Origin of the sequence: Raineyella fluvialis, assembly GCF_009646095.1 — a bacterium.
GTDB lineage: Bacteria > Actinomycetota > Actinomycetes > Propionibacteriales > Propionibacteriaceae > Raineyella > Raineyella fluvialis.
The window spans coordinates 1,535,986-1,592,035 of sequence record NZ_CP045725.1; the positions used below are offsets into that span (position 1 = coordinate 1,535,986).

Genomic DNA, 56,050 nt, shown 5'->3' on the forward strand with positions numbered 1-56,050 from the left:
CTCGGTCGCGGAGCACCTGCTACCGCGCGTGGCGGCCGTGCGACTGCGCCACGACCGCGGGGAGGCGGAAGGATCGGCGGTCTTCCTCACCGCTGAAGGACACCTGCTCACCAACGCCCACGTCGTCGGACGGGCAGAGGTGGGCGAGGCCTCGTTCGCCGACGGCAGCACCTCCCACATCGAGGTGGTCGGGCGGGACCCGCTGGCCGACCTCGCCCTGGTCCGGGCCGATCGCGAGCTGATGGAACCGCCCGTCTTCCGTGACGTGGATGACCTGCGGATCGGTTCCCTGGTCGTGGCCGTGGGTAATCCGCTCGGGCTCGCTGGCAGCGTGACGGCCGGGGTGGTCAGCGGTCTGGGACGCTCCCTCCCGGTGCCGACACGGGGCGGCATGCGCCTGATCGAGGACGTCATCCAGACCGATGCCTCACTCAATCCCGGCAACTCGGGCGGTGCCCTGGCCGATTCGGCGGGTCGGGTGATCGGCATCAACACCGCTGTCGCCGGCCTCGGCGTCGGCCTGGCCGTGCCGATCAACGCCACGTCGCGCCGGATCATCGCCTCCCTGATGCACGACGGCCGGGTCCGCCGCGCGTACCTCGGCCTGATCACCTCTCCGGCGCCTCTGCCGCCCCAATGGGTGGAGCGTACGGGGCGGCGCACCGCTCTGCGGGTGGTCGAGGTGGTCCCGGACAGTCCGGCGGTGTCGAGCGGCATCCTGCCGTACGACCTGGTGCTGGCGGTCCAGGGGCGGCCGCTCGGCGACGCCCAGTCGCTGCAGCGACTGTTGTTCGAGGAGGCGATCGGGAAGCGTCTGGAGATCACGGTCCTTCGCCGCGGGGCGCTGGTCGACACCGTGGTGGTGCCCGCAGAGCTGGCCGGCTGAGCCGGCCGGCAGAACCGCCCGGTTGGACGCCGATCGGTGGTGGCGAAGCCGACAATTGGGAATCCCTGCCGTTTATCGGCTATGGCGGTTGCCGTCGGAGAGATTCTCTCGCTCTCGGCAAGGATTGGCCGGCCCGCATTAGACTCCATAACGGGGTCGCGGAGCGTTTCCGCGGGGGAGGAGGCTTTCCGTGCGCGGAAACATGTTCGCGAAGGTGCCTCGTGGCCGCCGGTGAATCTGCCGGCGCGGAGGCCCGACGTCAATTTGCCCTGGCCTTGGCACATGACCGGGCGGCCGCCGATGCTCGGGCTGCGGCAGGACGTTTCGAAATAGCGGAGATCACCGAGAGAAGAACCGCCAGGAATTTGGCGTCGTTGTCGGGTGTGGGTCATTTCCTCCTCGCCGATCGCCGATGGCCCGGCACGAAGCACGCTCAGATCGACCTGGTGGTGGTCGGGCCCGGCGGGGTCTTCATCGTCGACACCAAGGCCTGGGCCGAGGTCTCGATCGACGGGGGTCGGGTCCACCGCGGTGAGGCGGACGTGACCGACGAACTCCTCGCCCTGGCCGACCTGACTGCCGTCACACAGGCCGAACTGGCGGAGGTCGGTTTGGCCCCAGGGGAGGTGAGGCCCTTTGTCGTGCTGGCAGGACGCCGCGGGATCGATGCCACGGTGCAGGGCGTACGCATCGTCGGTGAGCGAGAGGTGCTGAACTGCATCACCGCCTACGGCCGCCGACTCACCGACACCCAGGTCGATGCGGTTCTCGCTCGTGCCCTCGTCCTCTTCCCGCAGACCACGGCGCCGGCTCCGGTCGTCGCCACGGTCCCCGAGCCGGTTGTCCCGGCCGCGCCTGTGCCCGGACCGATGGTTCGGGTCGGACGTGCTTCTGCTCCGCCTGAGGTGATGGAGCAGGACGCACTACTGAGTCCGGAGGAGGTCAACGACGCGCTCCTGCGGGGGGTGCTCGTCTCGCCCATCGAGGAGTGGATGTCGTTCCTCCACCCGCAGCAGGCGAAGCTCGTGCGGCGCACGTTCCAGGGTCCATCCCGGATCCGGGGCGCCGCCGGCACCGGCAAGACTGTCGTCGGTCTTCATCGGGCGGCACATCTGGCCCGTACGACCGGAGGCCGCGTGTTGGTCACCTCCTACGTCAAGACTCTGCCGCAGGTGCTGCAGGCGATGTTGGCGAGGATGGCCCCGGACGTCGTCGACCGGGTTGAGTTCGTCGGGGTGAATGCCTTCGCCAGCCGGCTCCTGAATGATCGTGGGGTGGACTGCCGGCCGAACCGGAAGGGGTCTGGGCAGGCCTTCGCCGCCGCCTGGCAGAGGACCGGCGTGGACTCGATACTCGGCCAGGGGCCGCGCGACCAGCGCTACTGGGACGAGGAGATCCAATGCGTGCTGAAGGGGCGCGGTATCACGCGGTTCGAACAGTACGCCGACCTCAACCGGACGGGCCGTCGACATCGACTCGCTCTGAACGGGCGGCAAGCGGTCTGGGCGCTGTACGAGGCTTACGAGGCCGAACTGCGCGCCCGCCGGATCCACGACTTCGCCGACCAGATCCTGCTCGCGGAGGCCGAGTTGGTTCGCGAGCCGCTGCGCGGTGTCTACTCCGCCGTCATCGTCGATGAGGCCCAGGATCTGTCCTGCGCGATGATCCGGATGCTGCACTCACTCGTCGGCGACGAGCCCGACGGCTTCACCCTCATCGGCGACGGCCAGCAGTCCATCTACCCAGGCGGCTACACGCTGGCTGAGGCCGGCCTGTCGGTGGCGGGCCGCGGTGTGGTGCTCGACATCAACTACCGCAACACTGCCCAGATCGTCTCGTTCGCGCAGGGCCTGGTCACCGGGGACGAATACGCCGACATCGACGGGGCGATCGGTCCTGGTGACGTGCCGGCCAGCATTCCCCGTCGTGGCCCCGAACCGGTCATCGAACGTGGCCCAGGATGGGGCCGGATCAACGCCGCGATGATCGAGCGCATCCGTACCGTGACCAAAGAGATCGGCACCGGGCTCGGTGACGTCGCCGTGTTGTGCATCACCCGCCAGTCCGCATCGGACGCCACTGCGGTGCTCAGGAGAGCCGGGATCCCGGTGGTCGATCTGGAGGCCTACTCCGGGACGCCGGTCGACGCGGTCAAGGTCGGCACCATCAAGCGCGCGAAGGGGTTGGAGTTCAAGCAGGTGCTGATCCCCGACATTCGGCAGCACCAGACAAGCGGGCAGCCGCCCGCCGACGACGCCGATCATGAGCGCTGGGACCTGACGCGCCGCGAGCTGTACGTGGCGATGACTCGGGCTCGCGACGGCCTCTGGGTAGGCATCAGAGGAGTCGGCTGACGTCCGAAGGCACGCACTCGAAGTGAGGTCAGGGGTGCGGCGTCAAGCGCAGCTGCCTCGAGAGATCGTGTGCGGTGCCGATATCGCTGTCGCTGAGGACGAGCACCCGGCCGATCACGAGCACCGAGCGCCTCGGTGAGGCGATCTGCTGCATCCCGCTCGGCACCTGCCCGGACCATCCCGGCCCGGTGATCAGGAAGTCGCCTGCCCCGGTGCCGGTCGTCCGCTTGCCGACGTACGCGAAGGTGGTGTTGGTCGACGGGTCGGTGAACTGCACGCTGTAGTAGCGGCCGTCCATGTCCGGGACGTGCAGGACCAGCGGTCCCTGCCTCAGGTCGAGCCAGCCCGCCGTCAGGATGGTGTCACGGTTCACGCCGACCGACATCAGCCGGGAGCCGGACGTGGGGGTGTGCAGGGGATCAGCGAACTGCGCCGCTGGTTGGGTATCGAGCGTGTTGACCGGGACTGGACCATTCCCGAGCCCTCGACGGAGCAGGCCGCGCTTGAACACGGTCAGCAGCAGGCGCGGCCAGAAGTACAGGAAGCCGAACCAGGTGACCAGCGCGACCACCCCGAAGGTGAGCAGGTGTTCGAGTCTCATCCGGCGTGCCCTTCCACGGCGACGACCGGTGGCACCCGGTAGCTGCCGTCCAGGATGCTCGGCCCCGGCTCGTACACCCGCAGCCACAGGATGAACCGCCCCGCCGGGGCGGGTAGCCAGTTGGACTCAAGGCCCGCCGGAGCGGCGGAGCGGAGGTGGACGTCCACGGAGCCGTCGGCGTTCGGGACGAGTCCCGAGCGGTCACCGACGCTGTAGCGGTGGAGCGGATTGGCCACGAAATGGTTGCGGGCGTCGCCCATCGTCAGGGACCAGAAGCCGCTGTTCGGTGGCAGGCCGCCGGGCGGGAAGTGCATGACGTAGTCGCGCCGGCCGTTGAGCGTACGCCCGGCGCCGTCCGCGTTCGTCCACCAGTAGACCGCCTCGTCCGCGGTGTTGACGGGGCCGGGGAACAACTGGGCGTGGGCGGCGCGCAGCAGCATGCCGTTGCCGGGCCGGCCCAGCCCGAGCATGGTGATCCAGCTGTTGACCCTGGTGGCCTTGATCCTCGCGTAGAGCTGGGCCGTCACGAAGGCCAGCCCGTAACCGATGAGGAATCCCTGGATCACGTCACTGCGCACCGTCCGCGGATGCGTGGAGAACGGCAGGTGGAGGAGGAAGCCCACGCAGATCAGGCCGATCAGCGCGGTGAAATAGCCCCAGATTCTGCTCATGGTCCCTGCCTTCGGCCACCAAGCCCGCCAGGGGGAGACGATCACGTCGGGGGCCTCGGTGCCGCTCCACGGTAGCGCGGCGGACCTGGCATTACCCTCGGAGCGTGCGGAAGTCGGTGGCGATTCTCGTCGCACTCGGGTGGGGTGGCGGCCTCGGCGCCATCGTCTGCGCCATGCTGCCGTACGTGCTGGGCTACTGGCGCTTTCAGCGCCCGTTGCCGGGGTGGTTCATCGCGCAGGCCCTCGGTGTGGTGCTGATCGTGCTCGGCTTGGGGCTCATCGCGCTGTCGTTCGTGGAGTTCATCCGGGCCGGCGGCACGCCCATGCCCACCGCAGCGCCGCCACGTCTGGTGGTGGCCGGCGTCTACCGGTACGTACGCAACCCGATCTATCTCGGCCTCGTCGTGGTGCTGCTCGGTCAGGCCCTGCTCTTCGGCCAGCAGGGCCTGCTCGGCTACACCGCGGTGGCCTGGGTCATCTCAGCAGCTGCCGTGCGCTTCTACGAGCAGCCTCGGCTCAGGCGGAAGTTCGGGCCGGCGTACGAGGCGTACGTCCACTCCGTGCGCGCGTGGATCCCGCGGCTCCACCCGTGGACACTCGAGGACCCTGCACGGTGAGGTGGTCACTGGTCGACCTCCTCGATCCGTACGGGGCGGCCCTCGGCGGCGGAGCGGATGGCCGCTGCCGCGACGAGTTGAGCGCGCAGTCCGTCGGCGCCACCCGGGTGGCCGATGTCGGCGCCGTGGAGGAGATCGGCGAAGGTCTGGAACTCCCCACGGTAGGCCTCATGGAAGCGCGACGTGTCGGTGCTGGACGTGTCTGCGTGGCCGCCGGTCGCGTCGTAGAGGCGGGCTTGCGTGGTGGCGAGGCCGCCCATCTGGACCATGCCCTCGGAGCCGAAGACCTCGCCGCGCACGTCGTAGCCGTACATCGCGGAGAACGAGGCCTCGGCGGTGGCGAGGGCGCCGTTGGCGTAGCGGATGGTGACCACCGCGGTGTCCTGGAATCCTGCGTCCCGGTGGTCGGGGCGGATGAGGGCGTCCGCGACCGCGTACACGTCGACGGGCTCGTAGCCGGCGTTGAGCCAGTTCAGCGTGTCGAAGTCGTGGATCAGCGTCTCGTTGAAGATGGTGCCGGGCGCGATGCCGGCGGGGTCGGGGCCGTACGGGCCGGGATCACGTGTGAGCGAGTGGAGGCGGTGCACCTCACCCACGGCACCTGAGGTGATCAGATCCTTCGCGCGCCGCCAGGACTCGGCGAAGCGCCGGTTGAAGCCGACCTGGAGGATCACGCCGACCTGCTCGGCGGCCAGGACGGCGCGCTTGGCGTCGGCCACCGTCAGGGCGAGCGGCTTCTCGGTGAAGATGTGCTTGCCGGCTGCGGCGTACGCCTCGATGAGCTCCGGGTGGATTCCTGAGGGCGCCGCGATGACCACGGCGTCGACGCTGTCGTCGGCGGCGATCGACGACGGGTCCCGGGTGGCCCTCGGGACGCCCAGCTCGGCGGCGAGTTCCGCCAGGTGCGGCGAGGCCGGGTCGGCCAGTGCGGCCAGCTCGATCCCGGTGACCTCGGCGGCGAGGACCCGGGCGTGGTGAGTCCCGATCCTCCCCGTGCCGACCAGTGCGACCTTCTTCATGTCCCTACTCCTTCGTGGGTACGTCCGGTAGGGACGAGCGCCGGGTTTGCCTGGTTCGCGCCGAACGAGCGTCGGTCCGTCGGCCCGGCCGCCTCACGCCGCGAGGCGCTCAAGGATCGGGCGGAGCTCGTCGGCGAAGAGGGTCGGCGCCTCCCCGAAGGGCATGTGACTGCCACTGATCGTGGCGATGGGTGCGCCCAGTCGTTCGGCCAGGATGGCGATGACCGGCGGGGCCATCGGGCCACCGTGGGCGCTGAGGAGCAGCTGGACGGGCACGCCGGTGGCACGGATCGCGGCGGTGTCCGGGACGTAGCCGGAGAAGGTGCCGAACTCGCGCCCGAAGAAGTACTCGCCGTTCGCGCTGATCCGTGCCCGCGTCGCCGGCTCGATCGCCTCCCACCCCTCGTCGGAGCCCATCGTCCGGATCATCGCTTCCACCGCGGCCGAGGGATCCGTCCGCGCCAGCTGAATCACCGGGCCGGTGGGGTTCGGGAGGTCGATCGGGGGCAGCAGCTCCCGCAACGGCGGTTCGTGGACGATCGCGGCGGTGACGACCTCAGGATGGCGGGCGACGAGGTCGAGGACGATATTGGCGCCGAAGCTGGTGCCGAACACCATCGCCCGGTCGACACCGCTGACGGTGATCAGCCGGGCCGCATCGTCCGCCTGCGCAGAGACGCTCGCGGAGTCCGGGCGGTCCGAGCCTTGGCGGCTGCGGGAGAAGCCCCGCCGGTCGTACGTGATCACCGTGAACTCGTCGGCGAGGCGTTCTGCGGGGCCGGCGAACTGCCCGGCGTCGCCGAAGGCGCCGGGGATGAACAGGACCGCCGGGCCCTGGCCACGCACTTCGTGGTAGAGATCCGTTGACATCGACCCGTCGGGCATGACGACTCCTTGATGTGCTCCGCATCACTTCGCGGATGCCGCCAGTATGCGCTGATGCGCTGAGAGAGAGCCGTGGGAGCAGGCGCCGACCAGGGAGCCTCCGACACAGATCGGATGGTGACACGCCTGTCTCACGTGGCCAAGGGCCGCTGGCCGGTCGTCCACGAATTATGTAGACAATCGGCGACTGGGCGAAACCGGGGACCGGTGGTAGCCTCTCGAATTTCTGGAAACTGGGTCGCCGGAGGTGGGATTTTCGGGGCTGGCATCGACCTGTTTTGCGTGCCAGAATGGGGACGGATGTCGCGATATTTCTTTGGCAGTTCACGAGGTGCCGTTCGGCGCCCTCGATCCATTGAGTGACACGTCCGTCGCCTGATCTACGGATACACATCCGCATCGACGCTGGCCGCCTCCCCGAAAGCTCTCAGGGGACCACCAGGTGCCGTGCGCACCACACGCGGGATGCTCGCGCTGCGTCGGGAGGGTGTGGCGCGGTATTTCGCGCACAGAAAACAATCTCCTGTGGTGCATTGACGCCAGAACGTTCTTCACCTTTACCACTGGACCATACCACCTGAAACGGAGAATGACATGGCCGAAGAACTTGCGGCTATTCAGAGCAAGATCGCGGAATTGGGTCTCCAATGGACCGCGGGCATCACCTCGAACTCGGACCATTCGGAGTCGATGGCCAGGAGGCGGACCGGCTACGTGCCCGGCCCCGACGACCCATCACTCGAAGAGGCCGAGGGGATCGCGGCCCAGGCCGCGAGCGTGGAGTCGGAGCGCTTAGCCGCCCGGGAGGCTGCGGGGATCGCGGCGGAACCGGCCGGGGCTCCGCCGGCTGCCTTCGATTGGCGTGACAAGGGGGGCCAGAACTTCGTCACCCCCATCGAGGACCAGGGCGGCTGCGGGTCGTGCGTGGCCTTCGGTAGCGTCGCGGCGATGGAGACGCTGGTGCGGATCAACCGCGGATCCCCCGCGACCAGCGTCGACCTGTCCGAGGCACACCTGTGGTACTGCTGGGGTCCCTCGCACGGGGCCGGCGCCTGCCCCGACGGCGGCTGGTGGCCGGACGCGGCCATGGACGGGCTCAAGCAGGGCATCGTCGATGCCGCCTGCTACCCGTACACCGGCGCCAACGAGGCCTGCAACCCCTGCGGGGACTGGCAGAACCGATTGACGAAGATCACCGGCTGGCACAAGGCGACGACCCTCGCCGACATGAAGGCCTTCATCTCCACGGTCGGTCCCATGACCGCCTGTTTCACCGTGTACGAGGACTTCTACTACCACTACACAGGCGGCGTCTACACGTACAACTCCTCCACGGCCGGCAAGGTCATCGGTGGCCACTGCATCTGCATCGTCGGGTACGACGACAACCAGCAGTGCTGGATCGCCAAGAACTCCTGGGGCTCGGGATGGGGCGAGAGCGGCTACTTCCGGATGAGCTACGGGAGTTGCGGGCTCGATGCGCAGATGTGGGCCCCGGAGGGCATCGTCGGCGGTGTCGCCGGATCCCGCCTCGAGGTCTTCGCGCGCGGCTCGGACGGCGCCTTGTGGCACAACTGGCAGACGGCCCCCAACAACGGGTGGTCCGGCTGGGCGTCCCTCGGCGGCTGGATCGATACCCCGGTGGTCGCCCGCAACGCGGACGGTCGGCTGGAGGTGTTCGTGATCGGCTCCGACCACGCCCTGTGGCACAAGTGGCAGACGGCCCCGAACAACGGATGGTCCGGCTGGGGCTCCCTGGGCGGTTGGATCGATCGGCTCGCGGTGGGGCAGAACGCCGACGGTCGGCTGGAGGTCTTCGCGCGGGGCTCGGACGGGGCACTGTGGCACAACTGGCAGACCGCTCCGAGCAACGGGTGGTCGGGCTGGGGGTCGCTCGGGGGCTGGATCGACAATCCGGTGGTGACCCGCAATGCGGACGGTCGGCTGGAGGTGTTCGTGATCGGCTCCGACCACGGGTTGTGGCACAACTGGCAGACCGCGCCGAACAACGGCTGGTCCGGCTGGGGCTCCCTGGGCGGGTGGATCGACCGGCTTGCTCTCGGGCAGAACGCCGACGGGCGCCTGGAGGTCTTTGCTCGGGGCGGCGACGGTGCCCTGTGGCACAACTGGCAGACCGCCCGAACAACGGCTGGTCCGGCTGGGGATCGCTCGGCGGGTGGATCGACAGCCCCGTGGTCGGGCGCAACGCTGACGGCCGCGTCGAGGTGTTCGTCATCGGCTCGGACCATGCCCTGTGGCACAAGTGGCAGACCGCGCCGAACAGCGGATGGTCCGGCTGGGCGTCCCTCGGAGGGTGGATCGATCGGCTCGCGCTCGGGCAGAACGCCGACGGACGGCTGGAGGTCTTCGCCCGGGGCGGTGATGGTGCCCTGTGGCACGACTGGCAGACGGCACCGAGCAACGGATGGTCCGGCTGGGGCTCCCTCGGCGGCTGGATCGACCAGCTCACCGTCGGTCAGAATGCTGGCGTTGTCGGGGCCAGCGCCGCGGAACCCGCGATCCTCGCCCGCGGATGACGGAGGCGGAGCCCGGCGCCTCGATGCCGACACCGGTACCGAGCGGATCGATGGCAGGATCCGCCCCGATGCCCGGCGGAGCGGCGGGCACGACCGCCATGGCGACGCCCAGTGCGCCCACCATGCCTACCGGTCCGACGAACGCCACCTCTGAGATGCCGGTCCCCGCGACGAGCAAGGCCTCGGGTCAGGCGCCCGCCGCGCCCTGTGATTGCGTGTGAGTAGGCACTGGCCCACCGCGGGGACCCGGTAGCTGACCCGGGTCCCCGCGGCGCCAGAACGTCGGATCATGGGGGTGAAGCTGTGAGTGACTGCCACGAAGGGGGCTCAGGGTATGGGCGAGGTACCGGACGATCTCGACCTCGCGGTCGGGGAGGAGCGAGCCATCGTCCTGCGCGGCCTGGGGACCGCGGGATACCTGTGGCGGGAGCGGGTCAGTGGCCCTGCCGGCGTGGTGGAGGTGTCCTGGAGCCGCGGCTTCGCTCCGGGGACCGAGCCGACGGCTGTCGGGGTGTCCGCCCCGAGACCGTGACGATCCGAGCCGTGGGGCCTGGCGAGGTGACTGTTGACCTCGAGCAGGTCAGACCCTGGGAGAAGGACAAGGCAGGCCTGAGGCACCACCGGATGGTCGTTCACGTCGCGCCTTCTACCCGGGCCTGACGGGAACGAGGTCGGGGAACGGGCCCACGCCGTTCCGGGTTTAGGCGACCTGAGTCAGACTGGAATCGTGAGGGACCTGATTTCTCTGCCGGGCGGTCTGTCCGGGTACGTCGCGGCGCCGAGCGGCTCGGGTCCGTGGCCCGGCGTCGTGGTGATCCACGACGCCCTGGGGATGACCCAGGACCTGTGCAACCAGGCCGACTGGCTCGCCTCCGAGGGGTATCTGGCCGTGGCGCCGGACTTCTTCGCCGCCAGCGGCACGATCCGCTGCATGGTCGCGACCCTGCGGAACGTACGCAACCGCCGCGGCGGGGCGTACGACGACGTCGAGACCGTACGGTCCTGGTTGGCCGCCCGGGACGACTGCACCGGGTCGATCGGCGTGATCGGCTTCTGCTTCGGCGGCGGACTGGCACTGATGCTGGCCCCTGACCGCGGATTCTCCGCTGTCAGCGTCAACTACGGGACCGTGCTGGCCGGCGCGTACGACAAGGATTTCCTGGCGACCGCCTGCCCGGTGATCGGCAGCTACGGCGGGCGGGACCCGATCGTCCGCCGCGCGGCCCGCCGGCTGGAGGCGGGCCTGACGGCGGCCGGAGTGCCGAGCGACGTCAAGGAGTACCCCGAGGCCGGCCACGGTTTCCTGCACGACTACGAAGGAGCGGGTGACGGCGGTCCCGGGCTGATCCCGACCATCGGTGACCGGACCGGCTGGTGGGGCTACCACGAGCCGTCCACGATGGACGCCCGCCAGCGGATCATCGCCTTCTTCGGCCAGCACCTGCAATCGTCCGGCGAGGTGGACGCGGGGGACGAACCGGGGCAGGCGCTCGGCGGCTCGTGAGGCGCTGGCCGGCCTGGTGGCGAAGGGTGCGGCGCGTCGAGCGACCCGGGCCTTCAGCCGACGGGTCAGATGAGTCCGTGACGACGGAACGCGTGCCACACCCCGTCGTCGTTCACGCTCAAGGTGGTCTCGTCGGCGTGTGACTTCACCACGTCGTCCGCGTTGCCCATCGCGATCCCGATCCCGGTCACCTGCAGCATCTCCAGGTCGTTGTGACTGTCGCCGATGCCGATCGTACGATCCAGCGGCATGTTGAGGGCCTCCGCGAGCTCCGTGATCGCGGCGCCCTTGTTCACACCGTGCGGGCTCACCTCTCCGCCGGCCGAACCGAGGTAGGGGATCGTGCCGGTGATGACGTGGAAGCGGTCGCCCAGCCCGTCCCGCACGAGCGAGAAGCTGCCCGGGTGGGTGCCGAAGAAGGTGGCCTTGGCGATCCCCGTGTCGGGTGCCGGCCCTCGGTAGGCCATCCGCCGCTCGAGTTGTCGCATGTCGGCCGAGGCCACGGCGTCCCGGGCTGTGGCCATGTCGCCCTCGAACAGCGGCGCGACACGGGCGAACAGGCCGTGACTGGGGTAGACATCGGTGTAGCCCTGCATGGTGTACTCGAGGCCGCGGGTCTCGAAGAACACCTCCAACTCCTGCTTGACGTCGGCAGGCATCGAATGGGCGAAGAGAAGCTCACCGTCCCGCTCGACGAAGCCGCCGCCGGCGGAGATCACTCCGTCCACACCGATACTCGTCACCGTCGCGGGGATTTCGCGGCGGGAACGACCGGTGCACAGGTAGATCTGGTGTCCGGCCGCGCGGGCCGTCCGGATCGCGGTGGCAGCCGAGGGCGCAAGGTTCTGGGAGTGGTCGAGGAGAGTCCCGTCGACGTCGAGGAACACCAGGCGAGGGTCGGTCACGGATCACACTGTCGCACATGGGCCCGAGAGAAGAGCCGACCCCTGACCGTAAGTGTTCGCCCGGACACACCCAGAACGTCACCCAAGTCGGCGCTGGATGTCAACGGCGGAGCCTACGGTCGCTCGCGTGACAGGACCGTCAAAGACCACACAGAAACCTCTCGACGCGAACCGACACCCTCTCCTCGGCCGTCGCCCACTCTCGACGTGGGTGACGAGCCGCAAGCCGTTCTCCATCGCGGCCGCCAGCGTCTCGCTCGTCCTGCTCGGCGGCGGGATCGCCGCGGCCTCGACCATCCCGCTCGGCCAGCACCAGGTCGGAACCGAGTACGGCACCGGGCAGCAGGTCTCCTCCGACCAGGTGATCAAGCCGATTGGTGACCGCCTGATGACGCCGTTCGGCAAGATCATGGGCTCGACCGTCAGCCCCGACGGCCGTTACCTCGTCGGGACCAGCACCGACCGCTCGGTCGACCTGCAGGTCTTCGACCTGACGACCTACAAGCCGGTCGCTGCGGCCGGCACCCTCTCGGCCACCAGCTTCGCCTCCGCGGCGAGCAACGCCGGTTATCCCTCCATGGCCTACCTGAAGATCACCGACGGCTCCGTCGGCCAGGAAGGTCCGGTCTTCTCACCCGACGGCAAGTTCCTCTTCGAGCCGGTCGCCACCGGCATCATCCGCTACCCCTTCAACAGTGACGGTTCGCTCAGCGCCGGCACGAAGATCAGCATCCCGACCGCGGGCGGCAAGCAGGCTCTGACCGCCGGGATGGCGTTCTCCCCGGACGGCTCCACCCTGTACGCCGCCGTCAACGGCCAGAACACGGTCGTCGCGATCGACCCCGCCACGGGCGCCATCAAGCGGACGGTCGCCACCGGCATCGCCCCCCGCCAGCTCAGGTTCGTCGGATCGAAGCTCTACGTCTCCAACGAGGGCGGCCGGCAGGCTGTCGCGGGCGAGGCGACGATGGAGTCGTACGGCACGCAGGTGCCCGCCGACACCACCCTCGGCACCTCCACCAGCGGAACCCTCAGCGTGATCGACACGGCGGACACCTTGGCCCCGGTCTCGTCGATCGACGTCCAGCTGCATCCGACCGCGATGTACCTCGACGGCTCCAGCCTCTACGTGGCCAACACCAACAGCGACAGCCTCTCGGTCGTGGACACCGCGACCAACAAGGTCGTGCAGACCATCTCGACCCAGCCGTGGGCCTCGTCCCAGGTCGGCTACGAACCGACCGGCCTCACGATGCAGGGCGACCACCTGCTGGTCTCCCTCGGCCGGGCGAACGCCGTCGCGGTCTACCGGGTCAACAAGCAGGACCCGAAGGACCCGGTCAGCTCCATCGGCCTCCTGCCCACGGACTACTTCCCGGTCGGGGTCGCAACGGTGAACGGCCAGATCGTCGTCACCAACACCCGCGGCATCGACGCGCGCGGCCCGCAGCTGAGCTACAACCAGGGGCCCGGCACCACGGTGGCGACCGGCCATGGCACGCACTCCACCACGGCGTCGCTGACGAAGTTCACCCTGCCGGGTGACGACCAGATCCACCAGTACACCGAGACGGTCTTCGAGCAGAACGGCTGGGACGGTGCCTCCGTCAAGCAGGCGACGGCCGCCGACGCCGCCAAGATTCCGGCGGTGGCCGTGCCGAAGCGGATCGGGGACCCGTCGACGATCAAGCACGTCTTCCTGATCGTCAAGGAGAACCGTACGTACGACCAGGTCTACGGCGACATGAAGCAGGGCAACGGCGATGCCTCGCTCGCCCAGTTCGGCGCGAAGGTCACGCCCAACCAGCACGCGCTGGCCAGCCAGTTCGGTCTGTACGACAACACGTACGACATCGGCACCAACTCGGCCGAGGGTCACAACTGGATGATGCAGGGCGACGACCCGGCGTACACCGAGACCAGCGCCGGTGAGTACAAGCGGTCGTACGACACCGAGACGGATGTCCTGGGCCACCAGCGTTCCGGCTTCCTCTGGACCTCGGTCCAGGCCGCGGGCAAGACCGCCCGGAACTACGGGGAGTTCGACTCCACCGAGGGCAAGCCGGCGGGTGCGACCTGGCAGAACTACTACTGCGCGGCCACGAGCACCATGGCCGGGGGCGACCCGGCGCAGCTCTTCACGCCGTCGCTCCAGATGCACGCCGGCTCGGCCATCCCGTCGCTCGACGCGATCACGGACCCGAACGCGGCACCGTTCGACACCGCCGTGCCGGACATCTACCGCTACGCGACCTGGAAGCAGGACTTCGAGAAGAACGGCCCGAAGAACTTCCAGATGATGTGGCTGTCCAGTGACCACACCGGCGGCACCGCCGACCCGGAGGCGCAGGTCGCCGACAACGACCTCGCCGTGGGCAAGATCGTCGACGAGATCTCGCACTCGCCGTACTGGCAGGACTCCGCGATCTTCATCGCCGAGGACGACAGCCAGAACGGTGCCGACCACATCGACGGCCACCGCGCCCCGGTCCAGGTGATCAGCCCGTACGCCGTCCACGGGAAGACCGTCAGCACGTTCTACTCCCAGATCAGCATGGTCCGTACGATCGAGCAGATCCTCGGCGCCCAGCCGCTGAACCAGAAGGTCGCGGCGGCCACCCCGATGTTCGATGCCTTCACCAACAAGGCTGACATGACGCCGTTCTCGGCGGTGCCGAACCAGGTGCCGCTGACCGAGGGCGTCAAGACCGCGCCTGCCTGCGGCTTGGACACGTTGGGCCAGTCCGGCGCCGCGGCTGCTGCGGTGAACGCCGCAGCCGCCAAGGCCGTGGCTGTCCCCGCCTCGATGCGGGACACCGCCCAGGAGTGGGAGAACTGGTCGGAGCAGCAGCACCTGACCGGCAACGGCGCGAAGGAGGACTTCGCGAACCCCTACCTGTTCAACCGCTGGACCTGGTACCAGGCCCATGACTGGCAGACCCCGTACCCGGGTGACGCCAAGATCTACGGCCCCGACCACGTGCCGGGCATCCCCGCGGGCTCGACCGACCACCAGGACGACTGAGTCCCGACCGTCGCCCTTAGTTGCTGAATGCCCAGGCGCCGGGCTCGACGGAGACCCGTCGGGCCCGGCGTCTGGTGATTGGTGGCGTGCCTTCTGGTCATGCACTGTGCGGCGCCTGTCAGGATTGCCGCATGCCGGCGAAGGAGATACAGGGGGGCGACGTCATCGGCGCGCAGGTCCGTCGCGCGGTCGTAGGGTCGATATCGCTTGCCGTCGTGTTCACCCTGTGGGTGGTTCTCAGCAAGGAATCTCGAACGGTCGAGGCACAACTGCCCTGGCAGGACGATCCTTTCGACATCCTCACGTCCTTCGACTTCGTTCTTCCGCCTGTGGTGGTCGCGGTCATCGTCACCCGATCGGTGGTGCTTTCCTCACCGGGGCCGACGCCGATCCGGCGCGCGCTGGAACTGCTCCGGGCTTGTGCGGTCCTGATGGCGCTCTGCGGCGTGACGGAACTCAGTTACTGGGTCGCTGTGCTGCTGGGACTTCACCGTTCCGAGTGGGATACATCGACGGGGTGGGCGATCGGTGGTCTTTCCGTCCTGAGTGTGGCGACGGTCGGCGCCGGAATGTGGTTGGCGCGAGCCACAGGAGCGATCAGGAAGTCCGGGCAACCCTCCCCGCATCCTGACTGGCTTGACGACGCCGTTGCCGCGGCGGTGATCGTCGCCGGGGTCAGTGGCCCGCTGCGCAACCCCGCCCAGCACTTCGTCGTCTGGGTCGACCAGCACGTCGTCGCCCTCATCCGTCGTCGACCGGCACTGGCAGGCCTGGCGCTGGCAACTGTGTTGTCGCTGCCCTTCGTGATCGTGAAGTGGCGCGTGGAGCATTACCCGGCGGTGCTCCTGGTCCTCTCGTTCCTCTTGCCGGTCGAGGCGATCTGCGCAGCTCTGTGGGTGGCCGGAAGGATCATCAGCATCCCTGCGTCAGCCCGACGGCAACACCCGCTGGGGTCGACCGTGGCGGTCGGTGGATGCCTTGGGGGAGTGGCAGTCTTCGCCTTCCACGATGCCCTGCTGACGCACCCGAATCCCTCCGGCGCTCTCCTGCTGCTTCTCGGCGCGAGTCTTGCGGCTGCCGTTCTGACGCTCTTCACGTATCTGGCCCTCAAACGGGCGCGCCACTGAAGGGTCGGTGCCGCTGTGCCGGAGAGTGCCGGCAGAAGCCACGTCCGCCGACGGGCGGCTGTCCGGGTCAGCAGCAGCACCCGACCGGCCTCGGTCATCATCGTCTCCAGCTCGGAGATGAGAGAGGCTCCGGCCATGCAGCCGCTGTAGAGACTGAGGTCGCCGCGGATGTCGTCGGGCAGCTCGGTGGAGGCGACGACGTCGGGGATGGCGATGCGGCCGCTCGGGCGCAGCATGCGACGGCTTCACAGCCTTCGCTGTGGCCACCGAACTGGTCGGCCGCTTCCTCTCCCCGTAGTCGACGTCAGCGCAGACGCCCAGACGTGGTCTGCGACCCGAGCCGCCTGGCAGCAATCACTCATCCAGCAGCCACGCCATTCACCCAAGATTCGAGAGCAATACCCAATCCGTGCCCTGAAATGTATAGCAAAACCAAACGTGATTGTTGCAGGGTTCCGGCGTGGGGAGGGGCGGATCCTGATCTCGCTGGCCGGCGTTGCCCCTGCGTCCCGATCAGCTGCCCGCCTGTGAAAGTTCCCTCTCGATGCCCTGCGCCTGTAGCCTGAGGGGTGAGCGTCAGCTCGTCTTGTCTCCGGGGAAGATCTAGGGATTGACTAGGGATTGTTCACCCGCCAATTCGGAATGTGAAGAGGTAGGACCATGAATACCGAAGATGTGACGAGCTACATCGAGCAGGTCGAGTTGGCGTCGCCGGAGGAGTCGATGCTCCTCGCGGGGGAGGATCTACCCCAATTCGAGGACTGGACCCCTCAGGGTGCTGTCGTCGACTCGAACCTCGTTACGTATCCCGAGGGAACTCGCCTGAGTGTCAAGAACGCGGTTGGAGCCTGGCTGTTGTTCGCCCAGCGGGCGGCTTCCGCCAAAGTCCCCGACAAAGAGGACACGATAGGGTGGGCCTCCGCATACCATGACACCCTTCTAAGGACAGGCTGGGTGCAACGCGGCCAGACCGATGCCTGGACGGAGGAGAACCTCACTGGCTCGAAGGTGCACGAGCAGATCCTTGCCGTGGTCACCGTGGTTCTGGGGGCGGCACCCGCCGCATTGGCCATCGTGACAGCGGCACTCAAGAGCCTCCAGGCGATGGACCAGGAGTCTCCGTGGATCACGCTCTTCGACCGGCGTGGAAAGGATGCGACTGCTGTCGGTTTTCAAGTAGCCAACTGTGAAGCGAGCGATGACGGCGGCGCGGCCCTTCACGCGGTGGATTTCCGGCTGCGGGCCAAGCAAACACTGACCCAAGTGCTGTTCTTCAAGCTCACTCGGAACGAGGCGTCCTTGTTTCGTCGGGGGGTCGTCCTCGAATTAACGCCGGACGTACTCAAGGATATCGGACCAGCCATTCAGAAGCGCGTCCGAGCCGACATGCTCGACAGTATCGCTGCTATCGATCTGGCGGTTCCTGCCCCCAACTGATCCGCTTGGCCCGACAAGAGGCCCGTCACGGGTCAGGTTGCACGCGAGCCGCCATGTGACACTCAGGTCAGGCACTCGGCGCCACCAGTGCGGGGTCGATGCGGGTGTCGATGTCGCAGTGCACTGCGTACAGAAGGCCCAAGGGGTTCCTGTAGCGGTCGAGGAAGTCCCGTCGTGTCGCCAGCATGGCTTCGCCGATCGGCTGCCCGTCGAAAAGACGGTCGAAGAAGGCTTCTGCAAACCGAATCGCGAACAGGCCTGGCATCTTGGACTGGGTGCCGATGACTCCACGGGCGCCTCTGGAAAGGAAGTACGGTACGAAGCCCGTGTAGAAGAGTGGGGTCAGGTCCGCGGATTCACAGGCGTTGATGAACACGAGCGGCTGCTTGGGCAACCTGAGACTCACCCCTGCGTTGTCGTTCAGGTCATCCAGGGTCAACGGACTGTTCGGTTCCATGGTGATGGCCGCCCGGCCGGTGTCGTCGTTGCGTCCCTGAGCGACCGCATGGCAGTAGAAGTAGACGATCTGGTCGCCGTTGCTGGGATCCTTCAAGGCTTCTAGCACGGCGGTTCGTGTGGTGCGCGGCCGCAGCGAGAGTCTTTTCCGTTGCGATGGGAGATGCTGCCAACGCTGCTGGTGCTCCTGCACTCTGGAATTCACCAGGTCCGGCCCGACACGGAGATTGAGGTTCAAACCCACTGTCAGCTCTGGGGTGCTGCTGATCTTCAGGGTCCTGCCGCGCAGAAGCGGGCCGAGCGGTACTTGCTCGATCAGATGTCGCAGGCCGAGGAAGTAGTCCCAGTCGAGAGTGGCGTCATCGCTGACGTCGCCGACATAAAGCAGCGCCCAAGGGATTGCTGCCTCTTTGTCGACCACCTGCAGAGTCAGCAAAGCCTGGGCGTCGATCGCTTCAGCCCGAAGATAGTTCCCCAATGCTTTGGCGTCGGAGCCTGCTTGGGGATGGAAGAACAGCTTGCGGAACAGCCTCCCCCCGGCTTTGGCAAGCGTCCTGAGGGCGTCGCGCTCAAGAGGTGGCGGGATCTGGAAGCCTGTCTGGAACACGAGCTTGCCGGCGTCGTCGCGAAGCCTGACGACACTGAGGAGCTTCTGCTGGACGTGGTCGATCTCGGCGGCCAACTCCTCGGTGGTTATCGGAAGGAAGACCGTCGGACTCAGAACTCCTCCGGCTGTGATGATGCACTCGTAACCCGAGCGGCTCGCCCGCTGCAGGATCAAGCTCATGTCGCGCGGCTCCAGGTGTCTGAGGGCGTCCGGGGGCCGCCCTACCTTGGTCAAGGTGGCAGGGCCCGCCGTCCCCGCCCACACAGTGAAGTGAAGCAGGTTCACGAAGTTGCCGTGGAGGTGCACGGCGGCAGTGATTGTGCAGGCGCCCTCGTAGCGCGCCGCGACCACGAACCGCGCCGGCACCGGAGTTCGACCCCGGCGCGGCACCACGAGATCGGCGACCGGCTTGCCGCGAATGTCGAAGTCCTCTGAGGACACCTGCACGGTAAGCGTCAGTGCTTCCACCGACGTGTCGGTGAACAGACTCTCGTCGAACGTTTCGGCGGCAGCAGCGCCCTCGATTTCAGGATCGACGCTGAAGAGAACGGTGTAGTCCGTGCCGACCTGTAGCGGCGTGTCGGGATCGCAGTCCTCGATATCGGCACGCCACTGGCGGGGTCGGACGTCGGAGGGTTGCCGCGGGATCGTTTCGGTGCTGGGGCCCGCGTCGTTGCCGAATTTGTCCTCGTCGGGAGGCAGGCCGCCTTCGTCGTAGGCAAAATCGCGGGCCTCGTCCGGGTCAGGTTTCCACTGATTGAATGCGAGCCCAGCCGACCCCAGGTTGATGGACGGTGCGATCAATCTCAACGTGATCGCCATGCGCAGGTACAGGAGAATGGCCTTGGCTGTGGTCCTCCAGTGGCGTGCCTCGATCAGGTCGGGGGGTCCGTTTTCGTGGCCAGCAGTATCGCGAGGTTGTTCATGGCGCTGGTGTTGCCGGCGTTGGCGGCGGTGGTCCACCAGTGGCGTGCCTCGATCAGGTCGGGGGGGTCCGTTTTCGTGGCCAGCAGTATCGCGAGGTTGTTCATGGCGCTCGTGTTGCCGGCGTTGGCGGCGGTGGTCCACCAGTGGCGTGCCTCGATCAGGTCGGGGGGGTCCATTCTCGTGCCCAGCAGTATCCCGAGTCTGTTCATGGCGTTGGTGTCACCGGACTTGGCGGCGCTGGTGTAGGCCTCGATTGCCGCTGAGAAGGGCGATTCCCCCACGCGGAAGCCTCGGCATGGGTCATCGGTTTCCTCCCACCAGCCGGTGGAGCGCCCTGGGCACCCGCTGATATTGCCCCGATCGGGGCACGGGCTCGAGGTGATACTCCTGGTGAACGGGTCCGCCGTCAGCATCGGCGACGATTACGCTCATCGTCCCACTCGGGGTAGAGCAGGTCAGGCAAGACCCACCGCGGATTCCTTCAGGTGCAGCCCTCGGTGGTTGGCGGTTGCCCTGACCACGCCGAACGGCACGAGCCCGGGGTCCATCGGGTAGATGAGCTTCGGCTACTCCTCCACGCGGGCATCCCTCGATGAGCCAACGCGGACCGTTGTGCTGGCCCCACCCCTCGCGGATGATGGACGTAACCCCACGCGAGCCAAAGGTCTGTGGATGCCAGCGACTTCTACCTTCCAAGGTGTCCGGGCGATTGCCCTCGCTGCGCTGGCGGTGCATGTCGTGATCGGCCTGGTCAGTTCCGTGCTGTTTGTCGCGGCGTTCAGATTCCGCCTCGACTACTTCCTCGACCTCGCTTCACTCGTCGATGCGGGACCGGTCTCTGCGGAACTGCTCCGCTGGGCGGCGACGGCAGACCTTCTCAGCTACTACCTTCCCGTTCCGGTGATTGCGTACGCCCTATGGTGCTCGCTGCGTCCCCGTTCCGCCGTCGTCGCCGACTTGTCGCTCGTCGCTGCGTGCGCCTATGCCGTGGCAGGAGGCATCGGTGCCGTGATGCTGGCCGTCGTCGCGCCGTCGCTGATGCATGCTCGGGCGGCAGGTGCAGACCCCGCCGTCACGGTGGTCTTCGCTGCCGTCACCACCACTGTGTACGCAATCTGGCAGGTTCTTGATCCCCTCCTTCTCAGCGCCTGGTGGCTGGGGGCGAGCCTGCTCCTGCGTCGCGACCACCGGCGTTTCGCCGTTGTCATGGGGGCGCTGGGTGGCACGGCCGCGGTGGGGGCACTGCTGACTCTCGTAAAGGCCCGGCCGGTCCTCGGCGCCTTGGCCGGTGTGGTCTTCGTACTGTGGACGGCGTGGGAGGTGTGGCTCTTCGTCCTGATCTGGCGGCGCGCGGAGCCCTTCGACATCCTCGCCGTAGACACGTCTGACCACGTGTGACCTCAGTGCCCCTGCGCATCCCGTCCTCCTCTCCCGAGCCCGGCCAGCGTGGGCTCCTTGCCCACGCGTTCATCGTGGCGGGAGGAGAGATCACCAAGGAGGCTCGCTGTCGGCCAGCAAGGTGCAAGCCGTCATGGCTCCGCGGCGTCTGCCTTAGCCGTCCGTGCCTACAGATAGCCTTCGGGTGGCGATGGTGGGGGGGGCGTGTGGGCGAGTGGACCATTGAGTATGAGGGGGACCGGTTCGAGAAGTTCTTCCTGGGCTTGCCCGAGTACGAGCAGGCAGTGTTGGATGCAGCCATCACCCATGTCCTGGCGGTCCGCGGTATCGACATCTGCAACGGGGAGTGGGGCAAGCCCCTCGGTGAAGGCCTGTACGAGTTCCGGGTGCGTCGGTCGCTGCAGGCTATCCTCACCGAGGCCGGGATGCCGCTGCCCGAGGACCTGGCCGGCGCTGATCGGCAGGTGCTTCTCCGCGTGCTGTGTGCCTTCCGTGGGAACAAGATCGTGTTGCTGTACAGCGGGTACGACAAGCAGCGGGACCCCTCCGCCAAACGTCAGGCCCGGGAGATCGCTGCCGCGCGGAGGTGGCATCGCGCCGGGAGGAAGCACCGCAGGGATTGACGCCTCTGAACCGCGTACGCCTAATATGGCTTTACACGCATAGAGGAGATGTCCCCGTCATGGCACGTAGCTTCGCGGACCTCGCGTCCCGCGCAAAGGAGTCCTGGTCGGGCGACGCCCACCAGGTCAACGAGGCGGCCAGCAAGGTCTTCAAGGCGGAGGTCAGCGCCCAAGAGGCGCTGGGCGCCGATCTGGCTGACGCTCGCCACGGCCGCAACATCACCCAGAAAGTCCTCTCGGACCTCTCTGGTGTCCCGCAGTCGGAGATCAGCAGGATCGAGAGTGGCCGGGCGAACCCCACGATCGAGACCGTCGCCCGCCTGGCTGCCGCACTCGACAAGAAGCTCGTGCTTCAGTAGGCAGTCTCCCGCTTTGGAGGCTTGGTAGGCGGTCCCCTGACTTCAAACGGGGTGTTGGTCGCTGCTGGTCAAGACGCATCGCTTCTTGCACGGTGAACAGTCCGCGCAGCACTGGTACCGCACTCGGGAGTGCCCGGGTGGCCCATGCGTGCAGCGCCGCTCGGGGTGGCGACTATTCCATGAAGTCGAAGAGCGTCCAGTCGACAGGCCGAGAACCGGAAAGGTCACCTTTTCGGCGATTTGTGCAAAGTAGGAGGCATCTCGACAGACGGCTCAGTGAGCCATATCCGTGAAACGGGAGTAGTGCCCCTGGAAGGCCACCGTCACGGTCTTCGTGGGCCCGTTTCGGTGCTTGGCCACGATGATGTCCGCTTCGCCGACGCGGTCGGAATCGTCCTTGTTGTAGTAGTCGTCGCGGTGAACGAGGATGATCACGTCGGCGTCCTGCTCCAGCGAGCCGGATTCACGCAGGTCGGAGACCGAGGGGCGCTTGTCGTCGCGCTTCTCCGAGTTACGGTTCAGCTGCGAGATGGCGATCACGGGTAGCTCGAGTTCCTTGGCCAGCAGCTTCATCTGCCGGGAAAACTCGGAGACCTCCAGCTGGCGGGACTCGACCTTCTTGCCGGAGCTCATCAGCTGCAGGTAGTCCAGCACGATCAGCTTGAGGTCGTGCTGCTGCTTGAGCCTTCTGGCCTTCGCGCGGATCTCCATCATGGTCATGTTGGGCGAATCGTCGACGAACAGCGGAGCCGACCCGATCAGGCTGGCCTTGCTGGAGACCCGGTCCCACTCGTCGCTCGACATGGTGCCCTGGCGCATGTGGGACAGCGGCACCGATGCCTCGGCCGAGAGCATGCGCATGGTGATCTCGGTCTGGCTCATCTCGAGCGAGAAGATGCAGGCGGTGAGCCCGTGCTTGATCGCGGCGGAGCGGCAGATGTCCAGACCCAGCGTCGACTTCCCCATGCCCGGGCGCGCCGCGATGATGATCATCTGCCCCGAATGCAGCCCTGTGGTCAGCTCGTCGAGTTCGGCGAAGCCGGTGGGGACGCCGCTCATCACGCCGCCCTGCGCCTCGATCAGCTCCATCTCGTCCATCGTGGGCTCGATCAGCATCTCGAGGGGCTTGTAGTCCTCGGTGGTCCGTCGATCGGCGATGGCGTACATGGTGGCCTGGGCCTCGTCGACGATGTCGTCGACGTCCCCCTCGGCGTTGTAGCCGAGCTGGGCGATCTTGATCGACGCCTGGACGAGGCGGCGCAGCACGGCCTTGTCCCGGACGATCTGGGCGTAGTAGCCGGCGTTCGCGGCGACGGCGACGGAGGCGACCAGGTCGTACAGGTACGTGTGTCCGCCGACGCGAGCGATCTCGCCGCGCTTGGTGAGCTGTTCGGCGACGGTGATGGCGTCAGCGGGTTCACCCAGGGAGTACAGGTGGACGATCGCGTCGTAGATGAGTTCGTGGGCGGGCTTGTAGAAGTCGTCGCTGCGGACGAGCTCGATCACCTCGGCGATGGCGTCCTTGGAGATCATCATGGCGCCGAGCACGCTCTGTTCGGCGATCAGGTCCTGCGGCGGTTGGCGGTCAGGTGCCGGACCGGGCTCCCGACGTTCGGTGTTCCAGGCGGATTCGAGCCCGACGACACCCATGTCTCCCCCTTCTGACGTTTCTCCCGCGGACATGACCGACCCTAGGTGCGGCCTCTGACACCGGGTCCCGTGCGCCGCTGAGGGCGTACGGGATGCTGTTCAGAGGCCCCTCCCGAACCCGCCGCTCGATGTCTCCGTGCCGTCTGCGGAGTCCTTCGGCGGCGGCCTCCGGAGGGCCGACGGAGCTCCACCGTAGACGCTTCCCGGGGACTCCGCCAGACGGGTTATCCACAGGGGTGTGGATATCTGGGGGCGGCTTGTGGAGACCCTCCCTGTGTAGGGGGACAACTTGTGGACCGTCCCTGACCCCACCTGGTCAGACCACCACGAAAGACGCTTTGACTAGGAGGGATGGACGGCTGTAACGGTGGAGAAATATCGTTCGTCGCGAATCATCAGACCAGATGCACCACTGGTCTGTGAGGTTGACAGGAAGCGTTCGCTGTGGCATTTCCACACGCGTTGTGTATAACTTGACAGCCCTCTCGGCGTCGATCTTCGCGTGACTACGGCGAACGGATCAAGAGATGTCGAAGCTCTGCGGAGCCACTCCGCGAGGGTGTAGCGTGACTCCTCTTTGCCGGTGTCGGGTAGGCTGGGGCGTCGACTCGGAATGCGCGGACGGGGGTCCGTGGTGATACCCGAAGGGCATCATGGGGGATGAACGGAGGAGGTTCACGATGGAAGCCGAGGCCACTGTGTTCGAGGGGTCGTCGACCACCACGTCGACCGGGACGTCAGCCGCACCGGCCGCCTGCTGCGGCGGCGCCGGTGCCACTGCGATGACGCTCCACGCTCCCGCGGGTCACGTGCCGGCGTCGCTCGAGGACCGGCCGGAGGTCGATGACGCGCCGACCACCGATGGGGAGCATGCGGAGGGCGGCGCCTGCTGTGCCACCGACAATCCCTGGGGCTACGCCGACAACAAGCAGGACTACGTCCGCCGGCTGCGCCGGATCGAGGGCCAGGTCCGTGGCCTGCAGCGGATGGTCGACGAGGACCAGTACTGCATCGACATCCTGACCCAGATCTCGGCCGTCACCAAGGCCTTGGAGTCCACCGCGCTCCGCCTCCTCGACGAACACCTGTCGCACTGCGTCATGCACGCCATCGAGGCCGGTGGTGAGGAGGCCGAGCAGAAGCTCGCCGAGGCCTCCGCCGCCATCGCCCGCCTGGTGCGTTCCTGACGCCTGCGCATGGCCTGACACCGGTATGCGCGGTCCCGACGGCCCTACGCGTGGTCCCGATACCGGTACGGACGCGGCCCGCTGTCAGCCACCCGGCGTACGCTTCTCTGCAGCAATCCACCGCCGGGGTGAGCGCCCCGGGTCGAGTCCCAGGAGGACCTCCATGGCCACCACCGCCTACACCGTCTCCGGCATGACCTGCGACCACTGCGTCGCCTCGGTGACCGAGGAGGTCGGCGCCGTCGAGGGCGTCACCGGTGTCGACGTCACCCTGGAGTCCGGCCGGATGGTCGTCACCTCCGACGCCGAGATCGCGTTCGAGAGCATCGCCGCTGCCGTGGACGAGGCCGGCTACTCGGTCGTCCCCGCCTGATCCCTGACCGTCGCTATCGGCCCCCGACCACTCAGTTGGGGGAGTCGCTGATGTTGCGACGGAACGGCAGTGAGTGCGTGGCCCGGATCAGCACAGCCTCGCGCCGCAGCCGGTCCCGTGCCGCCAGCAGGCGGGCTTCGGTGGTCGGTGCGGCGAGCAGTTCCTGCTGGTCCGGGATGCTGAGCGGGACGAGCGCCCCCACCGTGTAGGCGAGTTCGTCCGGATCGTCGGGGAGCGGCGGGATCTCCCCGTTCAGGGCCGTGGCGTACGTCTCCAGCGCGCGGCGCACCTCGGCGGCGTGGTCGCGGACGCGCTCCATGTCACCGCGTTCCTCCGGCAGCTTCGTCACCAGCCCGATGGCGTACGGCGATTCGGCGGCCGCGTCGACGCCGTCCAGCCGGAACCGCCAACTGCCCAGCACCCGGATGACGAACCGCTCCCCGAGCGAGCGTACGGACGCCAGTCGTGCGGCACACCCCACCCGGTGCACGCTGTGCACCTGGCGCGCGCCGATCTCGGAGCCCTCCCGGATCGCCACCACGCCGAACTCACGATCCTCGGGCTCCACCTCGGAGAGGTCCTCCAGGAGCTGCAGGTAGCGCGGTTCGAAGACCTGCAACTGCAGGGGCATCCCCGGGAAGAGCACCACGCCCAGGGGGAAGAGCGGCAGTCGCCTCATGAACCGCCCCCTCCGCTGCCCGCCCCGGCGGTCTGGGCGGCGGGGGCGTCCGCCGTCAGGGTGGCCTCGACCCGGGCGACCTTGCCGGTGATCTCCCCGGTGTGGCCGGGCCGGATGTCGGCCTTGAGCACCAGCGACACGCGGGGCCCGTACGCCCCGACAGCCTCGGTGGCGCGCTTGATCACGTCCATCACCTCGTCCCAGTCACCCTCGAGGGTGGTGAACATGGAATCGGTGCGGTTCGGTAGGCCGGACTCGCGGACGACGCGCACGGCGGCGGCGACGGCCTCATGCATCGAGGCGTCGGGGTTGTCCCCGCCGGAAGGGGCTACGGAGAAAGCGACGAGCATGCCACCACCGTAGTCATTCCGGGCCCGGTCAGCGCTTGATCAGTGGAGAGCCGACCCCCTTCTGCTTGTCGCCCTCGTTGAAGAAGTCCTCGTGGAAGATGTCGCGCGGGAACAGCCTCCGGCTCATGAACGACTTGAGGCAGCCCTCCACCATCGCCGGTGATCCGCACATGTAGCCCTGGTAGCCGGTGAGCTTGTCGAAGTCCTCCTCCATCGCGGTGCTGACGAAGCCGGCGCGGTAGCCCTCCGGCGGCTCCTCGGCGGAGACGCACGGGTGGAAGGTGAACTGGTCGGGGTACTCCTCCTCCATCGCGCGGAAGACATCGACGTCGTAGAGGTCGGCCACGGTCCGGCCGCCCGCGTAGAGGGTGATGTGGCCGTCGTACGCCTCGTCGAGCAGGGCGTGCTTGACCATCGACGCCAGCGGTGCGAGGCCGGTGCCCCCGCCGAGCATGACGACGGGCTTCTCCTCCTCCCAGGTGCGCAGCACGAAGCGTCCGTACGGTCCGGAGAGCTGGACGCTGTCACCGAGGGCGGCGTCCTTGAACAGCCAGCCGTCGGTGGCGACACCGCCGGGGACGTTGCGGACCTGGAACTCGATGATCCGGTTCTCGCTCGGCGAGTTGGCCATCGACCAGGTGCGGTCGATCCCGTCGGTGCCCGGGACGATCACCCGCATGTACTGGCCGGCGTTGAAGTGCAGGTCCCGATCCAGCTCGATCCGCAACCGCTTGATGTCGTGGGCGATGTCGGACAGCTCGACGATCGTGCCGGTGAAGTCCTCGACCGGGTGGATCTCCAACTCCTCGTCGACATCGATGTCGGCCTCGATCGTCACGTCGGTCTGCGGGCGGGCGCAGCAGGTCAGCGTCTTGCCCTCCTCGCGCTCGAAGTCCATCAGCGCGAAGCTCGACGCCTCGCCGTGGTCGACGTCGCCATCGAGGACCTCCACCTTGCAGGTGGCGCAGGTGCCGTGGGTGCAGGAGTGCGGCAACCAGACACCGGCCCGCAGGCAGGCCTCGAGGATGGTCTGGTCGTCGGCGACCTCGACCTCGCGGCCGAGGGGTTCAACGGTGACGGTGTGGCTCATGGTCCCAGGGTTCTCTCTGTACGGGGGTGGCGTGGCGGGGGAGACGGCGTGGCGTACGGGGAGGGGCCGGGGCGGACCCGGCCCCTCCCCGTGGACCGGTCAGGCCCGGGCGAAGCCCAGGGTGTTCTTGTGCTGGACGCCCAACTCGTCGAGGGTCTTGTCGTCCTGCGGAGTGAAGGCGTCGTCGACCAGCGTCCAGGCGTAGGTCTCCTCACCCGTCATGTGCGGGTTGGCGGAGACGAACGGGAGGAACTGGGTCTGGTAGAAGTCCTTCCAGGTCATCGCCTTCGGCACGCGGACGGTGGCCGCGGCGGCGAACCAGCGGTCGTCCTTCTGCCAGAGGTGGACCAGGATGTCGTCGCCGTAGAGCGCCTGGGCCGACCGGGACGGGTAGCTGTAGTCGTAGAGAGCGTTGATCGCCATCGTCAGGCGTCCTTTCCGAGCTTGTCCTCGATCTGGTGGTGCCACTTCTGCCAGTTCTGGTCGTCGACGCCGCCGACGAACTCCCCGGAGTCGCCCTCCTGGTAGCCGTACCAGGCCAGCACGTCCGGGATGGTCGGGCCGCCGCAGTTGCCCTGGTAGATCTGGTGGACGGGCAACCAGGCCTGGCGGTACTTCTCCGGCTCGCGGTCGAAGATCCACTTGCAGGCCTCGGAGCAGAAGTTGTAGTGCTCCCCCTCGTGGTCGGAGTGGAACTGGGCGATGTGTTCGGAGTCGTGGTTGACCTTGAACGTCATCGGGACCTGACAGATCTGGCAGAGCTCCGGCAGGCCGGGGAAGGTGAAGCGCTTGCCCTCCTCGTCGAGGGTGCGCATCTCCTCCCACTTCGCGCGGTACTCCTGGTCAAAGGTGTCCGGGTAGGCCTGGGAGAGCCAGTCCAGGTGCTCGGCGTCGGGCACGGTGGTGGTGAAGTTCGCGGCGTGGCTGAACTGGTAGAGGGTGTCGTACAGCCAGTGCGACAGGTGCTCCTTCTCCCAGATCGCCTGCTCGACGTGCTTCGGGGGGCGGATGCCGTAGAGGGCGAGGTCCGGGAAGAGGCCACCCATCATCTGCTGCTCGAAGTAGAGCTCGAAGGCCTCCTTCCAGCTCATCACCGGCCGCGGCAGCATGTAGTCGAGCATCGCGGCGACGAGGCCGGTGACGCGGTAGCCGCGCCAGAACCACTTGTCCACCCACTCCTGGACGATCGGCACGTTGGCCTCGTCCTGCTCGAGGATGAACTTGATCGCCTCGAGGCCCAGCGTCATGTGACGGGACTCGTCGGACTGGGCGGAGAAGCCGAAGGTCATCGTCGGCAGGTCGCCGTTGAAGCTGGCGGCCGACATGAATGGCACGAACAGCAGGTTCGTCAGCAGGTACTCGAACGAGAAGCCGATGGCGATGAGGAACTCGAACGGGCCGGCCGACAGGGCGTCGTCGAAGTACGACTTGGTCACCGACAGGTACCAGACCCGGTCGTGCTGCTGCAGGAAGTTGTGGAAGCCCGTGTAGAACTTGTTGTAGTTCGACAGGGTGTGGATCTCGGTCTGCGCGTGGCGCATCTCGTCGACCGACTGGCACAGCGCCGCGAAGCGCGGGCCCGGCCCGTTGAACTGCCGGGCGAGGTACGCGAAGTGGCGGTTGGCCTGGTACTCCAGCGGGGTGACGCCGCCGAGGAAGATCTTCATCGCGTTCAGGTAGCTGGCGTCCGCGAGGGTGAGGTGGCCCTGGCCCTGCGCGAACCCGTCGAGCACGGAGTAGAGGCGCTTGTCCTTCTCCGCCTGGTAGCGGTAGTACGCGTCGACGGTCAGCCGGAACGGGTCGTCCCACTTGGACCAGTCGTGGATCTTGATGCCCTCGTACTTCGTGTGCGGGTACATCTCGTCCTCGGAGACGTACGTCGGCTCCCAGTCGAGGTCGCGGGTCAGCGCGCTGTAGCGCGCCTTCATCGAGAGCTTCTTGGGCTTGGCCGTCTTCGCGGCCGGGCTCGGAGCGGCGGTGTTCGGAGTCGTGGCGGTCATTGTCAGTCCTCGTCTTCTTCGTCGTCCTCGACCCGGGGACCCCAGGAGATGACGATGCGGTCCTCGTCCCACTCCGAGATGTTGCCGGAGAGGGTGATGATGGCCATCTGGAACTCGTGGGTCTCCCACGTGCGGCCGAGTTGGGCCTCGACACTTTCGCGGTTGATCTGCAGCCGGCCCGGGGCCTGGAGCTTCACCACGCCGGGGAAGTGGTTGATCACCAGGTCGGCGTTGTCGGCCTCGATGGCAGTGATCAGCGCGCGGTTGTTCTCGGTCTCCTGCAGGTCGACGCTGACCGGCCGGGCGTCCAGGATCTTCTCGGTCATCTCAGGCTCCCTGGGTCTGGTCGAGCACGGGCTGGTCGAGCACGGTCTGGTTGATCTCGAGGCCGAGGGCGCGGAACTTCTCCGCGACCGCGGCGGCGTGCGTACGCACGGCGGCCACGGAGTCGGTCCCGGCGAGCGCGTCCGCCTGCGCGGCGACCTTCTCGACCGCGGCCAGGGCCTGCGGCAGCCAGGTGTTCACCGCGGCGGCGATGGCGGCCTTGTTGGTTGCGCCGTACTGCTCGTCGGCGATCCACTCCTTGTACAGCGGGTCGAGCCACTTGCGGTGCTCGCTCCACCAGGTGCCGATGTGCTGGGCCAGCAGGGAGTAGGCGCCCGCACCGAAGAGGATGGCCTCCTCGTCGAGGTGGCGGTACACCAGCGCGTCGAGCAGCTCGTCGACGACGTCGAGGCCGATCACGCCGACCGCCCAGTCCTGTTCGACCAGCAGCTTCTCCTCGACCTCGCGCAGGCCCTGGAGGTGCGGGGCATCCATCCACAGGGCCTTGGCCGACTTGAGCACGCTCGCGGTCTCCCCGCCGAGGGCGATGCCGACGCGGGAGATCAGCTGGGCGTTGCCGATGCGGTCGAAGCTCTCGTAGCTGCAGCACTGGGCGATGGTCGCCCCGTAGCTGAACCGGCAGGCGTTCGAGTAGAGCATCTGGGCACCGGACTCGAAGTGGCGCAGCGGGATGATCACCTGGGCGATCAGCTGCTGCCAGTTCTCCGGCGTACGCTCCAGCAGGCCGTGGTCGGTGACGTAGTCGAGGGTCTTGCCGAAGGCCTCGTGCATCGCGGCCCGATTGGTGACGTACGGCGTGTAGTAGTACTGCCGCGGGTCGGTGTAGGAGTACGGGTCGGTCAGCTTGAGGGCGCTGTAGTCCGGGTCGTAGAGCTCACGCTCGGAGTCCCAGGTCGGGCGGTAGTGGAAGTTCTCGGTCGGCTGGAGGCCGATGGTCCCCTCCTGGTAGCGGGTGGCGGGCTTGTCGCCGTAGCGCTCGATCAGTGGCGTGAAAGTCTGGCGAAGCGGCTCGATGACCTGGGTCTTCAGCTCGTACTGCACGTGACTGACCTCCTTCCTGTGGTTGCCGGTCGTCGTTGACCGGACATCTGGGGGTGCGGCGCGCCGAGGGGCGTACGCCGGGGGTGGGCGCGGGGCCCGGTTCAGCTGAGGTGGGCCGATTCGGTGTTGCGCAGGCCGGCGACGACGGCGAGCCGGACCAGCAGATCGGGCAGGGCTTCGGGCCCGACCAGTTCGTGTGCCTCGCCCTGGGGCAGGTCGGACGAGATGATCCGCCCCACGGTGCGACCACCGCGGAAGCTGGTCGAGACCCGGGCGCGGTGGTCGCGGCAGGTGATGGTGAAGGCGAGGTCCTCCCCGCCCACTTCGTCGGCGAGATCCATGTGCGAGGCGGGATCCTCGATGACCGCATTGGCCTCGCAGACGAGCTGCTCGGCCAGCGACCGCAGCACCACCTGGCGATCCGTGCCCTCGTTGCGGGCGACGGCGAGCGACGGGCGCAGTGCGGGCTCGGGGGCCTCCTGGGGCTCGGGGGCCCCGAGCACCTCCGCCAGCCGATGCATGAAGAACGTCATGGACTCCTCCTTGAGTCGTGTCCGTGGCACCGAATGTAAGTTGGGTCACAGACCGGCCGGTACCCGTAGAACTACCCGTATCGGCCCCCGTGGTGCGGGTGGGTGGGCCGCGATGGGGCTGCCCGACCTCCGGGTGGGAGCGTTCCGGAGGAGCGGTCGGCAGCCCCCGATCCCGCGCAGGCTCACGTATTCTGGGGAGGATCCCCGTCGTCGAGGAGCCACGTTGACCGAACTGTCGCCGTCACCGAAGCTGGCGACCGCCCTCACGTCCTTCATCGGGCGCGAGGAGCTGGTGTGCCACGTGGTGGAACTGGTCCATCAGCGACGGCTGGTGACCCTCGTCGGTCCGGGTGGCATCGGCAAGACCCGGCTCGCGACCGAACTGTGCGCCGAGGTGGAGCACGAGTTCCCGGACGGCGGCGTGGTCGTGACCCTCGACGCCGTCTCCGATCCGGCGGACGTGGCGTGGCGTACGGCCTCGTCGGTGGAGGTCATCGACCAGTCGCTGCAGGATCCGGTCGCCCAGGTGCTGGGCCACCTGCGCCACCGTCAACTGCTGCTCGTGCTGGACAACTGCGAACACCTGCTCGAGGCCGCGGCCGGGCTGGCCAAGGAGATCCTGCGTGAGTGCCCGGGGGTGCGCATCGTCGCGACGTCGCGCGAACCGCTGGGCATCGCGGGGGAGCAGGTCCTGGTCGTGCCGCCATTGCAGGTGCCCGACTCGTGCGCCGACCTGGACGCCGTGCGTGAGTCCGAAGCCGTCCGTTTGCTCGTCGACCGTGCTGACCGGGCCGGGGCACACCTCGTCGTCGGCCCCGACAACTGCGCCCAGGTGGTGGAACTGTGCACCCATCTGGACGGGATGCCCCTGGCGATCGAGTTGGCCGCCGCCCGGCTGCGTGCCCTCGGCGTCGGCGACCTGCTCGACCGGCTGGACCAGCGCTTCTCCCTGCTGAAGGGGTCCCCGCGCGACGTCCTGCCGCGGCACCGGACCCTGGAGGCGCTGATCGGCTGGAGCTACGACCTGTGCACCCCCGCGGAACGCCTGCTCTGGTCGCGACTGTCGGTGTTCCGCGGTGGCGCGGACCTGGAGGCGGTCGAGATCGTCGCTGGGTTCGGGGCGATCGATCCCGGCGACGTGATCGACCTGCTCGACGGGTTGGTCGCCAAGTCGGTGCTGATCGCCGAGCCCGCCGACGGTTTCACGTACTACCGCCAGCTCGTCACGATGCGGGATTACGGCGAGCGGGTGGCGGTCCGCAGCGGGGAGTGGGAGGACCTGCGGCGGCGCCACGCCATGCTCGCCCTCGAGCGGAGCGGCCAGATGCACCGGGAGTGGGCGGGCCCGCACCAGGCGCAGTGGCTGCGTCGGGCCCGCCGTGACGTCGCCGAGATCGTCGCCGCGATGGACTGGGGCATCTCCGACCCGGCCGGTCACGACACGGCAGCGGGCATCGCGTCCAACCTGCGGTACTTCTGGGCCGGTGGTCACAACATGGCGGCCGGGCGTTATCGGCTCGAGCGCGTGCTCGCCCTGCCTGACGTGGCCGCCCCGCAGCGCTGCGAATGCCTGCTGGTGCTGTTCTGGGTGGTGATGCTGCAGGGTGACCACGCGGACGGGGCGAGGGTGCTCGAGGAGGCCCGCGTCCTGGCGACCGATCTGGGTGACCGGCGACGGTTGGCCGAGGTCGACACCTGGGGCGGCCTGCACTGCCTGTTCGGCGGCGACCCGGCCGCGGGGGTCGAGCTGTACCAGCGCGGCATCGCGGTGCTCCGGGAGGTCGGTGACATCGCGGCGATGCAGGCCGCGATGTTCCAGCTCGCCCTGTGCCAGATCTACAGCGGCGATCCGGCCGGGGGCGGGGAGACCTGTGCGCAGATCCTCGCCGAGAGCCGCCGCAACGGCGAGGCGTGGGTGAAGGCGTACGCGCTGTGGGTGACCGGCATCGTCCACTGGCGCCAGGGGGACCTGGCCGGCGTCCGCGCGTACGCCACCGAGGCGCTGCGGCTGCAGGAGGTGTTCGAGGACGGCATCTGCACCCCGCACGTCCTGCTGCTCGCCTGCCAGGTGGTGATGGCCGCCGGGGAGGTGCGCCGGGCCGCCCGCCTGCAGGGGGCTGCGGACGCCCTGTGGCGCGCGCAGGGGACCGGGATCGACGCGTTCGGGCCCGGGCTGGCCGGGGACGCCCGGGAGAGTCGGGAACGGATCCTGCGGGTGCTGGGCCGTGAGGAGGCCGAGGCCCTGATGGCGCAGACCGCGGACCTCGACCTGCGCGAGGCGATCACGGTGGGCCTGGCCGAGCTCGCCCTCACCCCGGTCGAGGCGCCCGTCGAGGTGGGCCTGACGAAGCGCGAGACGCAGGTGGCCGAGCTCGTCGCGGAGGGCCTGAGCAACAAGCAGATCGCCGCCCGCCTGACGATCTCGATCCGTACGGTCGACGGGCACGTGGAGCGGATCCTGGCGAAGTTCGGGGTGACGTCGCGAGGGCAGGTCGGCCTGCGCCTGCACGAGACGCGCCGGCAGGAGCCGCGGACCCAGGAAACGCGCCCGCCGCAGACCCCGCTTGATGGGACCCGGCTGTAGCAGACTCGACCACAGGGGACCAGAGCTACCCGGTGAGGAGCACCGAGATGACCGAGATCCACCAGCTGACCGCCACCGGGCCCGCGCTGCGGGCCCTCGACCTCCTCGCCGCGCTCGGCGACGCGGCCGGCGTCCGGGCCAACATGGTGACGTCGGCCGATGGCCACGCGACCATCCGGGGCCGCGTCGGTGACCTCACCGGCGAGGCGGACCAGGCGCTGCTCACCGCCCTGCGCGGGTGGTGCGACGTGCTGCTCGTCGGCTCCGGCACGATCCGGGCCGAGGGTTACGGACCGCTCGACCTGCCGACCGAGATCGCCGAGTGGCGCACCCTCAAGGGCCGGGTCGCCCGGCCGGTCCTCGCCATCGTCTCCGGCAGCCTCGACCTCGATCCCTCGCTTCCCGCCTTCGCCCGGGCGGCCGACGCGGGACCCGAGAGCCTGCCGTGGGTGATCACCGTGCCGGGAGCCGACCAGGAACGCCGGACCCGACTCGCCCCGTACGCCCGGCTGCTCGAGGTGGAGGCCGGACCGGACGGGCGCCCGTCCCTGCCCGCCGCCGTCGCGGCCCTGCGTCAGGCGGGGATGACCCGGGTGCTCAGCGAGGGCGGCCCGACCGTGCTCGGCACCCTGCTCGGCGGGGGAGTGGTCGACGAGTTGTTCCTCACGGTGTCACCACTGCTGGTCGGCGGCGGGGGTCTGCGGATCGTCGAGACGGGCACGCTGAGTGGCATGAGTGGCGGGACTGCGAGTGGTGGGTCGGCGAGCGGTGCGACCCCCGGGGAGCCGGTGCCGCTCAAGCTGATGGACGTGCACGTCGCAGGCAGTGAACTCTTCCTGCGCTACGCGGTCGGGGCGTCCGCGGCCGCGTCGGCATCCTCGTCGGGCCTGGCGTAGCGCTGCGCCAGTGCCGAGCAGGCCATCAGCTGCGCCTGGTGGAAGATCATCAGCGGCAGCGCGATCAGCCCGATCGGCTGCCCGGCGAAGAGGACGGCCGCCATCGGCAGGCCGGTGGCCAAGGACTTCTTGGAGCCGCAGAACTGGATCGCGATCCGGTCCTCGTGGCTGAAGCCCAGCCGGCCGGCCAGCCACCAGGTCAGGCCCAGCACGATCGCCAGCACCACCAGGCAGGTGGCGAGCAGGCCGACCACCTGGACCACGGACACCTGGGACCACATGTGCTCGCGGCGCCCCGCCGAGAAGGCGGAGAAGACGACGAGGACGATGATCGCCTGGTCGACGAACCGCAGCGGCTTCTTGTGCTTCGTCACGTACGCCGCCGTCCAACGCCGTGACAGCTGGCCCAGCACGTACGGCACCAGGATCTGCAGCACGATGTCGAGCACCGCCTCGGGGTGGACCGAGGCCTGGCCGCTGGGGTTGATCGGGCTCGCGTTCATCAGGGCGATGACCAGGATCGGGGTGAGGAACACCCCGATCAGGTTGGACATCGACGCCGAGACGACGGCGCCGGCGACGTTCCCGCGGGCGATCGAGGTGAAGGTCACCGACGACTGCACGGTCGAGGGCAGCAGGGTGGTGTAGAGCAGGCCGGTGTAGAGCGCCGGGGTGAGCAGGCCGATCGGCACCAGAAACGCCAGGGCCAGCCCGATCAGCGGGAACAGGACGTAGGTGAAGCCGAGGATCACCCCGTGCAGACGCCAGTGCTTCAGGCCCTCCAGCGTGTCGCGCGGGTGCATCCGGGCGCCGTAGAGGAAGAAAAGGAGGGCGATGCCCGCCGTGACCCCGTTGGAGAGGACGACCGCCCCGGCGCCCCGGGCCGGGACGATGGTGGCGAGGATCGCCGCGACGAGGATGGCCAGCAGGAACCGGTCGAGGCGGAGACGGAGACGGGCGGCCATGCCAGGCAGGCTACTCGACCGCGTCAGCGGGAGACGCGTGCCCCCAGCAGTTCGACCAGCAGGGCGGCGTCCTCCGGATCCAGCTGGTCGGCGAACTCCTTCAGCGCCTCGCGGCGTTGCTCGGGCGACCCGACCAACGCGGCCTGCATCTCGGTGGCCATCAGGGTGGCGCGGGACTCAGCGGGTCGGTAGTACCAGGCGCGCCCGTCCAGCTCGCGGGTCACGCGTTCCTTCTTCGACAGTCGGTCGAGGACGGTCATCACGGTGGTGTAGGCGAGGTCCCGATCGCGAGTCAGCTCGGCAAGGACCTCCCTGACCGACATCGCGCGGTCGGTACGCCACAACACCTCCATGACCTGGAGTTCGAGGTCACCAAGGTTCGGCATGTCGCCATCCTAGAGCAAACGAGGGCATTAGTACTACAGGTTGCGTAGAGAAAATGGAACGGGCTGTTCGGGGCGCCCGGCGCCACTACGTCGCGTCGTTTGTGACGTGGCCCTCTGGCTCAGCGGTCAAGGGCGTGTGCCGTTACATTCGCCGCATGGATCCGGCCTCATTGGCACGGTGGCAATTCGGCATCACCACCGTCTACCACTTCTTCTTCGTCCCCGTCACGATCTCGCTGTCCCTGATCGTGGCCGTCCTGCAGACCGCTCACTACCGTACGGGGCAGGACAAGTTCAGGCGGTTGACCGACTTCTTCGGCAAGCTGTTCCTGATCAACTTCGCGATGGGCGTCGTCACCGGCATCGTCCAGGAGTTCCAGTTCGGCATGAACTGGTCGGAGTACTCCCGGATGGTCGGCGACATCTTCGGTGCCCCGCTCGCCTTCGAGGCGCTGCTGGCGTTCTTCCTCGAGTCCACCTTCCTCGGGATGTGGATCTTCGGCCGGGATCGGCTGCCCAGGGGCGTCCACCTCGCCTCGATCTGGCTCGCGTCCATCGGCACCGTGCTCAGCTCGCTGTTCATCCTGGCGGCCAACTCGTTCATGCAGCACCCGGTCGGCTTCACCTACAACGCCGCCCGTGGCCGGGCCGAGATGACGGACTTCTGGGCCGTGCTGACCAACCCGGTCGCGCTGACGACGATCCCGCACACGCTGACCGCCGCCTACATGGTGGGTGGGGCCTTCGTGATGGGCGTCGCCGGCTGGCACCTGCTGCGGATCGCCCGGACCAGCGGGGCCCGCAACCGCTCCGAGCTCGCCGGCGAGCAGGCCGAGGAGGCCTCGGCGTACGCCTGGGCGACGAAGTTCGGCGCCTGGGTGCTGATCGGTGCCGGGGCACTGGTGATGTTCTCCGGTGACCTGCAGGGCAAGGTGATGACCGACGTCCAGCCGATGAAGATGGCGGCGGCCGAGGCGATCTGGGAGACCGAGACGCCGGCGGCGTTCTCGCTGTTCACGATCGGCACCCTTGACGGCTCCAAGGAGGTCTTCTCCATCAAGGTGCCGGGCGTCACGTCCTTCCTGGCCACCGGATCGTTCACCGGGACCGTGCAGGGCATCAACCCGCTCCGGGAGAAGTACGACGCCCAGTTCACGCAGATGATCCGGCAGCGCTACGGCGACGAGGTCGCCAGCGCGATGACGTACACCCCGGCCGTGCCGGTGACGTACTGGACCTTCCGGCTGATGATCGGCCTGGGGATGGTCGGGGTCGCCGTCGGGATCCTCGTGCTCGTCCTGCTCCGCAAGGGCAACCTGCCTCCGGCCAGGCGTGCTGGGTGGTTCTGGCTCGCGCTGATGATCGCGACGCCGCTGCTGCCGCTCTTCGCCAACTCCTTCGGCTGGATCTTCACCGAGATGGGCCGCCAGCCGTGGATCGTCTTCGGCCTCATGCCGACCGCCTCCGCGGTGTCGCCCGGGGTGCCCGCCGCGCAGGTGCTCACCACGATGGTCGGCTTCACGCTCATCTACGGCGTGCTGGCGGTGATCGAGGTGCGGCTGATGCTGCGGGCCATCCGCAAGGGGATCACCGGCCCCGTCCCGGCCCTCGCCGAGGGCGAGGCCGACGAGGCCCCGCTGTCGTTCGCGTACTGAGAGGAGTGACACGACCATGGACACCGTTCTCCCCATCGTCTGGTTCCTGCTGATCGCCGTCCTGTGGACCGGCTTCTTCGTCCTGGAGGGCTTCGACTTCGGCGTCGGGATGCTGATGCCGTTCCTCGCCAAGGACGACCGCGAGCGTCGCGTGCTGATCAACACCATCGGCCCCGTCTGGGACGGCAACGAAGTGTGGCTGCTCACCGCCGGTGGCGCGACCTTCGCGGCGTTCCCGGAGTGGTACGCCAGCCTCTTCTCGGGGCTCTACCTGCCGCTGTTCCTCGTGCTGCTCGCGCTGATCCTGCGCGGGGTCTCCTTCGAGTACCGCCATCAGCGCGGTGAGGCCGCATGGAAGCGCGGCTGGGACACCTGCATCATCGGCGCCTCGTACGTCGCCGCGCTCGTCTTCGGCATCGCGTTCGCCAACTTCGTCCGAGGCCTGCCGATGGACGCCACCCACACCGTCCACCAGACGGCGGGGAGCTTCTTCGGCCTGTTCACCCCGTTCGCCCTGCTCGGCGGCGTGACCTTCGTGGCGCTCTTCCTGACCCACGGCGCGGCGTTCATCGCGCTGAAGACCGGCGGCCCGATCCGCGAGCGGGCCCGGACGTACGCCTCGCGCACGGGCCTGGTCGCGGTGGTGGGCCTGGCCGGGTTCCTCGGCTGGATGAACCTCGCCTTCTCCGGACTCGCGCGCGGCACCGCCGGGGCCTCCCCGGCGCTGTCGCTGTGGCCGGCTGCGATCCTCGCGGTGCTCGGCGCGCTGCTGCTGTGGGTGATGAACAGCCGCGGCAAGGAGGGCTGGGCGTTCGTCGGCGGGGTGGTGGCCATCCTGGCGATGCTGGTCAACATCTTCGCCGCGATGTTCCCGAACGTCATCCCGTCCACCCTGGACCCGGCGTACGGGCTGACGGTCTTCCAGGCCGCCTCCACTCCGTACACGCTGACGATCATGACGGTCGCGGCGGGCGTGATGACGCCGATCGTGCTCGCCTACCAAGCCTGGACCTACTGGGTCTTCCGGAAGCGTCTGTCGGTCAAGGACATCCCGGTCGGGGAGTCGGCCGACGAGACGTCCGTCGTGGCGAGCCCCCGGCCCGCCTCGAGCTGATGGCGGGACCCGTCCACCGCGCACTGCTGTCGAGGGCCCGGGCGACGAGGACCTACCTCGTCGCCGGGGTCCTCGTCGGCACGCTGACGGCGTTCCTCGTCGTCGCCCAGGCCTGGCTGCTGTCGCACCAGATCGCGGCGGTGTTCGACACCCGACGGCTCGACGGACTCGGGCGTACGGTCGGGTTGCTCGTGCTCGTCCTGCTCGGCCGCGCGCTGTTGCGGGGGATCAACCCGTGGCTCGGTCAACGCGCCGCGGCCCTGGTCAAGGGCCGGTTGCGCCACGAGGTGGTCGAGGCCCGGTTGGCCCGCCCGCTCGCCCCCGGCACCGACACCGGCGGGTTGGTGGATCTGGTCACGCACGGCCTCGACGCGCTGGACGGCTACTACGCCAAGTACCTCCCGCAGTTGCTGCTCGCGGTGACCGTCCCGCTGGTCGTCGGGGTGACCATCCTCACCACTGACCTGTGGTCGACCCTCGTCGTGGTGCTCACGGTGCCGCTGATCCCGTTCTTCATGGCGCTGGTCGGCTGGGCGACCGAACGCCGGATGGCTCGGCGGTGGGGCGTCCAGGCCCGCCTGGCCCATCACTTCGCGGATCTCGTGGCCGGCCTGCCGACCCTCCAGGTGTTCGGCCGGGCCCGCGCCCAGGCCGTCGGCCTGCAGCGGATCGAGGCGCGCAACCGCGCCGAGACGATGGCGACCCTGCGGATCTCCTTCCTCTCCTCGATGACCCTGGAACTGTTGTCGACGCTGTCGGTGGCCATCATTGCGGTCACCATCGGTGTCCGTACGGTCAACGGAGCGATGGACCTGACCACGGGCCTGTTCCTGCTCGTGCTGGCCCCCGAGGTCTACCTGCCGCTGCGGCAGGTCGGCGTGCACTACCACGACTCGGCCGAGGGCGTCGCCGCGGCGGATCGGGCGTTCGCCGAGATCGACGCGGCGGGGGTGGCGGGCGCGATGCCCGTGGCGGGCGCGGCCATGGTGTCGGCGCAGGCGCTCGCACCGGAGGGTGTCGCGTTGCGCGTCCGCGATCTGCAGGTCACCTATCCGGGGGCGGATGCTCCCGCCCTCCGAGGAGTGGACCTCGAGGTGGCGCCCGGTGAGTTCGTCGCTGTCGTCGGGCCCAGTGGGGGCGGGAAGTCGACCCTGCTCGCCGTCCTGATGGGCTTCGTGCCACCCAGCGGCGGGAGCGTCCTGCTCGGTGGGGTGCCACTGAAGCATGTCGACCTGGCCGCCTGGCGCCGTCGCGTCGCCTGGGTGGGGCAGACGCCGGGACTGCCTGAGCGTACGGTCGGGGCGAACGTCGCCCTCGGCGCCCCCGGTGCCCCGCAGGAGGCCATCCGGGCGGCCCTCGACCGTGCCGGCGCCGCGGATCTGGACGCGGGCCGCGAGGTCGGCGATGAGTCCGAGGGGCTCTCCGACGGCGAGCGGCGCCGGGTGGGTCTTGCCCGCGCACTGCTGCGGCTCAGCCATGGCGGTGCCTCCCTGCTGATCCTCGACGAACCCACCGCCGGCCTCGACCCCGACACGGAGCGGCGAGTGCTCGCGGCGCTGCGGGCCGGGGACCCGACCACCAGCGCCCTGGTGGTGACGCACCGGCCAGCCGTCGTGGCCGCCTGCGACCGTACGGTCACGGTCGGTCTGATGGAGACGGTCCGATGAGTGTGCCGACGACCCCCGGCCCCGCGCGGGTGCTCGCGCGACGCCTGCTGGCCGATCTTCTCCGGTCCGTCCCCGAGGGCAGGTCTCGCGTTCTCGGGTCGGTGGTGCTCGCGGCCGGGGCCAGTGGGCGGCCGTGGCCCTGCTGGGCACCTCGGCCTGGCTGCTGTCGCGGGCGGCGCAGCACCCGCCGATCCTCTACCTGATGGTGGCGATCACCGCGGTGCGGACCTTCGGCATCTCCCGAGCCGCCCTCCGTTATGCCGAACGGCTCGTCGGACACGACCTGGCGCTGTGGATGCAGACGGCCCTGCGTCTGCGGGTCTATGACGTGCTCAGCCGGACCACACTCCTGGGGCGCCGGCGGGGCGACCTCCTCATCCGTATCGTCGACGATGTCCGCGCCGTGATGGACGCGGTGGTCCGGGTGCTCGTTCCTTTCGCTGCCGCCGGACTCGTCGCGGTCGCGACCACGCTGATCATCGGCCTCTTCTCCGTGCCGGCGGCCGTGCTGCTCGGCGTGAGCGTCGTGCTGGCGGGTGTGGTCATCGCCTGGATCGCGGCGCTGGCCTCTCGGCGGGCGGACGCCTCGCTCGCCCCACTCCGGGGTGAACTGGCCGACGCGGTGACGGCACTGCACCGTACGGCCCCCGATCTGGTCGCGTACGGGGTGCAGGACGCCGCCCTCGCCCGGGTCGACGCACTCAACGCCCGCCTCACCGCCGCCGAGGAGCGAGCGGCCCGCGCCCGAGGCCTGTCGGGGCATTGCAGGTGCTCGCCGCGGGTGTCGCGGTCGTCGGAGCACTGCTCGTCGGTGGCCCGGCGGCAGCGGCGGGGCAGCTCCCCGTCACCCAGCTGGCCGTTCTGGTGCTCACGCCGCTGGCCCTGCACGAGACCCTCGAGCCACTGGCCGAGGCGGCACAGACCTGGACCCGGGTCCGGACGTCGCTGGCGCGAGTGTCGGAGCTTCTCGCCCTGCCCCCGTCCGGCGAGGAGTCGGGGCCGGCCCGGCTGCCGGGTGGCCCGTCGATCGACCTGTGGGGGCTGACCGCCGGCTGGCCCGGCGCGGACCCCGTCGTCACCGGACTCGACCTGCACGTCGCCGCGGGTGAACGGGTCGCCCTGGTGGGGCGCAGCGGCCTGGGCAAGACAACGGTCGCGGCGACGGTGATGGGACTCGTGCCGCCGCGGGCGGGGGTGGTCGAGGTACACGGCCGCGTCGGGTACCTCGCCCAGGACGCGCACGTCTTCGACACCTCCGTCGAGGAGAACGTACGGATCGGCCGCAAGGACGCGACGCCCGCCGAGGTTTCCCTGGCGCTCGGCCGGGCCGGACTCGACCTGGTCCTCGACCGCGAGGTCGGCGAACACGGCGGACGACTCTCCGGCGGCGAGGCGCGTCGCCTCGCGGCGGCGCGGTTGTTCGTGGGAGACGCCGACGTGGTGATCCTCGACGAGCCGACCGAACACCTCGACGAGGAGACCGCAGCGGCGCTGGTCGCCGATCTCTGGGCGGCGACCCAGGGAGCGGCCGTGCTGGTGATCACCCACGACCCGGCGGTCCGCGATGCGTGTGACCGCGTCGTCGACCTCGCCGCGTACGCGCCGGCGGCTGACACGGCCACTGCACCGGGGCGCGACAAAGTTCCGGCCGGCGCACCGGGGCGCGACAAAGTTCCGGCCGGCGCACCGGCCGCCGACAGCCGGGCCGTTCCCGCTCAGGCGGCGTCGGGGAGTCGGAATCGTTGATTGCGCCGCGGTCGGCGGCTCCGGTCGACGTGGGCGGGTGGGAGGACTTCGGGGATGCCGTCCGTGCCAAGGCGGATCTCCCAGCGTCTTGCGCTGGTGTCGGTTGGCGGTTCCACGATGCCGTGGTGGTGGGACAGACCAGGACGAGATTGTCGAGCGAGGTCGATCCGCCTTCCTGCCAGGGAATGATGTGGTGAGCGTGGCAGGCGGCGGGTGGCCGGTCGCAGCCGGGGAAGGCGCAGCCGCCGTCGCGTACGGTCAGGGCGGTGCGGATCGGCGGTGTGACGAGTCGATGCTCACGACCCACGTCGAGCACCTGACCCTCCCCGCCGAGGACGACCGGTAGGACGTCGGCGTCGCAGCACAGACGGCGCAGGTCAGCCGGTGCGATCCGCTCCCCGGTGGCGATCAGTCCGCCTGTCGCGGCCCGGTCTCGCAGGCGTTCCTCGGGGATCGTCACGACGATGCGGGGGCGGTCGCCGCCGTGGAGCGGGGCGTCGCCGTGCAGCGCCGCGGCCTCGGCGAGCGCCACCAGGGCGTCGGCCCGGCGCATCGTCGGGGTCAGCTCCTCGGCGAGGGGGTCCAGGGCGTCGAGGGCGCGTCGGCGGTCGCGTTCGACCAGCGCGTCGATCTGGGTGATGAGGGTCTGGGCGGCCAGCACGGGCAGTTTGCCCTTGATCTGGACCGAGCCGTGGCCGTCGTCGGTGAGGGTCAGTTCCCGGTTCTTGCGGGCGCGGCGCAGCTCGCGCTCCAGCCGTTTGGCCTCCTGCTCCTCGATGATCTCCGGGGCGAGTACCTCCAGCAGGTGCTGGGACAGGGTGGACAGGCCGTGGGAGTCGAACTGGCCGGCGTAGCCGATCATGTCGCGTTCCGCTTGGCGTAGTTGGTCGGGGCCGAGGTCGTCGGGTAGCTGGACGATGACCTGGCTGATGGCGCGGGCCTGTTGCGGTGAGACGGTCCCGGCCAGGCCGGCCGCCCGTAGTGCGGGCAGGGCGGCCAGATCGCGGCCCTCGTGCACCAGGGCCCACACCTCGCGGCTGGTCATCCGGCGGGTGTCGGCGAGCCAGCTCACCACCCCCAGCCCCGTCACCGCGAGATCTGAGCCGTGGGCCTCGGTCTCGGCGACCAGTACGCCGGCCAGGATGCGCAGCCGATCCGCGGCCTCGATCGCCGCTTCTGTCATGGCCAGCCGCTCCGCATCAGATGCGAGCGCCCGGTCTTCGTCGGGCCCGTCCAGCAGCCCGTCCAGCAATCCCAGGATCCCGGCCACAGCTTGGCCGGTCCGGGTCCCCCACTCCCGTTCCATGTCCACCACCGTACGATCAGCCTCAGACATTTCGTGCAGACGAGCGATTACAGGGGTCTGGGGTGGCAGTCCTGGGTCATTGATGAAGTCGCCATCGTTCCGCGCGTGCCGCCGCGCGAGGGTCAACGGCTCCCCGTTATCCCCATGGGGGTATTATTCGAGGTCAGAGCACCAGAAGGAGGGCGTCATGGAGTTGCCCGGCGAGGACATGCGCCCGGTCATCAATCGATTGAAGCGGGCCCGTGGCCAGCTCAATGGCATCATCGACATGGTCGAGGAGGGCCGCGACTGCGAGGAGATCGTCACCCAGATCGCCGCCGTCGCCAAGGCCTTGGATCGCGCCGGTTTCGCCGTCGTGGCGGCGGGGATGCGCCAGTGCGTGCTCGCTGACGATGGTCTGGACACGACGAAGATGGAGAAGCTCTTCCTGTCGCTGGCCTGATCGGCCGGCCGGCGCGGCCTGCCTGATCAGCCCGCCTGCGCCGCCTGCGTCGGCGACCTGCCTGATCAGCCCGCCGGGACGACCTGCCTGATCAGCCCGCCGGCGCGACCTGCCTCAGCGTCCGGCCGCCGACGCCGCCGCATCCCGTCCATTCACGTCACTCACGGCCGCTTGCACCTCGTCCAGGATCACCTGCATGGCGACTCGCGCCGCGGGTCCGTCGCCGCGGAAGACCGCCTCGGCGACAGCCTCGTGGGCGTCAAGGGCCGTGGGCTGCGGATGGACGGGCATCAGGCCGATCTCCGACCTCCCGGCCAGCACCGACGCCACCTGATCACTGAGCGCGGCGAAGAGTTCGTTACCGCTGTTGGTGAGGATCAGCCGGTGGAACTCGACGTCCAGGCGCAGGAACTCCTGAGCCAGCCCGCCCTCGCCGGTGCGGCGCATCTCCGCGGCCAGGGGCAGCAGCAGGGCCCGATCGTGGATCGAGGCAGTGCGCGCCATCCCGTCCACCGCCACCGGCTCGACCGCCAGCCGGAGCTGGGTGAGCGACTCCAGTTGCTCCCGCCGCCGGTTCGAATGCAGCCGCCACTCGATCAGTGTCGTGTCGAGGACGTGCCAACTGTCGGCCTCGAGGGCGACGATGCCGCGGCGTCGCTGGGTGCTGGCGAGTCCCAGCATCTCCAGCAGCCGGGAGGCCTCGCGGGCGACCGTACGGGACACGCCGAAGCGGTCCTGGATGTCCTCCAGGGTGCGGGCCTGGTTGACGGGCCAGCGTCCCTCGATGATCTCGATGCCGAGTTCGCGGGCGACGCCGTGGTGCATCAGTGGCCGTTCGGAGGTCGTCGCCATCCGTCTCCTCCTTTGGGGTCCCTGCGGGGAGCTTAGCCGCGTCACCGGCGGGGAACCGCGCTGTTGCCGGACGTTGCATCCCCGTCGATTTTTAAAGACTCTCTTTCGCATGTAGGGTCCTCTCCATCGAGGCAAAGATGCTTCCAAAGGAAGGTCAAAGATGACTACAACCCATGTGGTGGTGATGGGAGTCGCCGGCAGCGGCAAATCGACCGTCGCCCATGGCTTGGCCGCCCGACTGGGGTGGCCGATGGCCGAGGGGGACGAGTTCCACTCGGTCGAGAACATCGCCAAGATGGCCTCCGGCCATCCCCTCACCGACGATGACCGCTGGCCGTGGCTCGACCGGATCGTCGAGTGGACGGCGCAGCAGGACCGGGCCGGCCACTGCACCCTGGTCACGTGCTCCGCACTGCGTCGGGCCTACCGTGATCGGCTCCGGACGGCTCCCGGACGTACGGTCTTCGTCCACCTCGTCGGTTCGGCCGATGTCGTCGCCGACCGGCTCGCGCACCGGACCGATCACTTCATGCCGTCCTCGCTCCTGCCGTCGCAACTGGCGACGCTGGAGCCCCTCGGATCCGACGAGGACGGCTTCTCCATCGATATCGAACAGGACGTCGACGAGGTGCTGGACAGCATCGTCGATGCCCTCTCCACCAACCCTCAGCTCCTCAAGGGGTGTGCAGAATGATGTCCTCACTCGTCCTCGCCGCACTCGCCGGCATCGCCACGATCGTCCTGTTGATCGTCTGGCTCAAGGTCCACCCGTTCCTCTCGCTGATGGCCGGTTCCGCAGTGATGGCCCTGGCCGCGGGCGTCCCGTACCCGAAGCTCTTCAACAGCTTCAGCACCGGCCTGGGCTCGACGATCTCGAGCGTCGGCCTGCTGATCGTCCTCGGTGCGATCATCGGCACCCTGCTGGTCTCCTCCGGGGTGCCGACGTCATCGTCGACACCATCCTCGGCAAGACGCCGATCAAGCGGCTGCCCTGGGCGATGGCGCTGACCGCGTTCATCGTCGGCATCCCGCTGTTCTTCGAGGTCGGCGTCGTCATCCTCATCCCCGTGGTGATGTTCGCCGCCCGGCGCGCCAAGGTGCCGGTCGTCCTCTTCGGCATCCCCGCCCTGGCCGGCCTCTCGGCCCTGCACGGCCTCATTCCCCCGCACCCCGGTCCGCTCATCGCGATCTCGGCCCTCAAGGCCAACCTCGGTCTCACCCTGGGCTTCGGTCTGCTCGTCGCCATCCCCTGTGTCGTTCTCTCCGGGCCGATCCTCGGCCGGATGATGGCCCGCTGGGTGCCGCACCAGGTGCGCAGCGACTTCCTCGGCCACAGCCCCGCCGAAGGTGCCAAGCGTCCCAGCTTCGGCGCGTCCCTCTTCGTCGTCGTGCTGCCCGTCGTCCTGATGCTCGCCGCCACGCTCGCCGAGATGACCATCGGCGACAAGACCCCGTCGGTGCCGTCCTCGCCTTCGTCGGCACCCCGCTGATCGCCCTCACCATCACCACCGTCGTCGCCATGTTCGTCTTCGGCTACGGGCTGTCGAAGTCGCGCAAGGAGGTCGACTCCCTGATCGCCTCGTCCTTCGGCCCGATCGCCGGCATCCTGCTCATCGTCGGCGCCGGCGGCGGCTTCAAGCAGACCCTGGTCGACTCCCACATCGCCGATCTGCTCGCCAAGAGCCTGATGGACGCTGCCCTGCCGCCGCTGCTGGCCGGTTGGATCGTCGCCGTCCTGATCCGTCTCGCCACCGGTTCCGCGACCGTCGCGACGATCACCGCCTCGGGGATCATGGCTCCCCTGGCCGCCGGACTCTCCCCGACCCACACCGCCCTGATGGTGCTGGCGATCGGTGCCGGCTCGGTCTTCCTCAGCCACGTCAACGACGCCGGCTTCTGGATGGTCAAGGAGTACTTCGGCCTTACCGTCGGCGAGACGTTCAAGACCTGGTCGCTGATGGAGACGGTGCTGTCGGTCGTCGGCCTCGCCTCAGTGATGCTGCTCAGCGTCGTCGTCTGACCAGCGCCGGAGCGTACGAAGCGCCGACCGGCACCAGTCAGACAGACGCAGCAGACGAGAAGAAGGAGAAGACATGCAGCTGGGACTCATCGGCCTGGGTCGGATGGGCGACGCGATGCGGCAGCGGCTCGTCCGTGCCGGCCACGAGGTCGTCGGGTACGACCGCGACCCCGACGTCTCCGACGTCCCCGACCTGACCTCACTGGTCAGCAGCCTCGCCGCTCCTCGGGTCGTGTGGATCATGGTCCCGGCGGGCGAGGCCACTCGGGCGACCGTCACCGAGTTGGCCGGCCTGCTCGAGCCCGGTGACCTCGTCATCGACGGCGGGAACTCGCGCTTCACCGACGACGCCGACCACGAGGCTCTCCTCGCGAGCCGGGGGATCGGCTACCTCGACTGCGGCGTCTCCGGCGGGATCTGGGGCCTCGACAACGGCTATGGGCTGATGGTCGGCGGCCGTGCGGACCTCGTCGAGCGCGCCATGCCCCTCTTCGACGCGTTGCGCCCCGAGGGGCCCCGCGACGAGGGGTTCGTCCACGCCGGCGGGGTCGGCGCAGGGCACTACGCCAAGATGGTGCACAACGGCATCGAGTACGGCCTCATGCAGGCCTATGCCGAGGGCTGGGAACTGCTCGGTGCCACGGACGTGGTCACCGACGTGGACGGGTGCTTCAAGGCCTGGACGCGGGGTACGGTCGTCCGCTCCTGGCTGCTCGACCTGCTGGTCAAGGCGCTGGAGCAGTCCCCGGGGCTCGACGGGATCGACCCCTTCACGCCGGACTCCGGGGAAGGGCGCTGGACCCTGCAGGAGGCCGTCGACCACGCCGTGCCGATGCCGGTCACCGCGGCCGCGCTGTTCGCCCGGTTCGCCTCCCGGCAGGACGCCAGCCCGACGATGCGGATGGTGTCAGCGCTGCGCGGGCAGTTCGGCGGCCACACCGTGCTCACCACGCGCGATACTGCCGCGTCGGCCAGCACCATCCCGGCATCCGATCTGCGCTGACAGCGGATCCCGCGCACGCCGAAGGGCCCCGTCACGATGGAACCGTGACGGGGCCCTTGTCTGCCGTGGGTGCGGCCGCGGGGCAGGGGGATGAGTGCGGCGCTCCCAGGGGGCAGGTCCGGTCAGCGAGCCGCTTCCTCCTCGGCGGGCGTCTCGCTCCACGCCGGCCGGGCGACCGGCCGGGTGGCGGTGGACCAGGTGGCGTAGCCACCGGTGAGGTTCTTGACGTGGTGGCCCGCCTGGCGCAGGATCCGCTCGGCCACGTGGCCGCGCAGGCCCACCTGGCAGGTGATGATCAGGTCGCCGGCCGGCACCTCGTCCAGCCGGTCGCGCAGCTCGTCCACCGGCAGGTTGATCGAGCCCGGGATATGACCACGGCGGAACTCGCCCGGCGTCCGGACGTCGACCAGCGGCAGGCCGGCCTTGTGGGCCGCTTCCACCTCGTGCCACTGGATCAGCTCCGACTGGCCGTTCACGACGTTGTCGTCGATGAAGCCCAGCATGTTGATCGGGTCCTTGGCCGAGCCGAACTGCGGGGCGTACGCCAGCTCCAGATCGGCCAGGTCGGCGCCCTTGAGCCCACCGCGCATCGCCGTGGCGATGACGTCGATGCGCTTGTCGGCGCCGTCCTTGCCGATCGCCTGGGCACCGAGGATCTCGTCGGTGTCGGCATCGACCAGCAGCTTGAGGTGCAGGGTCTCGGAGCCGGGGTAGTAGCCGGCGTGCGAGCCCGGATGGGCGTGGATCGCCCGGTAGCGGCGGCCCGCGGCGCGCAGCCGCTTCTCGTTCCAGCCGACCGAGGCGGCCATCAGGCCGAAGACCCCGACGATGGCGGTGCCGAGCACCGGCTTCGAGCTGGTCGGCCGGCCGACGATGACGTCGGCGACGAGGCGGCCGTGCCGGTTGGCGGTCTGGGCCAGCGGCACCATGGCGGCGTCACCGGTCAGCGCGTCGCGCTTCTCGGCCGCGTCACCGACGGCGAAGATGGCCGGGTCGGAGGTGCGCTGGAACTCGTCCACGACGATGCCGCCGCGGGAGTTGACCTCGAGGCCAGCGTCCTTCGCCAGGTGCGAGTCCGGGCGGACACCGATCGACATGACGACCAGGTCGGCGGGGATCTCCTCGCCGGTCGCCAGGGTGACGGTGTGCTCGCCGATGACGGTCGCCTCGGTGCCGGTGACCACGTCGATGCCGTGCTCGACCAGTTCCTGGGCCACGTACGCGGCCATCTCGGGATCCAGCGGCGGCAGGATCTGGTCGGACAGCTCGAGGATCGTCACGTCGATGCCGCGCAGCTGCAGGTTCTCGGCGAGCTCGACGCCGATGAAGCCGCCGCCGATCACCACGGCGGTGTGCGGCTTGCGGGCGACGGCGGCGACCATCTCGTCGACGTCGGCGATGTTGCGCAGCGTCAGGGCCCGCTCCTTGCCCGGGAGGTCCGGAACGAAGGGGGAGGCGCCGGGGGAGAGAATCAGCGTGTCGTACGACTCCGTGGTGACCCGATCGGTGTTGAGATTGCGCACCGACACCAGCTTGGCGGCCCGATCGATCGAGACGACCTCGTGGCCGACGCGGACATCGATCCCGAAGCGGCGGCCGAGGGACTCGGGCGTCTGCAGCAGCAGCGCCTGGCGGTCCTCGATCACGCCACCCACGTGGTAGGGAAGGCCGCAGTTGGCGAACGAGACGTACCAGCTGCGCTCGAACACGACGATCTCGGCGTGTTCGTCGAGGCGGCGCAGGCGGGTGGCGGCGGACATGCCACCCGCCACGCCACCGACGATGACGACCTTGCGGGAGCGTTCGCTCATGGGTGTGGTGCGCTCCGTTCTCAGCGGCGGAAGAAGGACATGAAGTTGCCGGAGGTCGACGAGCTCGCGGCGTTGCGGTCACAGGTGCACCACTGGCCCGCCGGGACGGAAGCCTTCACCGACGCGACGTGCTGGCCGCAGCCGGCCCAGGTGGTCTTGCCGCAGGACGAGCAGGTGACGGGACGGCACATGGGGTTTCTCCTTCTGTGGAGGGGTGGGAACACGTCCATAATGCCCCGGGGGTATCCGAGGGCAAATCGGCCGGACCGGGATGCGGCACGACCGCCGCATCCCGCACCCCGCTCCCCGTCACCGTACGCCGCGACCGGCTCGCGGTCAGGCGACTTCCTGCTCGATCGCGCCCTCGAACTGCGAGCGGTAGAGCCGGTAGTAGGCGCCCTCACGGGCGAGCAGCTCCTGGTGGTTGCCCTGCTCCACGATGCTGCCGTGCTCCATCACCAGGATGGTGTCGGCGTCGCGGATGGTGCTGAGCCGGTGGGCGATGACGAAGCTGGTCCGGTCCTTGCGCAGGGCACTCATCGCGCGCTGCACCAGGAGTTCGGTGCGGGTGTCCACCGAGCTGGTCGCCTCGTCGAGGATCAGCAGGGCCGGATCGGCGAGGAACGCCCGGGCGATGGTGAGCAGCTGCTTCTCGCCGGCGGAGATGTTGCTGCCCTCCTCGTCGATCACCGTGTCGTAGCCGTCCGGCAGTGAATGGACGAACCGGTCGACGTACGTCGCCTCGGCCGCCGCGAGGATCTCCGCCTCCGAGGCGTCAGGCCGCCCGTACGCGATGTTGTCGCGGATGGTGCCGTGGAACAGCCAGGTGTCCTGCAGCACCATGCCGATGTTCTCGCGCAGGGCGTGGCGGGGCACCGAGGTGATGTCCACCCCGTCGAGGGTGATCCGGCCGCCCTGCAGTTCGTAGAACCGCATGATCAGGTTGACCAGCGTCGTCTTGCCGGCGCCGGTCGGCCCCACGATGGCGATCGTGTGGCCCGGCTCGGCGACCAGCGACAGGTCCTTGATCAGCTCGGTGTCCGGATCGTAGGAGAAGTCGATCGACTCGAACTCGACCCGGCCGCGGGTCGGGTTGAGCCGGCCGGCGACGTCGGCGGGCTCCTCCTCGGCGTCGAGCACCTCGAAGACGCGCTCGGCCGACGCCACGCCGGACTGCAGCAGGTTGGCCATCGAGGCCACCTGGGTGATCGGCTGGGTGAACATCCGGCTGTACTGGATGAACGCCTGCACCCCGCCCAGCGACATCTGGCCGCTGGCCACCCGCAGGCCACCGACGACCGCCACCAGCACGTACGAGAGGTTCCCGACGAAGAACATCGTCGGCATGATGATGCCGGAGATGAACTGCGCCCGGAAGCCCGCCGAGTAGAGGCTGCTGTTGCTCTCGGCGAACGCCTGCTCCACCTCGCGCTGGCGGCCGAACACCTTGACCAGCGCGTGGCCCGAGTAGGCCTCCTCGATCCGGCCGTTGAGCTCGCCGGTGTACTTCCAGTTCAGGACGAACTGCTTCTGCGACTGCTTGCCGATGATCGAGACCAGGATGACCGAGACCGGGATGGCCGCCACGGCGATGGCGCCGAGCACGGGCGAGACGACGAACATCATCACGCCCACCCCGATGATCGTGAGCAGACCGTTGAGCAGCTGGGACATCGTCTGCTGCAGCGTCTGGGCGATGTTGTCGATGTCGTTGGTGACCCGGCTGAGCAGCTCTCCGCGCGGCTGCCCGTCGAAGTACGACAACGGCAGGCGGTTGATCTTCGCCGCCACCTCCTCGCGCAGCCGGTAGACCGAGCGCTGGACGACGCCGTTGAGTATGTACGCCTGGCCCCACATCAGCAGGCCGGAGAGCACGTACAGGCCAAGCGCCAGCAGCAGCACCGCGGCGAGGTCCTCGAAGCGGATCCCCTGGCCGGGGATGACGTTCATGGTCGCCAGCATGTCGGCGAAGCGGCCGGCGGTCGAGGGGTCAGCGCCCCGCCGCCCAGTCCCGGCAGCGCGGGGCCGCCGTTGGCGTACGACCGCAGGGCGGCGATGATCATGTCCTTGGTCACCGCGACGGTCTGCCCGCCGACGGTGAGGGTGGCGGGCAGAGCCTTGCCCATCACGCCGGCGAAGATGATGTCGGTCGCCCGGCCGATGAGCTTGGGGCCGACGACGTTGAAGCCGACGCCCGCCGCGGCCATCACCACGACGAGGACGAGAAGCGCCCGCTCGGGGCGCAGGTGGCCGAGCAGCCGACGCAGCGAGGGACCGAAGTTCGTCGCCTTCTCGACCGAGCGCCCGCCCATCATGGCCATCGGGCCGTGACCGCGCCCGGACGGGCCGAACTGCGGCCGCTTCGGGGCGTTGGTGACCGGGCGGGGCTGTGCTGTCCGTGTGCTGCTCATGCCGCGGCCTCCTCGGCGCTCAACTGGGATTCGACGATCTCGGCGTACGTGGGGGTGGAGGCCAGGAGTTCGTCGTGGGTGCCTCGGCCGACGATCCGGCCGTCCTCGAGGACGAGGATCTGGTCCGCGCCGGCGATCGTCGAGACCCGCTGGCCGACGATCAGCACGGCCTGCTCGGCGGTCTCCCGGGCGAGGGCGGCCCGCAACCGGGCGTCCGTCGTCACGTCGAGGGCCGAGAAGGAGTCGTCGAAGATGTAGACGTCGGGCCGGCGCACCAGTGCCCGCGCGATGGAGAGGCGCTGACGCTGGCCGCCGGAGACGTTGGTGCCACCCTGGGCGATCGGTGCCTCGAGCCGGCCCGGCATCGCCTCGACGAAGTCGCGGGCCTGGGCCACCTCGAGGGCGTGCCAGAGCTCCTCGTCGGTGGCGTCGGGATTGCCGTAGCGCAGGTTGCTCGCCACCGTGCCGGTGAAGAGGTAGGGCTTCTGCGGCACCAGGCCGACCCTGCTCCACAGCAGCTCCGGGTCGAGCCGGCGGACGTCGACACCGTCCACCCGCACGGTCCCCTGGGAGGCGTCGTACAGCCGGGGCAGCAGGTTGACCAGCGTCGTCTTGCCCGAGCCGGTCGAGCCGATGATGGCGGTGGTCCGGCCCGGCTCCATGGCGAAGGAGATGTCCTGCAGCACCGCCGAGTCGGCGCCGGGATAGGTGAAGCCGACGCCGGACAGGGAGACCGTCCCGTGCGAGGACACCGTGCGGATCGGGTCGGCGGGCGGGACCACGGTGCTGTCGGTGTCGAGGACCTCCATGATGCGGTCCGCGCAGACGGCGGCGCGGGGCACCATGACGATCATCATCACGGCCATCATGCCGCTCATCAGGATCTGCATGAGGTACTGCAGGAAGGCGGTCAACTGGCCGACCTGGATGTGGTCGGCGTCGATCTGGGCGGCACCGAACCACAGCACGGCGACGCTCGACACGTTGAGGATGAGCATGACGATCGGGAACATGCTCGCCATCAGCCGCCCGACGTTGAGGGCGGTGCGGGTCAGGTCGCCGTTCGCCTCCGCGAAGCGCGTCGCCTCGTATGGTTCGCGGACGAAGGCCCGGACCACCCGGATCCCGGAGATCTGCTCGCGCAGCACCCGGTTGAGGACGTCGATCCGCTTCTGCATGGACTGGAAGAGGGGGACCATCCGGCTGACCAGCAGGCCGATGCTCAGGCCGAGCGCGGCCACGGCGACGACGATCAGCCAGGCCATGTGCCAGTCGTTGCGCAGCGCCATGATGACGCCGCCGACCATGGTGATCGGGGCACCGAGGATCATGATGCAGGTCATCAGCACCAGCATCTGCACCTGCTGGACGTCGTTGGTGTTGCGGGTGATCAGCGACGGGGCACCGAAGCGGTTGACCTCGCGCGAGGAAAAGGACAGCACGCGGGAGAAGATCGCGGCCCGGGTGTCGCGGCCGAAGCCCATCGCGACCATGCTGCCGAGCAGGACCGCGGAGATCTGGCAGATCACCTGGACGAGGCTGACGCCCAGCATGATGCCGCCGTGCGACCAGATGTAGGCGGTGTCGCCCTTCGCGACGCCCTGGTCGATGATCGAGGCGTTGAGGGTGGGCAGGAAGAGGGAGGCGAGGGTCGCCGCGAACTGCAGCAGCACGACGCCGACCAGCAGTCCACCGTACGGCCGCAGGTGGCGGACGAGGAGGCGGTTGAGGGGATATGTCACGACGGGTCCTTCTGCAGAGCCTTGAGGAGCAGGTGGGAGAGCAGGTCGGGGTCGCCGGCCAGCCCGTTGCCGAGCATCGGATGGGTGGCGGCGGTGACGTTCGACCAGACGAACGACGCGGCCGTGTGCGGGTCCAGCGCCAGTCGTTCGGCGTCGGGGGCCAGCAGGCCGGCGATGGCGTCGGTGATCCGGTCCCGCTCGGTGTGGTCCCGCGGCCCGTGCCGGTGGCCGCGGGGATGGAAGTGTTCGGCGCCCTTGCCGCCCGGCCGGGGTCGCATCAGGGCCGCGAACAGTCCGCTGATCTCGTGGATCCGGTCGCTGAGGAGCAGGACGATCCGGCGCAGCCGGGCCTCGAGTGGTTCGCCCGGGTCGATCGCGTGCAGCGCGGCGATCACCTCACCCGGATCGAGGCAGGCGCGGACCGTCGCCTCGATAAGGTCATCCTTGGTCGGGAAGGCGCGGAAGAGCGTGCCCTCGGCGATCCCGCAGGCCTCGGCGATCCGCCGGGTGGAGACGTCGGGACCCGCGGCGACGAGCAGCGGGACGGTGGCCGTGATGATGGCCTGGCGTCTGTCCTCGGGGGAGAGGCGTTGTGCTCTGCTCATCCCACGATAGTAGTGAGTGAGTGTTCACTCATCAATATCGCGTCGGGAGGGCGCCCTGGTGATTTCGTCCGGCGGGCAGAGTGGGGGCAGGAGAAGCACGGCAGCAGGAACTCACGGACGGGGGAGCGGATGGCGGGGCAGGCGTTCGACGGGGTCATCTTCGACATGGATTCGACGTTGGTGGATTCGCTACCGGCGATCGTGCGGGTGTGGACGCGGTTCGCGGAGCGTTATCGGCTGACCGCCGAGGACCTGTCGGGGCTGTTCGGGCTGTCGAGCGGCGCGATCGTCGACCTGCTGGTCCCCGCGGAGCGACGCGCGGAGGCGCTGGCCTGGATCACCGAGCACGAACTCTCCGACCAGGAGGGCGTTGTCGCGCTGCCCGGGGCGGCCCACGCGCTGGCGGCGGCCGGGGAGCGGGCCGCCGTCGCGACGTCGGCCACCCGTCCGATGGCGTACGCCCGGCTGGCCGCGGCCGGACTGCCGCAACCCGCCGTGCTGGTCACCGCCAGCGACGTCGTCCGGGCCAAGCCGGACCCGCAGATCTTCCTGGCCGCTGCGGCCGGTCTCGGCGTGGATCCCGCCCGCTGTCTGGTCGCGGAGGACGCGCCCAACGGGCTTCGCGCGGCGCGGGCCGCCGGGATGGCGACCGTCGCCGTGACCACGACGCACACGGCCGAGCAGCTCGCCCCGCTGGCGGACGTGGTGGTGCCCGATCTCAGCCATGTCGGTCTGCGCCTCGACGGCGCGCGGGTGCTGGTCAGCGCGCCACGCTGACCGGGTCGTGACCGGAGGCTGACCGGCCGGTGATCAGGCGGCCGGTGCCGGCGGGTGCGTGGCGCTGGCCGTCGTCGACGGGCGCGGCAGGTCGATCCCCGAGGTGCTGAAGCTCGCCGCCTCGGCGAGCCGCACCGCCGTGCCGTACGCGATCACCTCGACCACCTCGTCACTGACCCGGCAGGTGTCGAAGCGCATCCCCACCACGGCGTCGGCGTGGGCCCGAGGGCCATCCGCACCATCCGGGTGACGGCCTGCTGCCGTTCGGTGAGCATCGTCCGGGACTGGATCTCCCGGTTGCCGCCGAGCTCCCTCGAGCGCGACACCACGCCCATCACGTCACCGATCACCGCGGTGATGGTGCGTCCGGGCATCGAGTCGGTCGTCGTGACCGGCAGCCCGTGGTCGACGCGCCCGGGCGGCGTGGGGGCCGGGGCCTCGACGCTGGTCGGGTTGGGCTGTGCCGTCTGGCCGGGGCGGGCCGGCTGCGAGGGCGGCGCGGCGTGGTGCGGGCTGACCTGGGGGGCGGAGATGCCTGTCGCCGGTGGTGCCGTGACCCCCGCCACCGGAACGCCCGCCGGAGCGACCGGCGGCGGAGCGGCCTGGCTCGGGATCGCCTGTCCTGGAATGGCCTGGCTCGGGACGCCCTGGGATGCTCCGGCCTGCGGCAGCGTCGACGCCCAGCCGTGCGGTTCGGGCCGCGCGGGAGGGGTGTAGCCGGGCCTGGGGGTCGTGCCCTGGATCAGCGGGTTCTGGACCGGCTGGGCGACGGGCGGGGCCACCGGCGGGTCCGCCGGCGGCGGGCTCCAAGCGGTCGGCGGTTGAGTCATGCCAGTAACCCTAGTGGTACCGGGTCACGAAAGCGCAGTAATTGTCACCCTG

The 56,050-nt window shown here is 69.0% G+C and carries 49 protein-coding genes and 5 pseudogenes (2 of these 54 running past the window's edge); 26 read left to right on the forward strand and 28 right to left on the reverse strand.

All coding sequences use genetic code 11. The features are described 5' to 3' along the window. Positions 1-886, forward strand: the 3' portion of a protein-coding gene (locus Rai3103_RS07055) for a S1C family serine protease (RefSeq protein WP_153571996.1). Its footprint begins 65 nt before the window's first position; the window shows 886 of its 951 coding nt (coding positions 66-951); its start codon lies off the left edge, out of view; the stop codon is at positions 884-886. Between the two features lie 221 nt (positions 887-1,107). Continuing rightward, the gene (locus Rai3103_RS07060; protein WP_153571997.1) at positions 1,108-3,240 is read left to right on the forward strand and encodes a nuclease-related domain-containing DEAD/DEAH box helicase; all 2,133 of its coding nucleotides are present in this window, start codon (positions 1,108-1,110) and stop codon (positions 3,238-3,240) included. Between the two features lie 28 nt (positions 3,241-3,268). Here the strand turns inward: Rai3103_RS07060 and Rai3103_RS07065 are convergent, their stop codons facing one another. Beyond that, positions 3,269-3,841, reverse strand: a complete 573-nt coding sequence (locus Rai3103_RS07065; protein ID WP_153571998.1) for a DUF1254 domain-containing protein — start codon at positions 3,839-3,841, stop codon at positions 3,269-3,271. Then, positions 3,838-4,512: a DUF1214 domain-containing protein gene (locus Rai3103_RS07070; RefSeq protein WP_153571999.1), complete on the reverse strand. Its 675-nt coding sequence runs from the start codon at positions 4,510-4,512 to the stop codon at positions 3,838-3,840. The genes Rai3103_RS07065 and Rai3103_RS07070 overlap by 4 nt, the downstream gene beginning before the upstream one ends. A 104-nt stretch (positions 4,513-4,616) precedes the next feature. Between Rai3103_RS07070 and Rai3103_RS07075 the strand changes: the two genes are divergently transcribed. Continuing rightward, complete coding sequence (locus tag Rai3103_RS07075; RefSeq protein WP_153572000.1) at positions 4,617-5,129, forward strand: methyltransferase family protein; 513 nt, start codon at positions 4,617-4,619, stop codon at positions 5,127-5,129. A gap of 5 nt (positions 5,130-5,134) precedes the next feature. Here Rai3103_RS07075 and Rai3103_RS07080 read toward each other — a convergent pair whose 3' ends face one another. Together Rai3103_RS07080 and Rai3103_RS07085 are read right to left on the reverse strand one after the other, a co-directional pair. After that, positions 5,135-6,148 (reverse strand): Gfo/Idh/MocA family oxidoreductase, encoded by a 1,014-nt coding sequence (locus tag Rai3103_RS07080; RefSeq protein WP_153572001.1) that lies wholly within the window; start codon positions 6,146-6,148, stop codon positions 5,135-5,137. 93 nt (positions 6,149-6,241) lie between these two features. Next, positions 6,242-7,033, reverse strand: coding sequence for an alpha/beta fold hydrolase (locus Rai3103_RS07085; RefSeq protein WP_153572002.1), 792 nt, complete (start codon positions 7,031-7,033; stop codon positions 6,242-6,244). 690 nt (positions 7,034-7,723) lie between these two features. Here Rai3103_RS07085 and Rai3103_RS17670 point away from each other — a divergent pair. From Rai3103_RS17670 to Rai3103_RS07100, 4 genes and pseudogenes are all read left to right on the forward strand, one after another. Beyond that, positions 7,724-9,253, forward strand: a pseudogene (locus Rai3103_RS17670) (DUF8189 domain-containing protein); the annotation flags it as partial. Beyond that, on the forward strand, positions 9,151-9,570 hold the full coding sequence (locus Rai3103_RS19190; RefSeq protein WP_479685349.1) for a DUF8189 domain-containing protein: 420 nt from the start codon (positions 9,151-9,153) through the stop codon (positions 9,568-9,570). The pseudogene Rai3103_RS17670 and the gene Rai3103_RS19190, both read left to right, overlap by 103 nt. A gap of 334 nt (positions 9,571-9,904) precedes the next feature. Next, on the forward strand, positions 9,905-10,102 hold the full coding sequence (locus Rai3103_RS07095; RefSeq protein ID WP_153572003.1) for a hypothetical protein: 198 nt from the start codon (positions 9,905-9,907) through the stop codon (positions 10,100-10,102). Between the two features lie 195 nt (positions 10,103-10,297). Further along, positions 10,298-11,074 (forward strand): dienelactone hydrolase family protein, encoded by a 777-nt coding sequence (locus Rai3103_RS07100; RefSeq protein WP_228489245.1) that lies wholly within the window; start codon positions 10,298-10,300, stop codon positions 11,072-11,074. A gap of 65 nt (positions 11,075-11,139) precedes the next feature. Here Rai3103_RS07100 and Rai3103_RS07105 read toward each other — a convergent pair whose 3' ends face one another. Beyond that, positions 11,140-11,979 (reverse strand): Cof-type HAD-IIB family hydrolase, encoded by an 840-nt coding sequence (locus Rai3103_RS07105; RefSeq protein WP_153572004.1) that lies wholly within the window; start codon positions 11,977-11,979, stop codon positions 11,140-11,142. Positions 11,980-12,190: 211 nt separating this feature from the next. Here Rai3103_RS07105 and Rai3103_RS07110 point away from each other — a divergent pair, with 211 nt between their 5' ends. From Rai3103_RS07110 to Rai3103_RS07120, 3 genes are all read left to right on the forward strand, one after another. Next, positions 12,191-15,004, forward strand: coding sequence for an alkaline phosphatase family protein (locus Rai3103_RS07110; protein ID WP_228489246.1), 2,814 nt, complete (start codon positions 12,191-12,193; stop codon positions 15,002-15,004). A 131-nt stretch (positions 15,005-15,135) separates the two neighbouring features. Beyond that, positions 15,136-16,131, forward strand: a complete 996-nt coding sequence (locus Rai3103_RS07115; protein WP_153572006.1) for a hypothetical protein — start codon at positions 15,136-15,138, stop codon at positions 16,129-16,131. 660 nt (positions 16,132-16,791) lie between these two features. Beyond that, complete coding sequence (locus tag Rai3103_RS07120) at positions 16,792-17,568, forward strand: hypothetical protein (RefSeq protein WP_153572007.1); 777 nt, start codon at positions 16,792-16,794, stop codon at positions 17,566-17,568. A 67-nt stretch (positions 17,569-17,635) separates the two neighbouring features. Here Rai3103_RS07120 and Rai3103_RS07125 read toward each other — a convergent pair whose 3' ends face one another. Continuing rightward, the gene (locus tag Rai3103_RS07125; RefSeq protein WP_153572008.1) at positions 17,636-19,453 is read right to left on the reverse strand and encodes a CHAT domain-containing protein; all 1,818 of its coding nucleotides are present in this window, start codon (positions 19,451-19,453) and stop codon (positions 17,636-17,638) included. 53 nt (positions 19,454-19,506) lie between these two features. Then, positions 19,507-19,839: a tetratricopeptide repeat protein gene (locus Rai3103_RS07130; protein WP_194793316.1), complete on the reverse strand. Its 333-nt coding sequence runs from the start codon at positions 19,837-19,839 to the stop codon at positions 19,507-19,509. 391 nt (positions 19,840-20,230) lie between these two features. Between Rai3103_RS07130 and Rai3103_RS07135 the strand changes: the two genes are divergently transcribed. The 3 genes from Rai3103_RS07135 (at position 20,231) to Rai3103_RS07145 (ending at position 21,938) form a co-directional block, all read left to right on the forward strand. Further along, positions 20,231-20,956, forward strand: coding sequence for a hypothetical protein (locus Rai3103_RS07135; protein WP_153572010.1), 726 nt, complete (start codon positions 20,231-20,233; stop codon positions 20,954-20,956). A gap of 206 nt (positions 20,957-21,162) precedes the next feature. Beyond that, positions 21,163-21,579, forward strand: coding sequence for a hypothetical protein (locus Rai3103_RS07140; protein WP_153572011.1), 417 nt, complete (start codon positions 21,163-21,165; stop codon positions 21,577-21,579). 59 nt (positions 21,580-21,638) lie between these two features. Then, positions 21,639-21,938 carry a helix-turn-helix domain-containing protein gene (locus tag Rai3103_RS07145; RefSeq protein ID WP_153572012.1) on the forward strand — a complete coding sequence of 100 codons (300 nt, stop codon included), beginning with the start codon at positions 21,639-21,641 and terminating at the stop codon, positions 21,936-21,938. 273 nt (positions 21,939-22,211) lie between these two features. On the opposite strand, the gene dnaB is transcribed toward Rai3103_RS07145, so the two are convergent. Next, complete coding sequence (gene dnaB, locus Rai3103_RS07150) at positions 22,212-23,588, reverse strand: replicative DNA helicase (protein ID WP_153572013.1); 1,377 nt, start codon at positions 23,586-23,588, stop codon at positions 22,212-22,214. A gap of 809 nt (positions 23,589-24,397) precedes the next feature. Between dnaB and Rai3103_RS17675 the strand changes: the two genes are divergently transcribed. Together Rai3103_RS17675 and Rai3103_RS07160 are read left to right on the forward strand one after the other, a co-directional pair. After that, positions 24,398-24,775: a metal-sensitive transcriptional regulator gene (locus Rai3103_RS17675; RefSeq protein WP_422396039.1), complete on the forward strand. Its 378-nt coding sequence runs from the start codon at positions 24,398-24,400 to the stop codon at positions 24,773-24,775. A 163-nt stretch (positions 24,776-24,938) separates the two neighbouring features. Beyond that, positions 24,939-25,148 (forward strand): heavy-metal-associated domain-containing protein, encoded by a 210-nt coding sequence (locus Rai3103_RS07160; protein WP_153572014.1) that lies wholly within the window; start codon positions 24,939-24,941, stop codon positions 25,146-25,148. Positions 25,149-25,179: 31 nt separating this feature from the next. Here the strand turns inward: Rai3103_RS07160 and Rai3103_RS07165 are convergent, their stop codons facing one another. From Rai3103_RS07165 to Rai3103_RS07200, 8 genes are all read right to left on the reverse strand, one after another. After that, the gene (locus Rai3103_RS07165; protein ID WP_153572015.1) at positions 25,180-25,827 is read right to left on the reverse strand and encodes an LON peptidase substrate-binding domain-containing protein; all 648 of its coding nucleotides are present in this window, start codon (positions 25,825-25,827) and stop codon (positions 25,180-25,182) included. Further along, positions 25,824-26,177, reverse strand: a complete 354-nt coding sequence (locus tag Rai3103_RS07170) for a thiamine-binding protein (RefSeq protein WP_153572016.1) — start codon at positions 26,175-26,177, stop codon at positions 25,824-25,826. Before Rai3103_RS07170 ends, Rai3103_RS07165 begins: the two co-directional genes overlap by 4 nt. A gap of 28 nt (positions 26,178-26,205) precedes the next feature. Continuing rightward, entirely contained in the window at positions 26,206-27,267 is a 1,062-nt protein-coding gene (locus Rai3103_RS07175; RefSeq protein ID WP_153572017.1) for an NADH:ubiquinone reductase (Na(+)-transporting) subunit F, read from the reverse strand. A 99-nt stretch (positions 27,268-27,366) separates the two neighbouring features. Next, complete coding sequence (locus Rai3103_RS07180) at positions 27,367-27,690, reverse strand: phenol hydroxylase subunit P4 (RefSeq protein WP_153572018.1); 324 nt, start codon at positions 27,688-27,690, stop codon at positions 27,367-27,369. 2 nt (positions 27,691-27,692) lie between these two features. Beyond that, the gene (locus Rai3103_RS07185) at positions 27,693-29,267 is read right to left on the reverse strand and encodes a YHS domain-containing protein (RefSeq protein ID WP_153572019.1); all 1,575 of its coding nucleotides are present in this window, start codon (positions 29,265-29,267) and stop codon (positions 27,693-27,695) included. A gap of 2 nt (positions 29,268-29,269) precedes the next feature. Continuing rightward, on the reverse strand, positions 29,270-29,593 hold the full coding sequence (locus Rai3103_RS07190) for an MmoB/DmpM family protein (RefSeq protein ID WP_153572020.1): 324 nt from the start codon (positions 29,591-29,593) through the stop codon (positions 29,270-29,272). Between the two features lies 1 nt (position 29,594). Continuing rightward, the gene (locus tag Rai3103_RS07195) at positions 29,595-30,653 is read right to left on the reverse strand and encodes a ferritin family protein (RefSeq protein ID WP_153572021.1); all 1,059 of its coding nucleotides are present in this window, start codon (positions 30,651-30,653) and stop codon (positions 29,595-29,597) included. A 101-nt stretch (positions 30,654-30,754) separates the two neighbouring features. Continuing rightward, positions 30,755-31,186, reverse strand: coding sequence for a hypothetical protein (locus Rai3103_RS07200; RefSeq protein ID WP_153572022.1), 432 nt, complete (start codon positions 31,184-31,186; stop codon positions 30,755-30,757). A gap of 223 nt (positions 31,187-31,409) precedes the next feature. Between Rai3103_RS07200 and Rai3103_RS07205 the strand changes: the two genes are divergently transcribed. Beyond that, on the forward strand, positions 31,410-33,770 hold the full coding sequence (locus Rai3103_RS07205; protein ID WP_194793317.1) for an ATP-binding protein: 2,361 nt from the start codon (positions 31,410-31,412) through the stop codon (positions 33,768-33,770). A 47-nt stretch (positions 33,771-33,817) separates the two neighbouring features. Further along, positions 33,818-34,666 (forward strand): dihydrofolate reductase family protein, encoded by an 849-nt coding sequence (locus Rai3103_RS07210; protein WP_153572024.1) that lies wholly within the window; start codon positions 33,818-33,820, stop codon positions 34,664-34,666. Here Rai3103_RS07210 and Rai3103_RS07215 read toward each other — a convergent pair. Further along, positions 34,612-35,631, reverse strand: coding sequence for a bile acid:sodium symporter family protein (locus Rai3103_RS07215; protein ID WP_153572025.1), 1,020 nt, complete (start codon positions 35,629-35,631; stop codon positions 34,612-34,614). The two genes, Rai3103_RS07210 and Rai3103_RS07215, sit on opposite strands and share 55 nt — an antisense overlap. Positions 35,632-35,654: 23 nt before the next feature. Beyond that, positions 35,655-36,017: a BlaI/MecI/CopY family transcriptional regulator gene (locus Rai3103_RS07220; RefSeq protein WP_153572026.1), complete on the reverse strand. Its 363-nt coding sequence runs from the start codon at positions 36,015-36,017 to the stop codon at positions 35,655-35,657. Between the two features lie 155 nt (positions 36,018-36,172). Here Rai3103_RS07220 and Rai3103_RS07225 point away from each other — a divergent pair, with 155 nt between their 5' ends. From Rai3103_RS07225 to cydC, 4 genes and pseudogenes are all read left to right on the forward strand, one after another. After that, complete coding sequence (locus Rai3103_RS07225) at positions 36,173-37,672, forward strand: cytochrome ubiquinol oxidase subunit I (RefSeq protein WP_153572027.1); 1,500 nt, start codon at positions 36,173-36,175, stop codon at positions 37,670-37,672. A 16-nt stretch (positions 37,673-37,688) separates the two neighbouring features. Beyond that, positions 37,689-38,786, forward strand: a complete 1,098-nt coding sequence (gene cydB / locus Rai3103_RS07230; RefSeq protein ID WP_153572028.1) for a cytochrome d ubiquinol oxidase subunit II — start codon at positions 37,689-37,691, stop codon at positions 38,784-38,786. Then, positions 38,786-40,453, forward strand: a complete 1,668-nt coding sequence (gene cydD, locus Rai3103_RS07235) for a thiol reductant ABC exporter subunit CydD (protein WP_153572029.1) — start codon at positions 38,786-38,788, stop codon at positions 40,451-40,453. The genes cydB and cydD overlap by 1 nt, the downstream gene beginning before the upstream one ends. Beyond that, positions 40,450-42,034, forward strand: a pseudogene (cydC, locus tag Rai3103_RS17680) (thiol reductant ABC exporter subunit CydC); the annotation flags it as partial. The gene cydD and the pseudogene cydC, both read left to right, overlap by 4 nt. On the opposite strand, the gene Rai3103_RS07245 reads toward cydC, so the two are convergent. Continuing rightward, positions 41,994-43,535, reverse strand: a complete 1,542-nt coding sequence (locus Rai3103_RS07245) for an HNH endonuclease signature motif containing protein (RefSeq protein WP_153572030.1) — start codon at positions 43,533-43,535, stop codon at positions 41,994-41,996. The pseudogene cydC and the gene Rai3103_RS07245 overlap by 41 nt on opposite strands. Before the next feature lie 157 nt (positions 43,536-43,692). On the opposite strand from Rai3103_RS07245, the gene Rai3103_RS07250 reads away from it, so the two are divergent. After that, positions 43,693-43,947 (forward strand): metal-sensitive transcriptional regulator, encoded by a 255-nt coding sequence (locus tag Rai3103_RS07250; protein WP_153572031.1) that lies wholly within the window; start codon positions 43,693-43,695, stop codon positions 43,945-43,947. Between the two features lie 114 nt (positions 43,948-44,061). Here Rai3103_RS07250 and Rai3103_RS07255 read toward each other — a convergent pair whose 3' ends face one another. After that, a complete protein-coding gene (locus Rai3103_RS07255) occupies positions 44,062-44,799 on the reverse strand; it encodes a FadR/GntR family transcriptional regulator (protein WP_153572032.1) in 738 nt (245 codons plus the stop codon). A gap of 160 nt (positions 44,800-44,959) precedes the next feature. Between Rai3103_RS07255 and Rai3103_RS07260 the strand changes: the two genes are divergently transcribed. From Rai3103_RS07260 to gnd, 3 genes and pseudogenes are all read left to right on the forward strand, one after another. Beyond that, entirely contained in the window at positions 44,960-45,493 is a 534-nt protein-coding gene (locus Rai3103_RS07260) for a gluconokinase (protein WP_194793318.1), read from the forward strand. After that, positions 45,493-46,819: pseudogene (locus Rai3103_RS07265) on the forward strand (GntP family permease). Before Rai3103_RS07260 ends, Rai3103_RS07265 begins: the two are co-directional and overlap by 1 nt. Before the next feature lie 16 nt (positions 46,820-46,835). Next, positions 46,836-47,822: pseudogene (gnd, locus tag Rai3103_RS07270) on the forward strand (phosphogluconate dehydrogenase (NAD(+)-dependent, decarboxylating)); the annotation flags it as partial. A gap of 122 nt (positions 47,823-47,944) precedes the next feature. Here gnd and Rai3103_RS07275 read toward each other — a convergent pair. From Rai3103_RS07275 to Rai3103_RS07295, 5 genes and pseudogenes are all read right to left on the reverse strand, one after another. Continuing rightward, positions 47,945-49,633 (reverse strand): FAD-dependent oxidoreductase, encoded by a 1,689-nt coding sequence (locus Rai3103_RS07275; protein ID WP_153572034.1) that lies wholly within the window; start codon positions 49,631-49,633, stop codon positions 47,945-47,947. 20 nt (positions 49,634-49,653) lie between these two features. After that, positions 49,654-49,824: a hypothetical protein gene (locus Rai3103_RS16950; RefSeq protein WP_194793319.1), complete on the reverse strand. Its 171-nt coding sequence runs from the start codon at positions 49,822-49,824 to the stop codon at positions 49,654-49,656. 145 nt (positions 49,825-49,969) lie between these two features. After that, a pseudogene (locus Rai3103_RS07280) lies at positions 49,970-52,044 on the reverse strand (ABC transporter ATP-binding protein). Then, positions 52,041-53,786 carry an ABC transporter ATP-binding protein gene (locus Rai3103_RS07290; RefSeq protein WP_153572037.1) on the reverse strand — a complete coding sequence of 582 codons (1,746 nt, stop codon included), beginning with the start codon at positions 53,784-53,786 and terminating at the stop codon, positions 52,041-52,043. Before Rai3103_RS07290 ends, Rai3103_RS07280 begins: the two are co-directional and overlap by 4 nt. Then, positions 53,783-54,391, reverse strand: a complete 609-nt coding sequence (locus tag Rai3103_RS07295) for a TetR/AcrR family transcriptional regulator (RefSeq protein ID WP_153572038.1) — start codon at positions 54,389-54,391, stop codon at positions 53,783-53,785. The genes Rai3103_RS07290 and Rai3103_RS07295 overlap by 4 nt, the downstream gene beginning before the upstream one ends. Before the next feature lie 129 nt (positions 54,392-54,520). Between Rai3103_RS07295 and Rai3103_RS07300 the strand changes: the two genes are divergently transcribed. Continuing rightward, complete coding sequence (locus Rai3103_RS07300; RefSeq protein ID WP_153572039.1) at positions 54,521-55,168, forward strand: HAD-IA family hydrolase; 648 nt, start codon at positions 54,521-54,523, stop codon at positions 55,166-55,168. A 33-nt stretch (positions 55,169-55,201) separates the two neighbouring features. Here Rai3103_RS07300 and Rai3103_RS18460 read toward each other — a convergent pair whose 3' ends face one another. The 3 genes in view from Rai3103_RS18460 to Rai3103_RS07310 are tightly spaced (at most 24 nt apart) and all read right to left on the reverse strand, a layout consistent with a single transcriptional unit that may run on beyond the window. Then, positions 55,202-55,366 (reverse strand): hypothetical protein, encoded by a 165-nt coding sequence (locus Rai3103_RS18460; protein ID WP_422396023.1) that lies wholly within the window; start codon positions 55,364-55,366, stop codon positions 55,202-55,204. Further along, entirely contained in the window at positions 55,321-55,998 is a 678-nt protein-coding gene (locus Rai3103_RS17690) for a YbjQ family protein (RefSeq protein WP_228489377.1), read from the reverse strand. The genes Rai3103_RS18460 and Rai3103_RS17690 overlap by 46 nt, the downstream gene beginning before the upstream one ends. A gap of 24 nt (positions 55,999-56,022) precedes the next feature. After that, positions 56,023-56,050: the end of a transglutaminase family protein gene (locus Rai3103_RS07310; protein ID WP_153572040.1), read on the reverse strand. Its footprint extends 830 nt past the window's final position; 28 of the gene's 858 nt are visible here — the last part of the coding sequence; the start codon falls outside the window, past its right edge; it ends in the stop codon at positions 56,023-56,025.

What these genes read in the sequence shown, in the direction of transcription:
- Rai3103_RS07065 (WP_153571998.1), bottom strand. Translation starts at nt 3,841, where the DNA reads ATGAGACTCGAACACCTGCTCACCTTCGGGGTGGTCGCGCTGGTCACC.
- Rai3103_RS07070 (WP_153571999.1), bottom strand. Translation starts at nt 4,512, where the DNA reads ATGAGCAGAATCTGGGGCTATTTCACCGCGCTGATCGGCCTGATCTGC.
- Rai3103_RS07080 (WP_153572001.1), bottom strand. Translation starts at nt 6,148, where the DNA reads ATGAAGAAGGTCGCACTGGTCGGCACGGGGAGGATCGGGACTCACCAC.
- Rai3103_RS07085 (WP_153572002.1), bottom strand. Translation starts at nt 7,033, where the DNA reads ATGCCCGACGGGTCGATGTCAACGGATCTCTACCACGAAGTGCGTGGC.
- Rai3103_RS07095 (WP_153572003.1), top strand. Translation starts at nt 9,905, where the DNA reads ATGGGCGAGGTACCGGACGATCTCGACCTCGCGGTCGGGGAGGAGCGA.
- Rai3103_RS07115 (WP_153572006.1), top strand. Translation starts at nt 15,136, where the DNA reads ATGCCGGCGAAGGAGATACAGGGGGGCGACGTCATCGGCGCGCAGGTC.
- Rai3103_RS07120 (WP_153572007.1), top strand. Translation starts at nt 16,792, where the DNA reads ATGAATACCGAAGATGTGACGAGCTACATCGAGCAGGTCGAGTTGGCG.
- Rai3103_RS07125 (WP_153572008.1), bottom strand. Translation starts at nt 19,453, where the DNA reads ATGGCGATCACGTTGAGATTGATCGCACCGTCCATCAACCTGGGGTCG.
- Rai3103_RS07135 (WP_153572010.1), top strand. Translation starts at nt 20,231, where the DNA reads ATGCCAGCGACTTCTACCTTCCAAGGTGTCCGGGCGATTGCCCTCGCT.
- Rai3103_RS07145 (WP_153572012.1), top strand. Translation starts at nt 21,639, where the DNA reads ATGGCACGTAGCTTCGCGGACCTCGCGTCCCGCGCAAAGGAGTCCTGG.
- dnaB (WP_153572013.1), bottom strand. Translation starts at nt 23,588, where the DNA reads ATGGGTGTCGTCGGGCTCGAATCCGCCTGGAACACCGAACGTCGGGAG.
- Rai3103_RS07160 (WP_153572014.1), top strand. Translation starts at nt 24,939, where the DNA reads ATGGCCACCACCGCCTACACCGTCTCCGGCATGACCTGCGACCACTGC.
- Rai3103_RS07165 (WP_153572015.1), bottom strand. Translation starts at nt 25,827, where the DNA reads ATGAGGCGACTGCCGCTCTTCCCCCTGGGCGTGGTGCTCTTCCCGGGG.
- Rai3103_RS07170 (WP_153572016.1), bottom strand. Translation starts at nt 26,177, where the DNA reads ATGCTCGTCGCTTTCTCCGTAGCCCCTTCCGGCGGGGACAACCCCGAC.
- Rai3103_RS07175 (WP_153572017.1), bottom strand. Translation starts at nt 27,267, where the DNA reads ATGAGCCACACCGTCACCGTTGAACCCCTCGGCCGCGAGGTCGAGGTC.
- Rai3103_RS07180 (WP_153572018.1), bottom strand. Translation starts at nt 27,690, where the DNA reads ATGGCGATCAACGCTCTCTACGACTACAGCTACCCGTCCCGGTCGGCC.
- Rai3103_RS07185 (WP_153572019.1), bottom strand. Translation starts at nt 29,267, where the DNA reads ATGACCGCCACGACTCCGAACACCGCCGCTCCGAGCCCGGCCGCGAAG.
- Rai3103_RS07190 (WP_153572020.1), bottom strand. Translation starts at nt 29,593, where the DNA reads ATGACCGAGAAGATCCTGGACGCCCGGCCGGTCAGCGTCGACCTGCAG.
- Rai3103_RS07200 (WP_153572022.1), bottom strand. Translation starts at nt 31,186, where the DNA reads ATGACGTTCTTCATGCATCGGCTGGCGGAGGTGCTCGGGGCCCCCGAG.
- Rai3103_RS07210 (WP_153572024.1), top strand. Translation starts at nt 33,818, where the DNA reads ATGACCGAGATCCACCAGCTGACCGCCACCGGGCCCGCGCTGCGGGCC.
- Rai3103_RS07215 (WP_153572025.1), bottom strand. Translation starts at nt 35,631, where the DNA reads ATGGCCGCCCGTCTCCGTCTCCGCCTCGACCGGTTCCTGCTGGCCATC.
- Rai3103_RS07220 (WP_153572026.1), bottom strand. Translation starts at nt 36,017, where the DNA reads ATGCCGAACCTTGGTGACCTCGAACTCCAGGTCATGGAGGTGTTGTGG.
- Rai3103_RS07225 (WP_153572027.1), top strand. Translation starts at nt 36,173, where the DNA reads ATGGATCCGGCCTCATTGGCACGGTGGCAATTCGGCATCACCACCGTC.
- cydB (WP_153572028.1), top strand. Translation starts at nt 37,689, where the DNA reads ATGGACACCGTTCTCCCCATCGTCTGGTTCCTGCTGATCGCCGTCCTG.
- cydD (WP_153572029.1), top strand. Translation starts at nt 38,786, where the DNA reads ATGGCGGGACCCGTCCACCGCGCACTGCTGTCGAGGGCCCGGGCGACG.
- Rai3103_RS07245 (WP_153572030.1), bottom strand. Translation starts at nt 43,535, where the DNA reads ATGTCTGAGGCTGATCGTACGGTGGTGGACATGGAACGGGAGTGGGGG.
- Rai3103_RS07250 (WP_153572031.1), top strand. Translation starts at nt 43,693, where the DNA reads ATGGAGTTGCCCGGCGAGGACATGCGCCCGGTCATCAATCGATTGAAG.
- Rai3103_RS07255 (WP_153572032.1), bottom strand. Translation starts at nt 44,799, where the DNA reads ATGGCGACGACCTCCGAACGGCCACTGATGCACCACGGCGTCGCCCGC.
- Rai3103_RS07260 (WP_194793318.1), top strand. Translation starts at nt 44,960, where the DNA reads ATGACTACAACCCATGTGGTGGTGATGGGAGTCGCCGGCAGCGGCAAA.
- Rai3103_RS07275 (WP_153572034.1), bottom strand. Translation starts at nt 49,633, where the DNA reads ATGAGCGAACGCTCCCGCAAGGTCGTCATCGTCGGTGGCGTGGCGGGT.
- Rai3103_RS16950 (WP_194793319.1), bottom strand. Translation starts at nt 49,824, where the DNA reads ATGTGCCGTCCCGTCACCTGCTCGTCCTGCGGCAAGACCACCTGGGCC.
- Rai3103_RS07295 (WP_153572038.1), bottom strand. Translation starts at nt 54,391, where the DNA reads ATGAGCAGAGCACAACGCCTCTCCCCCGAGGACAGACGCCAGGCCATC.
- Rai3103_RS07300 (WP_153572039.1), top strand. Translation starts at nt 54,521, where the DNA reads ATGGCGGGGCAGGCGTTCGACGGGGTCATCTTCGACATGGATTCGACG.
- Rai3103_RS18460 (WP_422396023.1), bottom strand. Translation starts at nt 55,366, where the DNA reads ATGCGCTTCGACACCTGCCGGGTCAGTGACGAGGTGGTCGAGGTGATC.
- Rai3103_RS17690 (WP_228489377.1), bottom strand. Translation starts at nt 55,998, where the DNA reads ATGACTCAACCGCCGACCGCTTGGAGCCCGCCGCCGGCGGACCCGCCG.